Origin of the sequence: Aurantibacter aestuarii (genome assembly GCF_003008425.1) — a bacterium.
GTDB classification, from domain to species: Bacteria; Bacteroidota; Bacteroidia; order Flavobacteriales; family Flavobacteriaceae; genus Aurantibacter; species Aurantibacter aestuarii.
The window spans coordinates 115,343-173,013 of the sequence record NZ_PXOQ01000006.1 but is presented as its reverse complement, the minus strand read 5'-3'; the positions used below and the strand labels follow the sequence as shown (position 1 = coordinate 173,013).

The following is a 57,671-nucleotide window of genomic DNA, read 5'->3' as shown; positions in this document are numbered from 1 at the left end:
GGTGGAGATGAAAGTGGAAATGTTTTACTGTCATTATCAAATGTAGATACAGAATTCGTTGTTGAAGATGACGTATTAAATAGAACTACTGCATTCTTTAAAGCTAATAAAAAGTTTGGAAACTGGACTGCTGATGGAGCTGTAACATACTACACTCGTAAGCAAAGTACAACTTCTTCGGGCTTATTTACAGATTTATTACAAACAGCATCTAATATTCCAGTAACTGAATTCTCTCAGCCTTTAAATCAATTTCACTGGACATCATATTACCAAAGTCCATATTGGTTAAGAGAAAATGTAAGAAATAATAACAGAGGGCAATATTTCAATGCTGTAGGTTCATTAACTTACAAAATTAATGACAACATTAATTTATTATATAGAGCAAACATTACAACTGTATCTTCAGATAACTTGAGCTATACGAACGCTTACACAGATGAGTTACAAATTGGAGGTGGAGATCATACAACCCAATCAAGATTAGATATAAGTGATACAGGATCTAGAAGTTATTATGGAGATTTCTTAGCTAACTTTAATTATGATTTATCTTCTAATTTTACATTTGGTGCTAACGTAGGTTTCAACTCACAAGATAACAGATCAACGTTTACTGCAGTTGGTGGAGACAATCTTACAATTCCAGGTTTCTATAATATTTCAAACGTAACAGGACAGCCTAGTGTAAGTAATAATGAAACAAGACAGAAACAATATTCTGTTTTAGGTAACTTTGACCTTGGGTTTAAAGATTATTTATTCTTAAACTTAACTGCTAGAAATGATTGGATTTCTACATTAAATGTAGATGCAGGGAACGAATCATTCTTTTACCCTTCTGCTGGTTTATCTTTTATTCCAACAAAAGCGTTTGAAAACATTAAAGGTAATACCATAAATTTCTTAAAAGTTTATGCTAACTATTCAAAAGTTGGCCGTTCTTCTGTAGACCCATATGATATTAACGATACTTATGTTCAACCTGGAGGCTTCGCTTACGGAGGATTAAACTCATTTATCCCATCAAGAAGTGTAGTTGACCCATTAATTCAAAATGAATTTTTAAAAACTGTAGAAGCTGGTTTTAACGCTGGGTTCTTTAAAGATAGATTAACCTTAGATTTTGCAATTTACAACTCTAAAACTGAAAATGGTCAGTTAACAACTACACCTTCTTTTAGTTCAGGAATAAGTTCTGCAACTATTAATATTGGTGAATTTGAAACTAAGGGATTTGAAATAGACTTAGGATTTACTCCTATTGATAACAAAGAAATTGGTTTAAAATGGTCTAATAGAGTGAGTTTTGAAACAAATAAAACTATTATCAATAAGTTAGATGGACAACAAGACCAAGTAGCTTTACAGAGTTTTAATGCTGTAGGTATATTTGCACAAGTAGGAGAAGAGTTTCCTTTAATTAAAGGTACAGCATACGAAAGAGATGACCAAGGTAGAGTTTTAATTGATCCAACTACTGGTAATCCATTAAAAACATCTGAATTCCAAAATCTAGGTGTAAATAATCCAGATTACATCCTTGGCCTAAACTCTCAATTAACATTCAAAGGTTTTAGACTATCTGCAACTATGGATTATAGAACTGGTCACCAATTTTGGGCTGGTAATAAAGACTGGTTATCATGGTCTGGACACTTAGTAGAGTCTGCAGAAAATGGACGTAGAGGTTTCATTTTCCCTAACTCTGCAATAAATGTAGGTACTGCTGCAAACCCAGTTTATGAAGCTAATAATAGTGTAATCACTGGAGGTACTACTTACACAAGCTTCTTAAACTACTACTCTAACGAGTATAGAGACGTAACTGAAAACTTTGTTTTAGATGCTACAGCTTTTAAAGTTAGAGAATTAGCTTTAAGCTACTCATTTAATGGAGACATGCTTAAAAACATGAAAATAAAAGGTTTAACGTTAGGTGTTTACGCTAGAAATCCATTTGTTGTTTTACCAAAAGAGAACAGAGATTATCATGATCCTGAGTTTGCTAACTCATCTGGAAACGGTAGTGGTTTAGCTGTTACAGGTCAATATCCTGCAACAAAAACTTTTGGAGCAAACCTTAATTTAACATTCTAAAAAAATAGAAATGAAAAATAAATTTTTAATAGTATTATTTGCTCTAGGATTAGTGCAAATGTCATGTAGTGATTATTTAGACGTTAATGAGTCTCCAAATAATCCAACAAAAGAAAGTGTCCCAGCTAATTTAATATTAGCTGGTGCAATGGAAACAATCTACCCAACACAAAGTAATACCATGAATAGATTAGGTAATGCTTTTATGAATACATGGGGGCCAAATGTAAATTCTTTTACAGGAGGATTTGCTGATGAATTTTCTCTAGCAATTGATAACACATTTTATGCTGGTATATGGTCAGGATTATACTTAGGTATTTATCCATTTCAAACAATTATTGATAGTGAAGGAAATGATTTTAATAATCACAAAGCTATTGCAATGATTATGAAAACATTTTACATGCAATATATTGTAGATTTGTATGGAGATGTTCCTTATTCTGAAGCATTCAAAGCAGGTGATAATTTAACACCAAAATATGATGATGACCAAGCGATATATCGTGATTTAATCGTTCAATTAAATGCTGCAATTGCTTTAATAGATTCGAACTCTGGATCTGCAGTTGGTGATGAAGACATTATATTTGGTGGTTCTATGGCAACTTGGAAAAGTTTTGCTAATACACTTAAAGTTAAAATTTTAATTAGAGAAGCTACAAGAGCTGAAACAAATTCTGATTCACAGACTTATTTAAACGATCAGTTTGCTTTATTAGCAGGAGAAACATTCTTTACAGATGATGTGACTATCAATCCAGGTTATAGTAATGCAGAAGCTGCACAGCAAAATCCATTTTTTGGTACCTATGGAGAAGATACTAATGGGAACGTCACAACTACAAACAACTTTATTAGAGGATCTGAGTATGCAATCCAATTTTTACAAGGTTCTACTACAGGAGTAAATGATGCACGTTTAGGAAGAATTTATAGACCTAATAGCGCTGGTAACTTTGTAGGAATTAGACAAGGTGAAACAACAGCCGCTACTCCATTATCAGGTTTAGGTGCTGGATTACTTGTAGGATCTAGTCAGGATGGTTATTTAATGACTTCTGCTGAGGCTTTCTTCTTATTAGCTGAAGCTTATGAAAGAGGCTATTTAGCTGGAGATGCTGCAACAGCATATAATAGTGGAATAGAAGCATCTTTCAACTTATTAGGAGCAACAGGAGCTATGACATATTACAACCAACCTTCTATTAGTTATGCTGCTTCAACTAACAAAATTGAGTCTATCATGACTCAAAAATGGATTGCTGTTAATGGTATTAACGCAATAGAATCTTGGATTGATTACACTAGAACTGGTTTCCCTGTAGTTCCATTACCAACTACAGCTCAATTCCCTGACAAACCAAATAGATTAATGTATCCAAATTCTGAGTTTTCAGGAAACGCTGCTAACGTGCCAGCCCAGACACAAGCAGACGCTTTTAATACAACAATTTTCTGGGGTAACTAAAAAAAAGAAAAATTATGAAAAAATTTAAATTAATGACAGCAATGTTCATGACTGCTATTTTAGCTGTGTCATGTATCGTAGACGATGAAGTTGATAACGGATTCGCTGCTACACCAAGAGTAGTAGGTTTCCCTACATCATTTGCATCAGTAGCATATTTCGAAGATTTAGGTGGGATTGAAAGAGAATTTCCAGTAAATCTAATTGGAGGTGCTGATGGTTCAGTTTCTTCTACACCAATAACAATCAATTACTCTGTTGATGCTTCAAGTACAGCAACAGAAGGTGTTGAATTTGATTTTGTAAATACTACAAATTCAATTGTTATACCAGCAGGATCTACATTTGCAAACATTCCAATTATTGTAAACACTGCAAGTTTAAATCCGACAATGAAAACGACTTTAACTCTTAATCTTACTTCGGTAAGTGAAGCTGGAGCAGTTGTATCAGCATTAAATAGTAAATTCGATATTATTTTTGTTGGATGTCAATCTAACCTAGACAGTTTTAATTACACATGTGCAGTATCTAGAGATGATGGTGCAATGTGGAATCATGGTGTGCAAGGATTTACAGTTCAGGATATTAACACATTTAAGTCTCAGACTACAGGTGGATGGCAGCAAGGAACTATTGCTCCAGACCAAGGTATGACGTTTATTGATATTTGTGGAGATATTACAGTACCATTACAAGGATTAGCTCAAGGATTCTATAGTAATGAAGTTAAAGGATTAACTTCAGATGGAACAGATGGAGAAGTTTTCGATAATGGTGATGTTGAAATCGTTTATCAAATAGGGTTTGCTGCAGGAGATAGAGTATATACTAACTATTATACCAAATTATAATTATGAGAAAACTAACAAATATGAAAACAATTTTTGCAGCTTTATTAGTTAGTGCTGCATTTACATCATGTATCGATGATGATCAAGAATATACATTTTCTGATAAACCAGAAGTAACAATTGTTGGTCAAACATTAAATACCATAGAAGAAGGCCAGACAACTACTGTTAATTTAAGATTAGCTTATGGTTTAAGAGAAGATGTAAACTATAAATTAGAATTAATTAGTGGAGGAACTAACGATGATTACTTTGTTAGTGATGCAGATGGTAATGATGTTGGCGCTACAACTGCTGAAGATGGTTTAGGTCTAGAAGGTTATGAAATCACTATTCCTGCAACACAAACAGAAGTGGCTTTTAACATTACAGCAACAAAAGACTTATTTGACGAAGATACTGAGACTTTAGTTTTTAAACTAAGAAGTACTGGTTCTGGACTAGGTTCTATTGGTGTAAATGATACTTTTGAAGTTGAAGTTACAAACTTTACTTCTGACAATTTTGGACTAATATTAGATTGGGAAAGTGACATCACTTACGAAGTCCTAAGACAAAATGTTTTAGGAACAACTGCTGATGATGAAACTCTAGAAGTTGAAGGTCATGGATGTGACTTAGCAGATTTTGATGTTTACTTAACTAGTTTTGATGCTTATGCTTTTACAGGGAACTGTCCTGAATTCTTAATTGAAACTGTAGATCCAAACTCTTTAGCGACAAGTGTTTTAGCTGATGGAACATACACAGTAGAAGTAGATTTTTGGGATTTCTTTCCAAGTTTAAGTGCAACAAATAATGATGTATTAGTTACTGATTTTACATTCCCAATGACTTTAACTTTGGCTAAAGTTGGGCAATTTAATGCAGTATTAGATTTATCATCTGAATACTCTGCATTTGATGGGTCAAGTAATAATGGTGGTAATGGTGTAAGATCTGTTGCAACTATTGAAGTAGTAAATGGTAAGTATACTGTTTACAATGCATCTGGTGAGTTAGTTGCTGCTGAGTAATTAACGATTAAATTACAAATAATCATAAAAACGCCTGATTTGTATCAGGCGTTTTTTTATACTTTTACGTCATGGAAAAAAGCACGCAAATATTTGGACTTAGAGCAATCATTGAAGCAATAAATGCTAATGAAGCTATTGATAAAATCTTTCTACAAAAAGGTTTAAGTGGTGATATTTATAAAGAATTGGAAGACACCATTAAATCCAAAAGACTAAATGCGTCATACGTACCTGTTGAGAAATTAAATAAGCTAACAGATAAAAACCACCAAGGAGCAGTTGCACAAATTGCGCCAATAGAATTTCATGATTTAGATAATTTGTATGAAAATGTAATACAAACAGAATCTAAACCTTTGTTTTTAATTTTAGATCAACTAAGCGATGTAAGAAATTTTGGTGCAATTATTAGAACTGCAGAATGTACGGGAGTAAGCGGTATTATTATACAAAAAAAGGGAGGAGCTCCGGTAAATGGAGACACCATTAAAACCAGTGCAGGTGCTGTTTTTAAAATTCCAATTTGTAAAGTTGACCATATTAAAGATGCACTTTTCTTTTTTCAGGCAAATGAAGTAAATGTAATTGCTGCTACTGAAAAAACAGAAAAATTAGTGTACGATATGGACTTTAATTTACCGTGTGCTATCATTATGGGTTCTGAAGGAAAAGGAATAAACCCATCAGTTTTAAAAATGGTAGAACATAAAGCAAAACTTCCTCTAAAAGGCAAGATTGAATCTTTAAATGTTTCTGTAGCTTGTGGTGCTTTTTTATATGAAGCTTTAAGACAACGCTTATAAATTATCTTTAGATTTGTAAATATATTTATAAGTTGTTCCGTAAGAAGTTTGAGTTGATGTTTCATTAGTATCTGTGCTTTCAAACTCATCCTCCTCTACTTCGATTTCAAAAAAATAACCGTTTTCGTCAAATTGTTTTAAAAAGGGATCTTCTTCTTCTTTAAAATCTTCTGTTTCCCAAACAAACTGTTCCTTAATATAAAGGTTTTTCTTAAAGATTAAAGACAACATAGTTCCCACAATAAAACCACTTAAATGGCCTTCCCAAGAGATTTGCTCTTCAATTGGTAACGTATACCAAATCATACTTCCATATATAAAAACCACCACTAAGGATAAGGCAATAAGCCGGTAGTACTGAGTAAAAATACCCTTAAAAAATAGGAAGCTAAACAAGGCGTAAATTAAACCACTTGCACCAATATGGTAACTTTCTCTTCCTATGATCCATGTTAAAATTCCTGTAAAAAGAATAGAATAACATAAAATTTTTAAAGCAATAGACCTATAAAAATAGAACAAAGCTAAACTTAGTATTAATAAAGGAAATGTGTTACTATATAAGTGGGATATATCACTGTGAATAAATGGTGATGTAAAAATTCCTAATAAGCCTTTAATCGACTTAGGATAAATACCAAGATGATTAAAATTTAAATTCCATCTCACTTCTATGGAATAGATAAGCCATATAAGTGTAACCAACCCTAATGGATAAAGTAAGGTATTTAATTGGATACTATCAGACTTATGTTTCATAACTCTAAAATATCAAAAAAAGAACCAATAATTAAAAAGTGAATTATTGACAGTATATTTAATTGATAAATAGTTAATTTTGAATATGAACACGCCATTAGCAGAACGTTTACGTCCAAAAACTTTAGAAGATTATATAAGTCAACGCCATTTAGTTGGACCAAAAGGCACGTTATCTCAAGTTATAAAACAGGGAATTATACCTTCTATTATTTTGTGGGGTCCACCAGGAACAGGTAAAACTACCTTGGCTCATATTATTGCCGAAACATCCAAACGTCCATTTTTTGCTTTGAGTGCTATAAATTCTGGTGTGAAAGACATTAGAGATGTTATAGATAAAGCAAAACAAAGTGGAGGACTATTTACAACCAAAAATCCAATTTTATTTATAGACGAAATCCACAGGTTTAGTAAATCTCAACAAGACTCTTTATTACAAGCTGTTGAAAAAGGTTGGGTGACTCTAATTGGAGCAACTACAGAAAATCCTAGTTTTGAAGTAATTTCAGCACTATTATCACGCTGTCAGGTTTATATATTAGAGGCTTTTAATAAAGAAGATTTAGAACGAATTTTAAACAGAGCACTAAGCGAAGACGTTATTCTTTCAAATAAAGATATTACCTTAAAGGATACTAAAGCCTTATTAAGACTTTCTGGCGGAGATGCCCGTAAACTATTAAACGTTTTTGAATTGGTAATAAACGCTGCCACAGAAGATCCTATTATAATTACGGATGAATTGGTTTACGATAAAGTTAAACATAGTCCAGCTAAATATGATAAAACAGGTGAACAACATTATGACATCATTTCTGCTTTTATTAAATCCATTCGAGGTAGTGATCCGAATGCTGCTTTATATTACCTAGCACGAATGATTGAAGGCGGTGAAGACGTTAAATTTATTGCCAGAAGACTAATAATACTTGCAAGTGAAGACATTGGTAATGCTAATCCTACTGCACTTATTATGGCAAATACAACATTTCAGTCGGTTGCTGTAGTAGGTTATCCAGAATCGCGGATTATTTTAAGTCAAACAGTTATTTACCTAGCATGTTCTGCGAAAAGTAATTCTGCCTATATGGCTATTAATGAAGCCCAAAAATTAGTAAGAGAAACTGGAGATTTGCAAGTTCCGCTTCATTTAAGAAATGCTCCTACTAAATTGATGAAAGACATTGGTTATGGTAAAAATTATGGTTACGCCCACAATTATGCCAACAACTTTGTGAGTCAAGAATTTTTACCAGATAGTATAACAGATACAAAGATTTATAATCCAGGAAATAATCAAAGAGAAAAAGCACTTCAGGATTTTTTAAAAAACAGATGGCAGGATAAATACGGCTATTAATTAAAACTAATTTCTAACACTTTAAGGTTTAAATCGCCTTTAGATCTATCTGCTAATACCCATACTGCTTCTTTTTTATAAATAATGGCTTGCATATCTTTAACCATATAGAGCTCTTCTCTACCCGTATATAAGATAATATAAACCAATCTACCTTCAGAATTAAATACTTGAAAATCTGAAATAGTATTAGGTACTAGCGTTGCGTTATATGATTTTACTAAGTTTATATCTGCATCTACACCTTGAGTACCCATAGGTTTTATTTGTGTTTCTTTTTTGGGAACTGTGGATATTTCTACTTTTGGATCATTACCTTGACTACTTTCCGTATTAACTTTTTCTATTTTAGGAATATAGTTATAATTTAATGAAGATAAATCTTTCAATGAAGCTCTTAAAGCTTCATTATAGGCTACAATATATTTTTTATCTCTAGATTCACCATATTGAGATGTGTAAACTACTTCATCTCTACAATTTTTTAATTGAATAGCTACCTTAGTTTGAAAAAAACCAGATTCATTTAAGAGCTCTGCATTCAACACTAAACAATTATTTTTAAAAGCATCTTCAGGTAAATTGGATTTTCCAATAAAAGATATAAACCCATTTTCATTAAATAAATAATTTGTTAAACCATTAAGACGGTATTGATCTGCCACTTTCATTTCTTCAAATTTTTCAGGCACCAAAATGTATTTATAGTCATTTAAATCTTGACTATAAGTAATAGTGATAATTGATATAAAAAGAAAAGCTGTAAGTGCAATTTTATTAAGTAATTTCATACTATAAGTAAGTTTTAATTAAAGATAAATGGTTAACCGTTTTAATTCCGTTTTGTGATTCTTTATTTTTAGGATTGAAAAAAATAGCGTCCAATCCTATATCTATTGCTCCTAAAATATCTGCTTCAAGACTGTCTCCTATCATAATACTGTTAGTTTTAAGGGCTTCTGCTTTATGTAAAGCGAAGTTAAATATTTTCGGGTTTGGTTTCTTAACACCAACCATTTCAGCATCTGTAATAGTTTTAAAATACTTTGCTATCCCTGATTTATTCATCTTTAAACTTTGAACTTCAGTGAACCCATTGGTTAAGATATGTAAGTGATATTTGGTATGTAGATACTCTAAAATTTCTAAAGTTCCATCAAATAAAAAATTGTATTGGGTTAAGTATGTAATATAGTCTTCTGATAAGATACGAATTAAATCATCTGAAGCATCAAAATTAATTACATCTAAAGCTTCCTTAAGTCTATTAAACCTTAGGTCGTCTTTGTTAATTTTATCTTCTCTATAAAGCTTCCAATATTTTAAATTAATAACTTCATAACCTTCTAAAAATTTTTCAACATCTATGTCTAATTTATGTTTCTCAAAAAGATAAATAAAGGTTAGTTTAGAATTTTTATCGAAGTCCCAAAGTGTGTGGTCCAAATCAAAAAATATATGCTTAATATGTTTCATTTACAGATTTCAATATCGTTTTAAATAATGCTTTAAAATGCTGCCATTTTGGCTCGTCGCTAAACGTGTAACTATGATAAACTGGTACAAAAGTTCCATTAACCGCTTTTACCTCAGCCATTAGTTTTTTTATTTTCTGCTCTTTATCTAACAGCGAGTTGATTTTTAATATGGAATGATCTAAAAAGTGAAAGCTATTAATAACTAAAGGTGTTTGTACTTCATAATCCAAATCATAAAACAAAAAAGGTGTACAAGTACCTGCTCTAAAACCTATATGATTTATATAACCCATAGTAAAATCACTAAAAATCTCTAATTCTACTAAATTTCTATAAGATTCAGGCAGGTTTACTTTTGAAAAAGATTGCCTACAACCAGATAATGTTTTATTGGTAACAGCTTCCAAACGTAATTTTTCTTTTTTTAACTCTTTAATATCGGTTAAGGCATTAAAGGTGGTTTTTAAACCAACCTGGCAATAATCACACACATGTTTTATTAAAGAAATAAAGTTTTGGTTTTGAATATTAATAGATTGGTCGTATGTAGTATAGTCGCCCACTAAAAAGAAAAAGACAAATTTAGTTTTAGCTTTTTTTTGCTGATTAATAATGTATTTGTACGTATCGTACGGGTCTCTTTTTAGACCTATTAAAACCGAAAAACGTTTGTAAACTTCACTAAATTTTAGTTGAAACACATCATTTAATACTCCAGTAATGGTATTAAAAAAACCAATGTGTTTAAACTTATAAGCTTTAGGAATATCTATTATAGGCTTTACAGTATAAGTTCGTGTTGGAAATTGATAATCTGGATAAAATTCTTTGAGAAGCTCTAAAAATTTATAAGCCCAAATATCTACAACTGGCTGCTCAAGAAAATTATTTTTATATGCTAAGCTTTCGGAAGCCATATATCTACCAAATTCGTCTTTTACATGTGGTTGGTATTCTTCATAGCGTGTTAGTAAATAAAAACTAGCCGCAAAAATATCAAAAGGTAAATGACCATTTTCTCCATTAAAAAAAAAGCATTTAGTCTTATCCCAATCATGTACTCTAAAATCTAGGTCATTCAAACCTTGTTCAAAAAGTAAATCATGAGATCTTACATGCAACTCTTTACCCAAAGCCTGTTTGGAATAAGACATTTTTAGTGAGGTGTGCCCTATAAAAGCCTCTATAGTGGTTGTAAACTCAACAGGAATATTTAAAATACGTGTACAAACTTGCTTAAAAGCATATTTTACTCTAGGGGTAATGTCTGTCGTGTAGATTAAAAGCATTTTAAATATTTATACTGTAAAAATAATAAATTACAACATTAATAGCGTTCTAAAATGTTTTTATAACAAAGCTTCGTCTGCAAAACTAAAATAGGTGGTTTCTGTTATAATAATATGGTCTAGCACTTTAATATCTAAGCTTTCTGCTGCCACTTTAAGTTTTGTAGTAATTTGTTTGTCTGCTTGACTAGGTTGTAATGTTCCAGAGGGATGATTATGTACTAAAATTAAAGCAACAGCGCCAAACTGCAACGCTTCTTTTAAAACCAATCGTGTATCTACCAATGTACCAGTTATCCCACCTTTACTAAGCTGAGACTTATGTATAACCTTATTGGAATTATTTAAATAGATAATCCAGAATTCTTCATGGGGCAATTCGCCAATTATGGGTTGCATAAGTTCAAAAACAGATTTGCTTGAAGTTATTTTATCTAAAATAAGCGCCTCTTCTACTCTTCTACGTCGTCCCAATTCTAAAGCTGCAACAATACTTACCGCTTTAGCTTCGCCAATACCCTTAAACGTCATTAACTCGTTAACCGTTAATTTTCCTAAGGCATTTAGATTGTTATTTGTAGAAGCTAGAATACGCTGGCATAAGGCTACCGCACTTTCTTGTCTATTACCAGAACCAATTAAAATAGCAACTAACTCTGCATCGCTTAGTGCTGTTTTCCCTTTTAAAACTAGTTTTTCCCGTGGTTGATCGGTTTCAGACCAGTGTTTTATAGAAAAAGGTGTTTTCTTTCCTTCCATGATTTAAAGTTAATTCTTTTTTTATTTCTGAAACAGATTCCGTTTTTATTTATGTAATTTTAAAACATAAAAATGATCTGTTATGACATCTATTTTTGAAGATAAAGCCCACAAAGACATAATTTCTAGAATTCATAGTTTAGAAGAAAACTCTCAACCACTTTGGGGGAAAATGAATGTCTCACAAATGCTACATCATTGCCAGGCACCATTAAATATTATGCTACAAAAAAAAGATTATGGTTTAAAACCTTTCTGGCTAATAACACTATTCTTTAAAAAATCTCTTTATAACGATAAACCTTGGAGAAAAAATTTGCCTACAGCCAAACAACTTAAAGTTAATAGCACTAAAGATTTTAGCTCCGAAAAAAAACAATTATTAAGTCTGGTAGAAGAAGTTATGCTACATAAGGATAAAACCAGTTGGGAACCGCACCCAAGTTTTGGTACGTTTACGTCACAACAATGGGGACAACTTCAGTTTAAGCATTTAGACCATCACTTAACACAATTTGGCGTCTAATTCTATTTCAATTTAAAAAACTACAACCGTGTATCCTCCAAAACACTATCAGGAATTTAAAAAAGAAACGCTAATTGAAATTATTAAACGCTATCCATTAGCCACAGTAATTTCAGTAGATAAAAACCGCCCTTTTATTACACATTTACCGCTTATTTATAAAGATGATGTGATTTATGGTCATATTGATAATCAAAATTCACAAACCTGTTTATTAAAAAATAATAACGAGGTTACTTTAATTTTTTCTGGTCCACAAAGTTATATTTCGCCTAGTTTATTTAACAGCAAACAGTTACCAACCTGGAACTATATAAAATTACACATTACTGGAACAGTTTCTAAAATTGAAAGTAATGATGCTATAAAGCAAAGTATTGTAGAAATGACCGAAGTTTTAGAAGCACCAGAACATAATTACCGTTTAAATTTAGATGATGAGCGTATGGCGTATTTGGTACAATACATTTCGGGGTTTAAAATTGAAAACTTACAATGGGAAGGCAAGCTTAAAATGTCTCAGGATAAGCCTATAGAAGAATTTGAAATTGCAAAGCATCATCTCATTCAAAGTCAAAATAACTCCATAGAAAGTTTTATTAATCAAATATTAAAACAGTAACTTATTAAGATGACAGAATTTCAAGAACGTCGTTTACGTATTATTGAGACACAAATACAATCTCATCATTACACAAAAAATTATTTTAAGAGAAATTGGCTTTATATTTTAATACTAGGTCTTGTGATTTCTTTCTTTGTGTTTTTTATGACCAACTTATCTGAAATTGAAAAAGCACACAAAATGGAACGAGCGGTTAATGAATTTTATGCTTACAACTTTGGTATAGGTACCTTTTGTTTTATTATAGGTGCTGCCGTTTTGGGACATATCTTATTTAATTTGCAATTAAATTTTTTAATTCAACGCTTAAAAAAAGATAAAGAAACCATGCTTAAAATTATTAATAAAGAAAAACTAGAGTTTACCCGTTTTGAACATTTTGATGAGATTGGCGAGGAAGATTAAACTATTTACAGTAAATTTAAATATAAAAAACTCTAATTATGAATCAAATTATTGTAAAAATTCCTAAATGGTTTTGGGCTTTAGCTATTATAGCTTTATTATGGAATCTTATGGGTGTTATATCTTTTTTTGCACACACATTTATTACAGATGAAGCTATAGCGCAATTGCCCGAAAATGAAAGAGCTCTTTATGGTGAATATCCTATTTGGACCACTATAGTATTTGCAATAGCAGTATTTTTTGGGCTTTTAGGTTCCTTGGGGTTATTATTAAGAAAAAAATGGGCCAAACTGGCTTTTATAATTTCTTTGTGTGGTATTATCCCACAAATGATTCATAATGTTTTTTTTACCAAATCCATTGAAGTTTACGGACCTGGTCAAGCTGCAAGTATGCCTATAATGGTTATTCTTTTTGCAGTGTTTTTAATCTGGTTTTCTAATTATGCTATTAAAAAGAATTGGTTAAACTAGTGTTTATTAAATTTACTTAATCAAACCTTTTACCTCGTCAAAATCTAAACCTCCATAGTTACCAGAACTCATTAACAACAAGGTTTTATTTTTAAAATCCTGATTGAATAAATAGGTTTTAAAAGCGTCTGGATTGGTATAAATAATTAAGTCGTCCCGTTTAAAAGCCTCTGCAATTTGTTGCTCGGTCACTTCTTCTAATTGCTTTATTTCTACTGCGTGAGGACTGTAAAACACAACAGCAACATCTGCAGCGTCAAGTGCGCCCTTATACTCCTTTAAAAATTCAGCATTTAAACTACTATAAGTGTGTAACTCTAAACATGCTAATAAAGTTCTATTTGGGTACTGCTCTTTTACAGCATTGGTAGTTGCTTCTACTTTACTTGGTGAATGAGCAAAATCTTTATAGGCAACGCTAGTAGAACTTTCTGCAATTTTTTCTAAACGTTTACTGGCGCCTTTAAATGTAGAAATGGCCTCATAAAAATCGTCCTCATCTATACCCATATGTTGACAAATCCACTTAGCTCCAGCTAAATTATTTAGGTTATGCTTTCCAAATACTTCAATTGGCATTGGACCTTCAGGAGTTTCTAAAAGTGTTTCTCCGTTTTCAACTGTATATTCTGGAGTTTGGTAAGCAATTTTACGAATAGGATTTTCACTTGCTTCCACAATACGCTTAACAGCTTCATCTTCTTCATTATAATTAATGCTTCCGCCCTTAACGATACTATCTACAAAGATGCTAAACTGTTCTTCGTAATTTTCTATAGTTGGAAATACATTTATATGGTCCCAAGCTATACCACTTAATAAAGCAATATTAGGTTTATATAAATGAAACTTTGGTCTTCTATCTATTGGAGAACTCAAATACTCATCGCCTTCAAGAACCATAAAATCGTTGTCTTCGGTAAGTTTGACCATAACATCAAAACCTTCCAATTGTGCACCAACCATATAGTCGACGTCTCTATCATGATAATGCATGACATGAAGTATCATTGAGGTTATAGTTGTTTTTCCATGAGAGCCACCAATAACTACACGCGTTTTATGTTTGGATTGCTCATATAAAAATTCCGGATAGCTATAAATTTTAAGGCCTAAGCTTTGTGCTTTTAACAATTCAGGATTATCGGCTTTTGCATGCATACCTAAAACAATTGCATCAAGCTTTTCAGATATTTTTTCTGGAAACCAACCAAAATTTTCTGGTAGCAATCCACGAGACTCTAAGCGAGATTTTGAGGGCTCAAAAATAGTATCGTCACTACCACTAACATGATATCCTTTTTCATGTAATGCTAATGCTAAATTGTGCATAGCGCTTCCTCCTATAGCTATAAAATGTACGTTCATGACTATTAATTGGTATTTCTATCTAAAAAAATTAAGCAAATCTTAAGTTTAAACTTTACGGTAATTTTAATTTATGCATTTAAAGATTTCCAAAGCATATCTTTTAATTCGGTTAAGCCTTGTTGTGCTACAGAAGATATAAATATATAAGGAACAGGTAATTCGTTATCCAATTCCAATTTCATTTCTGCCTTTAATTCTTCATCTAACATATCGCATTTAGAAATTGCAACAATCCTTTCTTTATCTAGCATTTCTGGATTATAACGGCGCAATTCGTCTAACAAAATATCATACTGCTTCTTAATATCTTTAGCATCTGCTGGAATTAAAAACAATAGAATTGAATTACGTTCTATATGTCTTAAAAAGTAATATCCAAGCCCTTTTCCTTCTGCAGCTCCTTCAATTATACCAGGAATATCTGCCATAACAAAGGTTTGAAAATCTCGATATTCTACAATTCCTAAATTTGGTTTTAAAGTGGTAAACTCATAATCGGCTATTTTAGGTTTTGCTGAAGTTAAAACAGATAACAATGTTGATTTTCCTGCATTTGGAAACCCAACTAAACCAACATCTGCTAACACTTTTAGCTCTAAAGTGATATATTTTTCCTCTAAAGGAATACCAGGCTGTGCGTATCTTGGGGTTTGATTGGTAGAACTTTTAAAATGCCAGTTTCCTAAACCACCTTTTCCACCTTCAGCAACTATACGCTCTTCACCTTCTTCAGTAATTTCAAATAAAATTTTATCGCTTTCAGTATCTCTTACTACTGTACCTAAAGGCACATCTACGTAGATATCCTCTCCATCGCCTCCACTACTTCTTCCACTACTACCATGTTCTCCATGACCAGCGCGTATGTGTCGTTTAAACTTAAGATGTAATAAGGTCCAAAGATTTGGATTAGCTCTAATAATAACATGTCCTCCTCTACCACCATCACCACCATCTGGTCCGCCTTTAGCTATATATTTTTCACGATGTAAATGCGAAGATCCCTTTCCTCCATTACCAGAAGATACCTGCATTTTCACATAATCGACAAAATTTCCTTCAGTCATTTTTTCCTTTAATTTAGTCTATTATTGGTTTAAAAATTAAATTTCTAAACCTAAAGCTTTATTTAAAGCTTATCTATAACTTTGCTAATGCGATTTGTTATATCTGAAATACTACCAACTCCATCTACGCCATAGTATTTGTTTTGTTTTGAATAAAACTCTTTTAAAATAGATGTTTCATCATAATACACCTTAATTCGGTTACGGATAACATCTTCGTTCGCATCATCTTTTCTACCACTGGTTTTACCACGTTTTAATAAACGCTGTACCAAAACCTCATCGTCTACTTCAAGAGCAATCATGGCATTGATTTGAGAGTCTTTTCGAGACATTAACTCGTCTAAAGCCTCTGCCTGAGCATTAGTTCTAGGGAATCCATCAAATATAAAGCCTTCAGCATCACTGTTTTTTTCAACTTCTGCCTCAAGCATATCTATAGTCACCTGATCTGGAACTAATTGTCCTTTATCAATATATGATTTTGCTAGAGTTCCTAAGGCTGTTTCATTTTTCATATTAAAACGAAACACATCTCCTGTAGAAATATGCACTAAGTTATATTTATCTTTTAAAAATTCTGCTTGTGTACCTTTTCCGGCTCCTGGAGGGCCAAATAAGACTAAATTTGTCATGTGTGTTGTGTTTTTTATTTGATATACTTCAGGTAAATCTCTACCTAATCCATTGTAATCTAAACCATAACCAACTATAAATTCGTTAGAAATGGTCATGCCAGTATAATGAATTTTAAAATCTTTTTTATAAGCTTCTGGTTTAAAAAATAAACTGGCTATTAAAAGCTGTTTAACGTTTTCATTTTTAAATATGCGATGGACTTCATTTAATGTATTTCCAGAGTCTATAATATCTTCCAGAACAACAACAGTTCTATTGGTTAAATCTTGAGTTAATCCAATTAAACGTTGTATATCTTCAGAAGATTTTACCCCTTCATAAGAAGCTAATTTTATGAAAGTAACTTCGCAAGGTTTTGGGTATTTCTTTACAAAATCGCTTACAAACATAAACGACCCGTTTAGTATACCCACAAAAACCGGAATTTCATCTCCTAAGTCTTCTGCAATGGTTGCAGCCATTTTAGAAACTGCCTTATCAATGTCATTAGCCGTTTTAAAAGGCTTGAAAAACAAGTCGTCTAACTTAATGGTTTGCATAGGTTTAGTTTAAGGGTTCAAAGATAGGTAATTGCTTCAGCTTATTCTAAAATTTCCCCTTTGTTTTTAATAGTAAGATTAAATAGAAATCTTTACTTTTGTGTTTAACTTTAGCTTTATGAATTATTTTTCTTCAGACTTTAAATTAGGTATTTTAGGCGGTGGACAATTAGGTAAAATGTTACTTTATAATACCCGCAAATTTGACATTACAACTTTTGTTTTAGACCCTAATGAAGAGGCTCCAGCAAAACTAGCTTGTAATACATTTATAAAAGGCGATTTATTAAATTATGACGATGTTTATAATTTTGGTAAACAAGTCGATTTAATAACTATTGAAATAGAAAATGTAAATCTTGATGCTTTAGAGCAATTAGAAAAAGAAGGCAAAAAAGTTTATCCAAGCCCCAAAACTTTACGAAAAATTCAAAATAAAGCCACACAGAAATTATTTTATCAAGACAACCACTTACCTACTGCGCCATTTAGTCGTTTTGCTTTTTTAAGTGAAGTGGAAGATGCCATAAAAAATGGAGGAATTGAGTTACCTTTTGTATGGAAAAGTGCACAATTTGGATATGACGGTAATGGTGTTAAAATAGTTAGAACCGTAGGCGACTTAAAAGATTTACCTAAAGGTGAATGTATTGCGGAGCAATTGGTTCCTTTTAAGAATGAATTAGCAGTAATTGTGGCTAGAAATGCTTCTGGAAAAGTAAAAACATATCCTGTGGTAGAAATGGAATTTCATCCTGAAGCCAATCAAGTTGAATATGTTATTTGTCCGGCAAGAATTGCTTTAAATATTCAACAAAAAGCACAAGAGATCGCTTTAAAAACAAGTGAAGCTTATAACCACGTTGGGCTTTTAGCTGTAGAGTTATTTTTAACTCAAGAAGACGATATATTAATTAACGAAGTGGCACCAAGACCTCATAACTCTGGACACCAGACTATTGAGGCGAGTTTTACTTGCCAATTCGAACAACACATGCGTGCCATTTTAGATTTACCATTAGGAAGTACTGAAAATAAAGTAGCCAGTGTTATGGTAAATTTAGTAGGTGCCGAAGGTTATACAGGAAATGTAGTTTATAAAAACATAGAAACTATTATGTCTTTAGATGGTGTGACGCCGCATATTTATGGAAAACGGGAAACAAGACCTTTCCGAAAAATGGGACATGTTACTATTATAAATAAAGAAGTTGATAAAGACAGAGCAATTGCACAAACTGTTAAAGAACAAATTAAAGTAATTGCAGGATAAGGCATCTTATTGTAAACCTAGAAGTTTTATAGCATTATTATAGTTTACTAATTTTACAACATTACTACAACCTGTTTTTGTATAAATATTTTTTCGATGTGTGGAAACAGTATGCGATGAAATATACAATCGCTCGGCAATTTGTTTAGTTGATAATCCTTGACTTAATAAATCTAAGACTGCTTTTTCTTGCTTAGTTAAACTTTTAAACTCACTCCAGCTTATTGGTGATTTATGCATAAGTCTTAATAAAGAATTGTAGATTTTAATCATAATAGTTTTGTTTATTTGTAGTCGCTAAAGTCTTTACTTTTCGAATTTGAAACCTCTAGATACAGGAACAACATCTCCATTAGACATAAATACTTCTGTACTACCATATTGTTTAATATAATTCTGATTAACTATATAAGAGCGCTGACATTTAACAAAATTTGGAGGTAACTGTTGTTCCATTTCAGAAATTTTACCGCGTACAAATTCCTTTTTTGATGTGGTATGTAGGTTTAAATAATGTCCATCGGATTTTATATAAATAAGCTCACTCAAATACACTTTAGTTTTATTTTTAAGTATAATGTGGTCGTTATGGACTAATGATTTTACATTTTCTAATTCAGTCTTCGTTTTTTCATTCTCAATGTTTAGAAACTCATTTTCTTCATTTAAACGTTTTTTATTTCTATCACTCTTTTTCCAACGAACGAACGAATATAAAGCCAATAAAAAAACGGCAAATAATAATATGCTATAGACAATTTTATTTTTTTTGAACGTTTTTTTAAAAGAGGATAGCTCAACTATTTTTTTATCCTTTTCTTTAACTTGGTAAGCAATATCTATCTCATAGAAATTACTATTCTTCCGAAAGTCATCTATAAGTAGGTTCAACTTTTCTAAGCGTAAATCTTGTTCTTTTAAATTAACAGAATCATTTAACCCGGAATAAGCATTACCTTTTATTATAGCAAAAATTCGTTCGATTTTTATTTTAAACTTAGTGTTTTTTACTTTTGAAGCCTTATCTATATAATGTAATGCTTTTTCATATTGCTTTCTATAGTTTTCATTTACACTTAAATTTATAAAACTATAAACCTGGTTTAAAGTATCCTTATTTTTTTCTGCTAAATACAAAGCCTCAAAGAGCGTAGCCTCAGCGTTTAAATATTGTTTTTGACTGGTTTGAAAATAACCTAACCCAATTAATACAGAGATTTTAAATAGATTATTAGTCTTGTAAAACTCACTATTTTGAATGGCTTTAATATCTCTATTAGCTAAATTATATTTAGTACTATCTAGAAAATAATCTTTAAACTGTTCATATTTTATTTTCGCAAACCATTCATCAGAAACATCATTTTGTGTGAGTGTTTTTAACTCTCCTAGGAAAAAACGTCTTTCCTTTTCATAATCTGTTTTACTAGACTCTACTTTATGCAGTTTAAAAAGTAGTTCTCTAAACATTTGTTCATCAAAAGTTTGTTGAGCTTTTTCATATTCATAAACTTTAAAATAAGTAGCATAAGCAGAGTCTTCACAATTTATATTTTGATACTGTTCTGCAATGTCAAATTGTTTACTTGGATTAAATGGTTTGTTTTTTTGAGCTTCTTTTAAACGCACAATTTGTTTCAGCTCGTTCTCATAGAAATAATCGTATGAAATAGAATCTATCGGAACCTGCTGGGCTACGACAAATTGTGCAAATAATATGAAAATTAGTTTTTTCAAAAGACTTAATTACAATCTCCAACTACACCGCCATCTTGTCCGTGTCTCGGTTCAACATCTTCAGGAAAATCAATCGTTTTATCTAATGGGATAGCATCTACAGGAAATACTTTACCTCTATTATATAAATTACAACTTAAACCAAAGCGTTCAAAAAGTGTTTTAAATTTAGAAATCACTTTAGCATCCAAAGAACCTTCCACGTCATTTATAAAATTATAAACTCTATAGCTGTTTGGTAAATCTAAAGGTTCTATAGAATTTGAAAGACTATATTTTAAATAAGGCAAGGTGTGATAAATAACTGCAGTTTCTCCGTTTCCATTTTTAATTATTACTCTAAAAGTGTTCATTATTTTAATTTTAAATATTAGTTTTTGTTTTTAAATATAACTATTTAACATTTGGCAGATTACATAAATAACAGATCAATATCAATTCTAAAACTACAGGATTTGATTAAAAAAAACGCCTCTACTTTTAAACAAAAAGCAAAAGCGCTTTTACGTTGGTTAAACTAAAACAATCGATTACACAAAAAATAATACGCTTATTCTTTTTCCAAATCTCTAACAAAATCAAGGTCTGCACAAAAAAATGTCATAGAATGCAGATTATATATCACGAAATGCAATTTCAATTTATAGATCCTATTTAAAAAAATTATAAACTATAAAACAAAGTGGCAAAAAGATTTTAAAAGTTTATTTTTGTAAGACACATTTTACATTAAAAACCATGAGTAAAGTAGCCATAGTAATGGGAAGCAATAGCGATATGCCAGTCATGCAAGACGCTATCGATATTCTAAACGGATTTGATATTGAAATTGAAGTGGATATTGTATCCGCACATAGAACACCAGAAAAATTATTTGATTTTAGCATGAATGCCCATAAACGTGGTATATCTGTAATAATTGCTGGTGCAGGTGGCGCAGCACATTTACCTGGTATGGTTGCATCTATGTCGCCTTTACCAGTTATTGGTGTTCCTGTAAAAAGCAGCAATTCTATAGATGGTTGGGATTCTGTATTATCTATATTACAAATGCCTGGTGGTGTTCCAGTTGCTACTGTTGCATTAAACGGAGCTAAAAACGCAGGTATTTTAGCTGCTCAAATTATTGGCGCTACAGATAAATGTGTATTAGACAAAATTATAACTTATAAAGAAGGCTTAAAACTTAAAGTTGAAGAAGCTGCAAAAAGCTTAAAGTCATAAAACATTCTAGTTAAAAACCTATTAAAGCCCATTTTTGGGCTTTTTTTTATTTATATCTTTACCTAAAACAATAACATTACATGAGTATTTTAACTTCTACATTTAAAACCCCTTATAATTCAGCTCCTTTTAATCAAATTAAAACTGAAGATTTTAAACCTGCAATCCTTCAACTTATTGAGGAAGCTCGAGAAGAAATTAAAGCAATAACGACTAATCATGAAGCTCCAACTTTTGAAAATACTATTGAAGCTTTAGAGTTTTCTGGACAACAATTAGATCGTGTAACCAGCATTTTTTTCAATTTAAACAGTGCCGAAACCAATGACGAGATTCAAAAAATAGCTCAGGACGTTTCTCCATTATTAACCGAATTCGGTAACGACATAACTTTAAATGAAGCCTTATTTGAACGCGTTAAAACCGTTTATAACAATAAAGAACAATTTAATTTAACACCAGAACAAACGACCTTATTAGATAAAAAGTATAAGAGTTTTTCTAGAAATGGTGCTAATTTAAATGAAGTGGATAAAACAAAACTTCGTGAAATCGATAAAAAATTAGCCGCTTTAAAATTAAAATTTGGCGAAAATATTTTAGCTGAAACCAATAAATTTCAACATTTAGTTACCAATGAAGAGGAGCTAAAAGGATTACCAGATGGCGCAAAAGAAGCTGCCAAACAATTAGCAGAAGCTAAAGATTTGGAAGGTTGGCTATTTACGCTAGATTATCCGAGTTATATTCCTGTAATGACGTATGCCGAAAACAGAGACTTACGCAAAACCTTAAGTTTAGCTTTTGGAAGTAAAGGATTTCATAACGACGACTTAGACAATCAGCAAATCGTTTTAGACATTGCAAATTTAAGATACCAACGTGCTCAATTATTAGGTTACCAAACGCATGCACATTTTGTGTTAGAAGAGCGTATGGCAAAAAATCCGGAATCCGTAAAAACGTTTTTAAACGAGTTGTTAGAAAAGGCTAAACCAGCCGCACTAAGAGAATACGACAATTTAAAGATGTTTGCCAAAGAAACCGATAATTTAGAGGATTTTCAAAAGTGGGATTCGGGTTTTTATGCGGAAAAGTTAAAGCAAAAATTATTCAATTTAGACGATGAAAAACTTAAACCTTATTTTAAGTTAGAAAATGTTATAAATGGTGCGTTTACGGTTGCCGAAAAATTATTCAACTTAGAATTTCATGAAATAGACTCTGTAGATAAGTATCACGAAGATGTGTTAACCTATGAAGTCACCAATTCTAATGGCGATTTTATCGCTCTTTTTTATGCTGATTTTTTCCCAAGATCAGGAAAACGAAATGGTGCTTGGATGACAAGTTACAAGCCACAATTTGTAAAAAATGAGGAAGAAGAACGTCCACACGTATCCATTGTTTGCAACTTTACAAAACCAACAAAAACAAAACCTTCTTTATTAACATTTAACGAAGTAACGACCTTGTTTCATGAATTTGGTCATGCGCTACATGGTATGCTTGCAAACACAACGTATCCTAGTTTATCTGGTACCAGCGTCTTCTGGGATTTTGTGGAACTACCAAGTCAGGTCTTAGAAAACTGGTGTTACGAAAAAGAAGCCTTAGAGTTATTTGCTACGCATTATGAGACTGAAGAAGTTATTCCAATGGAATTGATAGAAAAAATTAAAGAAAGTGCTACATTTCATGAAGGCATGCAAACCTTAAGGCAATTAAGTTTTGGTTTATTAGACATGTCGTGGCACGCTGTAGATCCAAGTGACATAACCAATGTAAAAGCGCATGAAACTATGGCTTTTGAAAACACCAAACTGCATCCTGACGTAGAAAGTAACTGTATGAGTACAGCTTTTGCACACATTTTCCAAGGTGGTTACAGTTCGGGCTATTACAGTTATAAATGGGCAGAAGTATTAGATGCAGATGCTTTTGAATTTTTTAAAGAAACAGGCATCTTTAATTTGGAGACTGGGACTAAATTTCAAAAATACGTGCTTAGTCAAGGTGGTACGGTAGATCCAATGACACTTTATAAAAACTTTAGAGGAAAAGAACCTAACCCAGATGCTTTATTAAGACGTGCAGGGTTGATTGAGCTGAAATAGAAGCTAAAATAACATTATTAAATAAGTCATTTCACATTAAAAATATAAAATGACTTATTTTTTATAATAAACTTTCAATACTTATTGAAAGTTTAAAATATTTTATATATTTGCTGTATGGATTACAAAGAAGCTAAAGATAAATTTATTAATACTTGGGGAAGTTTAGGTTCGCTTTGGGGCATAAATAAGGCTATGGCACAAATACAAGCCTTATTATTTATTTCTACTAAACCTCTTTCTATGGAAGATATTATGGAAGAATTAAAAATTTCCCGTGGTAATACTAGTATGAATTTACGTCAACTCATGGACTGGGGAATTGTAACGAAAGAACTAGTAGCTGGTGAGCGAAAAGAGTTTTTTACAACGGAAAAAGATGTACAAGAGTTAGCTAGGATTGTTGCTAAAGAACGTAGTAGAAGAGAAATTAAACCAGTCATTAAAGTCTTGGCTGAAGTTTCAACTATTGAAGATACTTCTCCAGAAGCTAAAGAATTAATTAAGCAAACCAAAGCATTGCATGAATTAACTGAAACAGCAGATGAAATGATTAATAAATTAGTCAACCAAAAACAAAACTGGATAACTAAATCCTTAGTAAAACTCTTTACTTAAAAAAATTTAAACACATATTTCAATATTTATTGAAAGTTTAAAACATATAGAATTATGAGAAATTTATATCTAACAAATAAATATTTAACAATTATAGGTGTTGGAGTTACTTTAACTATGTGGGGTGGCATTATAGCACTTCCATTACTAGGTTTCACTCAACTTATAATGTGTATTATTATTTTTAATAAAAAAAATAAACTTAACAAAAAAAACAAAAAACTGTTTTACACTTATTTATTAGTAACTCCAACTTTAGCAATAGTTTTTAAATTAGTTTCGGTATTTTCTAGAATTGAAACTTTATTATTGCTTTTTATATGGATGATTGTTTCTAGCATTCTTGCCTTTTTTCATTTATATATTACTTATATGATAAAAAAGCAAAATGGAGTCTAAGTAATATAATTATCAATTAAAGTTAAAAAATGAAAAACAAACTAAATGAAATATTTACAACACTTATAGCTTCTGTTTGGCTTATTAATGGTTTATATTGTAAAATTCTAAACCAAGTACCGAGACATGAAGCTTTAGCTGCACAAATATTGAATACTAATAATTCAAGAGCGGCTATTATATTTATCGGAGTTTTAGAAGTAATTCTGGCTATATGGGTATTTTTAAAATATAAGTAAAAAACAAATGCAGTTTTACAAATTTGTATAGTAATATTAATGAACACACTAGAGTTCATATATGCTAGAGAACTACTATTATGGAAAGAACTAAATATGTTTTTTGCTCTCATCTTTGTAGTCTTAGTTTACATTAATGCTTTTTATTTTAACCAATCAAAAAACAAACATGTTAGCTCGTCTTAAAAATCATCCATTTGCTGTAGAAGCTTTTTTTAAAAGTTCAATAGTTTTAACATTTGCTGTCCCTAAAGAACAGCTTGAAACTTTAATTCCTGATTGTTTAAGCTTGGATTTACATGATAATAAATGGGCCTTTATAGCTATGGCGATGGTAGACACAACAGACCTGCGTCCTAAAGGATTCCCCAAATTTATGGGTAATAATTTTTTCCTTGTAGGTTATCGTGTTTTTGTAAGATACACAAATAAAAAAGGTAAAAAATTACGTGGTTTATACATACTAAAATCAGAAACTAACAAAGCCCAAATGGCATTTATGGGAAACATTTTCACTCATTATAATTACACAAAAACCGACATTACTGAAACTTTTATTAGTGGCAAAAAAAATATCTATTCAAACTCTTCCAAATTTACCATTTCAATGGATACTATAGACGCAAAAGCAAGCCTACCAAAAAAATCACCTTTTCAAAATTGGAAAGAAGCAAGAAGATTTGCAGGTCCGTTACCATTTACTTTCACATATAACGAAAAAAATAAAGAGGTTTTAATTATACAAGGTGTTAGAACAAACTGGAAACCCAAACCAATAAAAATTGACAGTTATCATATTAGTTTTTTTAACAAATTAGGTTTGAATAATCCAATATTAGCAAATGCTTTTATTATAGAAAACATCCCTTATTATTGGAAAAAAGGTGAAATTGAATTATGGAAATAAAACGAAAAAAGTTACAAGGTGTAAAAAATATTTTAAGTTTTAATAGACACTTTTACGTTGTCGGACTTATTGTGTTAGGAATATTTAATTTATGCTTATTCCTTTTAAATGCTTCTCCAATAATACAATATACAATCACAATAGTTTTTTTTATTGGTTTATTAATGCCATTAATAATATCTGCTTATGTATATGATTTTTCGGGCTTTTATGAATTTAAATGGTTAAAACATATAAAACTAGAGTCTAAAAATGTCGTTTTAAACATTAATGCGGGGTTTGATGAAACAAGTTATATACTTAATAGAAAATTAAAACCCAAATCATTTCGTGTTTACGATTTTTATGATAAATACAAACATACTGAGCCAGCAATTAAAAGAGCAAGAAGATTAGGTTTAGTATATCCAAATACAAAATTTGTAAATAGTCAAAAAATTCAATTGGAAGATAATTCTGTTGATGCAATTTTCTTTATTTCTGCTTTACATGAAATTAGACAATCTGAAGAAAGAATTCAATTTTTAAAAGAATGTAAAAGAGTTTGTAAAACAAACGCAAAAGTAGTTTTGGTTGAACATTTAAGAGATTTACCAAATTTCCTAGCTTTTTCAATAGGTTTCACACATTTTTTTTCAAAAAACACGTGGGTTTCCGACTTTAATAAAGCTGGATTCACTCTTGACAATTCATTAAAATTTACACGATTTATGTCTATTTTGACATTTAAAAAATAAATTATGGAAACTCAACTACACATTATAGGTTTTGTGCTTATATTACTTGCACTAGCACACATTATTTTTCCAAAATATTTTAAATGGAAAGACAATTTAAAACCTTTAACTCTTATTAATAGACAAATGATGCATATACATACTTTGTTTATTGCACTTACTGTTTTTCTAATGGGATTACTTTGCCTTTTTCACAGTACAGATTTAGTAACCACATCAATAGGAAAAAGTATTTGCTTAGGTCTAGCTTTTTTTTGGGGACTACGTTTATTTATACAGTTTTTTGGGTATTCAAAAAAACTTTGGAAAGGATTGATTTTTGAGACTCGTGTACATATTATATTTTCTATTTTATGGACATACTTTTGCACAGTATTCTTATATATTTATATAAAAAACCCATATTAATTACTTACATTTACTCTTGAAAAAGAAGAAAATTTATGCCTACTCACGTCATTAATCCCAAGTCTTGGGTCGATCGTTATAGCGATTATCTGTACAATTACACCATTACTCGGGTGAGTAATCATGAAATAGCTCAAGATCTTATTTCTGAAACATTCTTGGCAGGCTTAAAGTCTATGAAAAATTTTAAAGGTGAAGCAAGTGAGCGTACTTGGTTGATTTCAATTTTAAAACGAAAAATCATAGATCACTACCGAAAAATCAATTCAAATAAAGGGAAAGCCGAGGTTCGAATGAACTATAATAATGAAGATGATGCTGAAGGCGACTGGATGGAAGAGCGCGTTGCAGACCCATTTGACAAAACTGCGGAAGACACGATAGAAAACTCTGAACTTGGTAATGCGATTCAAAATTGTTTAAAAAAACTTCCTGAAAAACAAGCCACAATTTTTGAAATGAAAACCATTCTGGATTACGATACCGAAACTATTTGTAATGAATTAAACATTACTGCGTCTAACTTATGGGTGATTATTCATAGAGCACGAACCGCTATGGCGAGCTGCCTTGAAAAAAACTGGTTATAGATTATGATAAAACTATTTTTACCTTGCGAAGAAGCCAATCATGTATGCAATAAAGGTCAGTACAAAGAAGCTTCATTTTTAGAACTTATAAAATTAAAAATACATCTTTTATATTGTAATGCTTGTAAAAAACATAGTGCTAGAAACACTAAACTAACAGAGTTTATGAATAAAGAAAACAGTTTTAAACTTACAGATGCTGCCAAAAAAGCACTTAAAACTCAAATCGAAAAACAGTTAGAACAATAAAAGCATCCAAAATATTGGAATTGCTTCTACCCAAAACGAACAATATAAAGTTGAACGTTTTATAGAACTCCACCAGACAAAACCAGCTAAAATCAATACAATTATTGCTGACATAACAAGCATTTTAGCAGCTTCTAAGTGTATATAAACTTCAATAATTAAAACAATACTACAAAGTATTAATCCGAAAGTTTTGGTATATTTAACCCCAAGTAATTGTGGCAATGTCTTTAATCCTCTAGTGTCATACTTTAAATCACGTATTTCAAAAGGAATCATTAAAACAACTACAATTATAAAAAACTCCACAAAAGTAAGCCAAACCTTTAAGTTTAAATTAAATTGATTTTGAAGCACAGGTATAAGCACACAAACCCCAGCCCATACTAAAGCAATTATAAAAATTTTAATTCCTGGTATAAACCGTAAACTCTTGTATTCCTGACTACGCCATAACTTAAAAAGAGGCAACGCATATAAAACGGTTAGAAAGGCAAAAAGAAGAATTAATAATTGAACGAGAATACGCAACTGCAAACCATAGTATATTGCTCCTAATAATGCTAAAAACGACACTCCCGCAATGCCATAAATGGCATTTATTTTATTTTTAAATTTAGCTTTAAAAACAGTAAAATATTTTACAAAATTATAGCCTAAAATAGTTGCAAAAAAATTGAATCCCAAAGTCACAGAATCAAATCCTATTTTAAATTTTGTTAAAGCCACAAATGTTAATCCAAATACAGCTAATGCAACATGTACACTGGAATTAATATAAAAATTTAACCATTTGCGTATCCAAATCATTAAACAAAAATAAACAACTTGTTAATAAGTGCTGCTTTTATTTAAAAACTTTAAAGTCTAACTATTATTAAACTATTTGTTTTCATTATTTTTGCAAGAAATTTAACTCATTTTAAAATGAATACAAACGATTTTTCTATCAGACATATTGGTCCAAGATTAAGTGATTATGATGCCATGTTAAAAACTATTGGTGTTAGCAGTTTAGATCAGTTAATTAATGAAACCATACCTGACAACATTAAGTTACAAAAGGAATTGGATTTAGATGAACCAATGAGCGAGTTTGAATATTCATCTCATATCAATGAGCTATCTAAATTAAATAAAGTATATAAAACTTACATAGGTCTAGGTTATAACCCTACTATTTTACCTGCGGTTATCCAACGTAACATCTTAGAAAATCCAGGTTGGTACACAGCATATACGCCATATCAGGCAGAAATTGCTCAAGGTCGTTTGGAAGCTTTATTAAATTTCCAGACCATGGTTACCGACTTAACTGGTATGGAGTTAGCTAATGCATCTTTATTAGACGAGAGTACTGCTGCTGCAGAAGCTATGAGTTTATTATTTGCTGTTCGTGATCGTGACCAAAAAAAGGCAGACGTTAATAAATTTTTTGTATCAGATTTAGTACTACCTCAAACTATAGATTTATTAGAAACTCGTGCAGTACCTATTGGGATTGAATTGGTTATTGGTAATGAAGCTGAATATAATTTAACTAATGATTATTTTGGTGCATTATTACAATACCCTGCTAAAAATGGTAAAATCACGGATATTAAATCGTTTATAGAAAAAGCGAATGCCGTAAATATAAAAGTTGCTGTTTGTGCAGATATTTTAAGTTTAATAAAATTAGAAGCTCCTGGTAAATTTGGGGCAGACGTAGTTGTAGGTACAACACAACGCTTTGGTATACCAATGGGTTATGGCGGACCTCACGCAGCTTATTTTGCAACAAAAGAAGCTTACAAGCGTGATATTCCTGGTCGTATTATTGGTGTTACTAAAGATAAAAATGGTAACCGTGCACTGCGTATGGCTTTACAGACTCGTGAGCAACATATTAAGCGAGATAAAGCAACTTCTAATATCTGTACGGCACAAGTACTTCTTGCGGTTATGGCAGGTATGTATGCTGTGTATCATGGTCCAAGAGGTTTAACATATATTGCAAATAAAGTTAATAACTCTGCTGCTGCATTATCTAAAGCGCTTAAGGATTTAGGAATTGAGCAAACTAACGCTTACTTTTTCGACACTATTCAAATAAAAGCAGATGCGGTTAAAACTAAATATGAAGCAGAGAAAAAAGAAGTAAACTTTCATTATCCAGACACAAATACCGTAACGATTTCTATAAATGAAACAACAAGTATTTCAGATTTAAATGAAATTATTTCCATTTTTGAAAAGGTGACTGAAACAACGACGTCTCCAATAGAAACTTTAGAGACTAACGATACCATTCCAGACCACTTACAACGTGAAACAGAATTTTTAACCTTAGACGTTTTCAATTCATACCATTCTGAAACAGAATTAATGCGTTACATCAAACGTTTAGAGCGTAAAGACTTAGCTTTAAACCAATCGATGATTTCTTTAGGGTCTTGTACAATGAAACTAAATGCGGCAGCAGAAATGCTTCCGTTAAGTAACCCAAATTGGGGAAATATACATCCATTCGCACCGGTTAATCAGCCTATTGGTTACAAACTGGTTTTAAATGCATTGGAAAATCAATTAACAGAAATTACAGGTTTTTCTGCAACCTCATTACAACCAAACTCTGGTGCACAAGGAGAATTTGCAGGTTTAATGGTTATTAGAGCTTATCATGAATCTCGTGGAGACCACCACAGAAACATCTGCTTAATTCCTTCATCTGCTCACGGAACTAATCCGGCAAGTGCAGTAATGGCAGGTATGAAAGTTGTGGTTACTAAAGCTAGTGAAAACGGGAATATTGATGTTGAAGATTTACGCGAAAAAGCCATCAAATACAAAGACAATTTATCGGCATTAATGGTAACGTATCCATCTACACATGGTGTGTTTGAAAGTGCTATTTGTGAAATTACACAAATAATTCATGATAATGGCGGACAAGTTTATATGGATGGTGCCAATATGAATGCTCAAGTTGGATTAACCAATCCAGGAAAAATTGGAGCAGACGTTTGCCACTTAAACTTACACAAGACCTTTGCTATTCCTCATGGAGGTGGCGGACCAGGTGTAGGACCAATTTGTGTTGCAAAACAACTAGTGCCATTTTTACCAGGAAACCCAATTATAAAAACAGGTGGACACCAATCTATTTCTGCTATATCAGCTGCGCCATTTGGCTCTGCTTTGGCATGTTTAATCTCATACGGCTATATTAAAATGCTTGGTGCTGCAGGACTTAAAAAATCTACAGAAATTGCTATTTTAAATGCCAACTATATTAAAGCGCGTTTAGATGGTGCATTTAATACTCTTTACTCTGGTGAAAAAGGACGTGCAGCTCATGAAATGATTATTGATTGTCGCGAGTTTAAAGCTAAAGGGATTGAAGTCGTTGATATTGCTAAGCGACTTATGGATTATGGTTTTCACGCACCAACAGTATCTTTCCCTGTTGCAGGAACTATGATGATTGAGCCAACTGAAAGTGAAAGCAAAGAGGAAATGGATCGTTTTTGTGACGCCATGATTTCAATTCGTCATGAAATTGAAGCAGCAGATAAAGATGATGATAATAATCCTTTAAAAAATGCACCACATACTCAGGCGATGCTTACAGACGATGAATGGAATTTACCATACTCTCGTAAAACTGCAGCTTTTCCTTTAGAATATGTTGCGGATAATAAATTCTGGCCAACTGTACGTCGTGTAGATGATGCCTATGGTGACAGAAACTTAATTTGTACTTGTGCACCTATTGAAGAGTATATGGAAGCTTAAAATAATTCATAATAATGAAAAAGCACCCTTAATAAAATAGGGTGCTTTTTCAATTTATAGATTATTCTATATATAATTGCTAAATTCGTAATTCCTAATCATTTATAGTAAAAACATAAATTCTAAACATTTTTATTCTTAGTTTAGTACTATATAAAGTAGACAAATTATTATATGTCAGTTAAAATAACAGGTGTTGGAAGCTATATTCCAACAGAAATTGAAAAAAATGATGCGTTTCACAACCATCACTTTTTAAATGCAGACGGATCTTCAATTAACAATCCGAATACGGTTATTGTGGAAAAATTTGAAGAAATTACTGGTATTAAAGAAAGAAGATACGCTAAGCCTGAGTTTAATACTTCCGATATTTCTTTCTTTGCTGCAGAAAAAGCTATTGAAAACGCAGGCATAGACCGAGAAGATTTAGATTATATTATACTGGCGCACAATTTTGGAGATGTTACCATAAATACGGTACAAAGCGATATGGTACCTTGTCTAGCGGCTCGTGTTAAACACAGTTTACGTATTAAAAACCCTAAATGTGTCGCTTACGATTTATTATTTGGATGTCCAGGCTGGATTGAAGGTGTTGTTCAGGCTAATGCATTTATAAAAGCAGGATTGGCTAAAAAATGTTTAGTGATTGGTTCTGAAATGTTATCTCGTGTTATTGATAAGCACGATAGAGATTCTATGATATTTTCTGATGGCGCTGGAGCTACTGTTATTGAAGCCTCTACAGATGAAGATAGTGGTATTTTAGCTCATGAAACTGCAAGTTTTACCTATGATGAAGCTTATTTCCTAAATTTTGGAAAGTCTAATAATAAGCATTTAACGGAAGATACACGATACATTAAAATGAATGGTCGTAAAATCTATGAATTCGCCTTAAATGAAGTGCCTAAAGCCATGAAGGCTTGCTTAGAAAAATCTGGTGAGCACATTGATGATCTAAAAAAAATCATTATTCATCAGGCCAATGAAAAAATGGATGAAGCTATTACTAAGCGTTTTTACCGTTTATACAAAAAACAAGTACCGGAAAGTGTTATGCCTATGAGTATACATAAACTAGGTAACAGTTCTGTGGCAACCATTCCAACCTTATACGATTTAATTTTACAAAACGAATTGGATGGTCATCAACTTAATAAAGGAGATATTGTCATGTTTGCCAGCGTTGGTGCCGGTATGCATATAAATGCAATGGTTTATAAAGTATAGTGCATGTACAAACATACGTTTCCTCACAAACGCTTTAAGCTTACTTATGAATTTCTAGAAAAGCATGTTTCTAAAGAAGAAATTATTCTGGATTTAGGTGTAAAAAATCCTTTTTCAGAAATTATGCTAAAAGCAGGATACAATGTAGAAAATACACTTGGTGAGGATTTAGATGAAGATACCTCAGCACTAAAAACAAGTGAAGCAACAGTAGTTACGGCTTTTGAAATTTTCGAACACCTTTTGTCCCCACTAACGGTACTAAAAGCTATTGAAGCAGATAAATTAGTTGCAAGCATACCTTTAAGACTTTGGTTTTCTTCAGCTTATAGAAGTAAAACCGACCAATGGGACAGACATTTCCACGAGTTTGAAGACTGGCAATTCGACTGGTTATTAGAAAAAGCAGGGTGGAAAATAATAGATCGAAAAAAATTTACGCATCCTACAAAAAAATTCGGATTAAGACCTATACTACGCTATTTTGTCCCTAGATACTATTTGGTTTACGCCGAAAGAATACATTAAGTTTTGAAATTTTCAATTATTATTCCTGCGCATAATGAAGCCGATGTTATTGGTTTAACCTTGCAGTCTTTAGCAAGTCAAACTTTACTTCCCGAGGAAATTATAGTTATTAATGATAATTCTACAGATACTACAGGAGAAATTGTTTCAAAATTTTGCGAAGCATATGATTTTATTACTTTAATTGAAAATAAATCTTCCAACGAACACTTACCGGGAGCAAAAATAATTAATGCATTTAATGCAGGGTTTAAAACGTGCACTAAGGATTTTGATGTGATTTGTAAATTTGATGCCGATTTAATTTTTCCTGAGAATTATTTAGAAACTTTAGCACAACACTACCAATCTAATCCAAAATTAGGCATGGTTGCTGGCTTTTGCTATGTAAAACAAAATAACACATGGGTTTTAGAAAACTTGACCTCTAAAGATCATATTCGAGGTGCACTTAAAGCATACACAAAACCTTGTTTTGAAGCAATTGGAGGCCTTAAAAACTCGATGGGTTGGGATACTGTAGACGAGTTGTTGGCGAAGTATTATGGCTTTGAAATTTTAACGGATGAATCTCTTAAAGTTAAACACTTAAAACCAACTGGCGCGAGTTATAATAAAAAATCAAAACATTTACAGGGCGAAGCCATGTACAAAATGCGCTCTGGGTTTATTCTATCTGTTATATCTGCTTTGAAACTTTCTATAAAGAAAAAACAGTTATCTTATTTTATAGATTTTGTATCTGGATACAGAAAAGCCGTTAAGGAAAAACCAGAGTATTTGGTCACAGAACCACAAGGAAAATTTATTAGAGACTTAAGGTGGAAAGGGATTTTAAAAAAAATAGGTTTTAATTAAAACTTCCAATTCTCTACGTTGATAGTAGCTTCAATAACATCTTCTATAGTATCATCTAATTCGGGGAAAAAATCTATTCCTGTAGCATTTTCTATATGATCTACGGAGACTACAAAACGCTGAAGTGGCAGGTTAGAATCTTGGTGCGGAATTAAAAAAGCAATTACCTTTGGAGCTCCGTTATTATAATCTAACAGCACTTTATAAAACAGATTAGGCACAGAAACCTGTTCTGCTCCTATCCGCTTCAAATTCCCTTTTAAAACACTTCCTGTAATTACAAAAACACCATCATAGCGCTTTGCCCAATAACGGGTTTGTTGCTCTAGTGTATTCCAGATACCTGCATTAAACTGATGTTCTTGCGGAGTTATATTACTAGTTAAAAAAGTTTCGTCGTGCGCTTTTTGACTATATCTTTTATCGCCAGCAGGACATAAATGCCCTTTATCGTATCCGGAATTCTTATAATTTCTCCAGCTTGCAGCACCTGTTTTAACCGCTTGATCAATTTCAAAATAAGGTCTTTTAAAGTTGTTTTGAGATAAATGCTCTTTTTTTAACTCGTAAGCCACCCATTCTGCCTGTTCATGAGCTTCACTATAACTCAAGCTGTAACCATCATGGTGCACTATTTGTCCAGTAGTACTAGTAGGCATAAAAAAAGTATTTGTAGTGGGTTTATTTTGTGTTCCCGATTCTACCTGCTTTTTTTTTAGGTCTTGATCTTGGATGTAATTAACAGCATATACAATAACTAGTATTACAGCTGCAATTATAGAATATTGTGTCTTTTTAGACATTGATAATTTTTTTTTACAATGTAGTTAAAACATTAAATCAAAAAAAATGCCCTTTCATTTTGAAAGGGCATAATAAAACTAGTAAAAGTTATTATTTCTTCTCTTTATAATCGGCAATTTTATTTTGCTTTTTTATTTCTTCATTATATTCTTCTCTGGCAGCATCCATCTTACCTTTTTTAGCTTCTTCATTATATTCTTCGATAGCTTCTTGATGTACTTTTATATATTCATCAATAGTTTCTGTTAACTCTTCTCTTAAGTCATCAAACTGTTCAGAAAGTTCTTCTAAATTTTCCTTACGTTCTTTTTCTGAAGCATTTTTTTCTGCAATTAATTCTTTATATTCTTTCTGAATATCTGCAACATCTTCCATCACTTCTTCTGTTTTTAACCAAGATGGAATAGTTTTATCTAATGACATAATTGTTCCGTTCCAGTTATTAATTCTTTCATTAGTTGCAACGAAATTAACTTTTTCAATTTCTCTCATTTCATAACTTAATGTATTAAATGGTTCCCAAGCTTCAAATCCTGTTACACCTTCTTCATTTAAATCATAATTAATCTGAGTTCCATCATTCATTGCATACTGACGCGTCATAATTACCGCTGTAGGATTTTCAGCTTCGGTTTGGTTGTTAGCCTCTAAATCTGATTGGTACATTTCTGTTTCTGTAGAATCCATTGCTTCTGCATTCTCTTTTTTATCGCTTCCGCACGCCGTAAAAGTTAATCCTGATACTATAATTGCTGCTGTAAAAAATTTTGTCGTTTTCATAATTAAATGTTTTATGGTTAATACACTTACAAAATTAATTGCTTTTTTAAATGCTTAAGGTTTTGAACTGATAAACAATTCCTAAATTTTTATTGAAAATTAACATAGTTACTTAGTTAGTTAACTTTTTAAGATAATATTAAGTTAATTATTGATTTTAAAGCAAACTATTTGGTTCTAAATTATGTCTTGTAAACTTAAAAATAATTTAACTTAAATATTTAACCTTTCTAAATACTACAAAAACAAAACCTACATTAATGAAATAATTTACGATTAAAACAAACTTTTAAACAACAATATGTTTTTTAAAAACGGTAAGAAATTACGTAAAATGTGTATAACTAAATATAAAAATATTTGATATCCGTTAGTTAAATAGTTTTTTTTAGGAAAACTTGGACGTTGTTTAGTAGTGAATTAAGTATTAATCCCAATACAAAATTATTACTTCGAAAAAGTCACAATTTAATTATGTTAAAATTATAATAATAGAAGGATAAAATTAACATAAAAAAACATATAACAATCTCATTTTATGCATTTTATCGACTTTAATACCGATATAACTAATAAGACAAAATAAGTCGTACTAGATCTAAAATTATCATTATATTAAAATATAACCTTAAAAAACAATATAGATATTATGAAAAACTCAAAGAATTTTATTAAAAGTTTAATATTAATCTCTGGATTTATCGTTAGTGGGTTAGTTTTTGGTTTTAATCAAATAGAAAAAGAAAGTCAAAAGAAAATATTAGCGAATAAATTAGGAGAAAAAGTTTTGATTTGTCATTTTCCGCCAGGTAACTTAGGAAATTCTCACCCAATTGAAATTAGTGTAAATGCATTAAAGGGACATCTAGCACATGGAGATACCGTAGGGCCATGCCAAACCGACGATGATGACGGTGACGACGATACTGGTGTTGGTACTTGGTTTCTGTAAATTAATAAATCAACATAAGAGTTATGAAAAGGCAATTAAATTACTTAATTGCCTTTTTCTATTTTAACAAGCTATAAAATTACGTTAAGGGAAAAAACTATTTTGAATTTACTCAATCACTAGCTAGTCAACTAAAAAACATTAATTTCATAATAAAATCAATATTAATAAAACAATTCATAAAGAAACAAAACCTTACACAACTAATATCAAAAAAAAAATAACGAACAGTAGGAGAATGAATTAAAGTGAATATAATTAAATATAAAAATGTTCGATATCGGTTAATTAAGCCCTTTGACTAATACTTAAGAATAAGATTTGGTTAGTCCTAATTAAGTGTACTTTTGCATAAAATTTATAACCAAACCATATTTATGAAAAAAATTGTTTTAATTATTTCTTTTTTAATTTGTGCATTTACAGTTAATAATAAAACTAAGACTGAAGATATCGCGATGTCTTCTAAGGACAAAATTGTAATTTGTCATATTCCACCGGGAAACAATCAAAACCCTAGAACCATTGAGATAAGCGTGAAAGCTTTAGAAGCACATTTAGCGCATGGTGATTTTATAGGCAATTGCTATAGAGGGGAACCAGATAATGATGATGACCCTATTATTGTGACTTGGTAATAGATTTAACAAAAGAGCATTATAACATATAGTAAAAAAAGCGGAAACATTAATTTTTATGTTTCCGCTTTTTTTTAATTTAAACTAGACAAACTTGCTTTTAAAGTTTCAATTTTAGCTAAAGCATCTGCTTCTTTGTTTCTTTCTAAAGCTATAACTTTCTCTGGTGCTCCAGCAACAAAACGTTCGTTAGACAGTTTTTTTTGTACAGATTTTAAAAATCCTTCGGTATATTTTAACTCTTCTGTAAGCTTTGTTATTTCTGCTTCAACGTCTATACTGCCTTCCATAGGAATGAAATATTCATTAGATTTTACTCTAAAGGTTAAAGCGCCATCAACAGTTTCATTTACATAATTAATAACCTCTAGATTTCCTAGCTTAGCAATAACCGCATCAAATTCCTTAGAAACCGATTCATTATTAATTACAGAAAAGCTTATAGCGTCTTTAAAAGCTATGTTTTTTTCTTTACGAATGGTTCTAATTCCTGAAATAACTTCAGAAGCAAAATCAAACTGAGTAATTAGCTCTTTGTTAATTGGTTTAGCTTCTGGCCATTTTGAAATAATTAAAGCCTCTTCCGGACTTCTTTCATTTATATATTGCCAAATGTCTTCTGTTAAAAATGGCATAAAAGGATGAAGAATTTTTAAATTATCTTCAAAACACTTCATTACCTTATTATAGGTTTGAGCATCTATAGGTTGTTGATAAGCTGGTTTTACAATCTCTAATAACCACCCACAAAAATCATCGTAAATTAATTTATAAATAGCCATCAACGCATCACTTAAACGGTACTTACTAAAATGATCTTCGATGTCTAAAAGTGTTTGTTGAAATTTAGATTCATACCATTGTAAAGCTATTCTACTTGATTCTGGTTGCTCGATAGATTCACTAATCTCCCACAGATTGGTTAAATTGAAAGCATTCCAGATTTTGTTTCCAAATCCTTTTCCTTGCTGGCAAAGCGCTTCATCAAACATTAAATCGTTTCCTGCTGCGCTACTTAATAGCAACCCTACACGAACACCATCTGCACTGTATTGTTCAATTAATTTTAAAGCATCTGGCGAATTACCAAGAGATTTACTCATTTTACGACGTTGTTTGTCGCGAACTAAACCTGTTAGATACACATTCTCAAAAGGACGTGCATCTTTATATTCATAACCCGCCACAATCATACGTGCTACCCAGAAAAATAAAATATCTGGACCCGTTACTAAGTCATTTGTTGGGTAATAGTAGTTAATTTCTTCATTTTCAGGATTACGAATACCATCAAAAACGCTCATTGGCCATAACCATGAACTGAACCAAGTATCTAACGCATCGGTTTCCTGTTTAAGGCTATTAGCTGTTAGCTCTTGGTTTTTGGTTTTTGCTTTGGCTAATTCTACTGCTTTCTCAATCGTCTCTGCAACAACAAAGTCGTCTTTACCTTCTCCATAATAAAAAGCAGGTATTTGCTGACCCCATAACAATTGTCGCGATATATTCCAGTCACGTACATTTTCCATCCAATGTCTGTAAGTATTTTCAAACTTTTTAGGAAATAAATTAATTTCGGCATCTTCACCTAAAACTGCTTCAATAGCAGGTTTAGCTAAATCTTCCATTTTTAAAAACCATTGGTCACTTAATTTAGGCTCTATAACAGCTTTGGTACGCTCGCTTGTCCCTACTTTATTGGTATGTGTTTCAGTTTTTATTAAAATTCCTGCTGCTTCTAATTCTTTAGAAATGGCTTTTCTTACTTCAAAGCGATCTTGACCTTCATAATGTAAGCCATAAGCGTTTAAAGAAGCATCATCATTAAATATATCGATAACTTCTAAATTGTGTTTATCTCCAAGAACTTTATCATTCTCATCGTGTGCGGGCGTCACTTTAAGACAACCTGTACCAAATTCTAAATCAACATACTCATCTTCAATAATTGGAATAACTCTTCCGCAGATAGGTACAATTGCTTTTTTACCTTTTAGATGTGTAAAACGCTCATCGTTAGGGTTAATACAAATAGCCGTATCTCCAAAAATAGTTTCTGGTCTAGTGGTTGCAATGGTTAAGGTGTCTTCGCCATCTTCAATTTTATAATTTAAATAATATAATAAACCTTGTTTTTCAACGTGAATTACTTCCTCGTCAGACAAAGTTGTTTTTGCTTCTGGATCCCAGTTTACCATTCTAAAACCTCGGTAAATAAGTCCTTTGTTGTATAGATCTACAAAAACTTTAATTACTGCTTCAGACATATCATCGTCCATAGTAAACTTAGTTCTATCCCAATCACATGAGCATCCTAACTTTTTTAACTGCTCTAAAATAACCCCTCCATATTCATGAGTCCAATCCCAAGCATGCTTTAAAAATTCGTCTCTGGATAAATCATTTTTATCAATCCCTTGCTCTTTTAATCGTGCCACTACTTTAGCTTCGGTTGCTATAGAGGCATGATCTGTTCCAGGAACCCAGCACGCATTTTTACCTAATAAACGGGCACGACGAATTAAAACGTCCTGAATCGTGTTGTTTAACATGTGTCCCATGTGTAACACTCCAGTAACATTTGGCGGTGGAATAACTATGGTATAAGGTTCTCTTTCGTCTGGTGTAGAATGAAAATAATTATGTTTCATCCAGTAGTCGTACCATTTATTTTCTACCTGTTGTGCTTCGTATTTATTTGGTATTTGCATACTTTGGAATAGTTTTTGAATATCTAAAAGCAAAAGTAATTATATTATTTTTTCTGCGAAATTATAAACCTTTTAATTCGTGCTTTAATACGTTAAATGTGTTTAAATAGTTTGCAGTATTTTAAAAAAGAAACTAAATTTACAATCAATTAAATATGAAAGCAATGAAACATTTATTTACACTTTTATTTATAGGCTTTTTAAGTTTATCTGCTCAAGCACAAAACAGTGGTGCTAAAATTGAATTTAAAGAAACGACTATAGACTATGGTACTATTGAAAAAGGTGCTGATGGTGTTAGAGTATTTGAATTTACTAATACAGGAAATGCTCCTTTAGTTATTTCTAAAGTGACTTCTAGTTGTGGATGTACTATTCCAAAAAAACCAGAAGACCCAATTATGCCAGGTGCAACAGGAAAAATTGAGGTTAAATACGATACCAATCGTGTAATGCCAATAAGAAAAACCATTTCCGTAGAGTCTAATGCAGACACTCCAGTAGTATCTTTAAAAATTAAAGGAGAAGTTATAGATTCTAGTAAAACTAGTGTATTAAACAAAAAAGAGAAAAGCGTTATGGCGCAGTAAGATTCTTTATAAGATAACAACAAAAACCAGAACTTTAGTTCTGGTTTTTTTATGCTTAAAAATTAACAAGAGTTACTAAACAAATCCTATTTTTTTTCGGAACTTTGCTCTAAATATTAAAAATAAAAATGCCTAAAATTTCTAACAAAGGTTTGGCTATGCCACAATCGCCTATTCGAAAACTTGTTCCATTTGCCGAAAAGGCTTATGCTGAAGGAAAAAAAGTTTATCATTTAAATATAGGTCAGCCCGATATAAAAACGCCTCAAAACGCTATAGATGCAGTAAAAGCATTATCGCTAGATATATTAGCCTATACACGGTCTGAAGGATCTGATGATTATAGACATAAGATTGCAGAGTATTATAAAGGTGTAAATATTAATGTTGCTAAAGAAGATATTATAGTAACTACCGGTGGTAGTGAAGCTTTATTATTTGCATTTGGTAGCATTATGGACACCAACGATGAAGTAATTATTCCTGAACCATTCTACGCCAATTATAATGGATTTTCTACCGCTTCTGGAGTAAGTGTTGTGCCGGTAATTTCTAAAATTGAAGATAACTTTGCTTTACCTGCAATAGAAGAATTCGAAAAATTAATTACGCCAAAAACCAAAGCTATTCTGATTTGTAACCCTGGAAATCCAACCGGTTACTTGTATTCTAGAGAAGAAATAAGCAAATTAGCTAAAATTGTAAAAAAACATGATTTATTCATTATTGCAGACGAAGTTTATCGTGAGTTTGCTTATGATGGAAACCAGCATGTATCTATTTTAGAAGATGAATTTGGATTGGAAAATCATGCTATTTTAATTGATTCTGTATCCAAAAGATACAGTATGTGTGGCGCAAGAATTGGTTGTCTGGTAAGTAAAAATAAAGATGTTATTAGCACGGCTTTAAAATTTGCTCAGGCACGTTTAAGCCCTCCAACTTTAGCTCAAATTGCAAGTGAAGCAGCATTAGCAACACCTCAATCTTATTTTGATGATGTTATTGATGAGTATGTAGAACGAAGAAATTTACTTATAGAGGGTTTAGAAAGTATTGATGGTGTTAAGGTTGCTAAGCCAAAAGGTGCCTTTTATTGTGTGGCAGAATTACCAATAAAAAACAGTGACCATTTTGCACAATGGTTATTAGAATCTTTTGATGTAGACAATGAGACTATTATGGTTGCTCCTGCTGGTGGATTTTACAGCACACCAAATGTAGGTTTAAACCAGATTAGAATTGCTTATGTTCTGAACAAAGAGAGCTTAAAAAAATCAATTCATATTTTAAAAGAAGCCCTTAAAGTTTACAACGATTAAGTGGAGATTAAACACAACATATCTTTAAAACCCTATAATACTTTTGGTATAGATGTAAAAGCTAAATCTTTTGTAAGTGTAAATACTACAGAAGATTTAGTTACTTTACTTAACACCAATCAAGACCAGCCTAAATTTATTCTTGGTGGAGGTAGTAATATGCTATTAACTAAGGATATTACCGATTTGGTAATACATATAAATTTAAAAGGAAAAAGCATTGTTTCCGAATCTGAAGAACACATTCTTATAAAATGTAACGCAGGAGAAAACTGGCACGAATTTGTGTTGTGGTGTTTAGAACACAACTATGGTGGTTTAGAAAACATGTCTCTTATACCTGGTAATGTTGGTACGAGCCCCATACAAAACATTGGTGCTTATGGTGTGGAATTAAAAGATACGTTTCATAGCTGCGAAGCTTTAAACCTAAAAACATTAGAAATAGAAACATTTAAAAATTCAGACTGTAAGTTTGAGTATAGAAATTCTATTTTCAAAACGACTGTTAAAGGACAGTACATTATATTAAATGTTACTTTTAAGCTTAGTACTAAAAACCACCATTTAAAGGTTGATTATGGTGCTATAAAAGAACAATTAATCCAAAACAGTATCTCAACCCCAACAATAAAGGACATCTCTAATGCCGTAATAGCTATTAGACAGAGTAAATTACCGGACCCAAAAGAGATTGGAAACAGCGGAAGTTTTTTTAAAAACCCTGTAATTTCTAATGAGGCCTTTACCAATTTACTTAAAAATTTCCCAGAAGCACCTTGCTATAAAGTTTCTACTTCTGAAGTTAAAGTTCCTGCGGGTTGGCTTATTGAAACTGCTGGTTTTAAAGGCAAAACCTTTGGTAATTATGGCGTACATAAAAAACAAGCCTTAGTATTAGTTAATTATGGTGGCGCTTCAGGAAATGATATTTTAAAACTATCACAACTGATACAAGAAACAGTATTACGTATTTTCGATATTGAAATTGAAGCCGAGGTAAATATTTTATAATAAGTAAATTAAATTACCTATACCTACAACACCAGTTAAACAGCCTAAAATTAAATCCATTTTACTGGCGATATTTGTTAGCCGCTCTTCTATTTTACTTGCAACTGTAGCATAAACGGCATATAATGTAAATGATCCTGCGGTAGATCCTATAGAAAAATATAAACTATTGATAAAAGAATATTTAAAATATTCTAAACCAATAAGGAAAGAAATTGCAGTAAAGTAAAATGGCACAGCAAACGTATTTAGTAAGGACATCCCTATACCGTGCAGATAGGCTTTAGATTTTTCAATTTCAATCTTCTTCTTTTTTAATTTAGAAGTCTTGTATAACCTAAAGAAATTTAGCGATAATAAAATCAAAATTCCAGTTCCTACTTGTTGTATTAATGTAATATACTCAGAATTTTCCATTAAAACACTGGACAAATATGCTCCTAAATTAGCTTGAAAAAATAAAACGGTTGCAAATCCTCCTATCAAGAACAAAGCAGATCTTCTACCGCTTCTTAAACTAAATTTAACAACAGTAAGATTTAAAAAACTAGGCGTAATGCTTCCAAGAGCAGCAATAATAAAACCTAAGCATACGCATGTTAAAAAAACCATTGTTTAAAATTTAATACAAAGAAACAATTAAAAATACCATAAGATTAACCCAATAAGTTCAAAGTTTGAAAAATCAGGAACATAATCTCATAATTACTCTAAAAAAAATCCTGATACTTTTTAGTATTAAAAAGCATCAGGATTGATAAATTGATTTAAAATATTAAGCTATAATATCTACAACTTCTAAATCAAAAATAAGTTCTTTACCTGCTAAAGGATGATTTGCATCTACTACAATACTATCTTCTTTTACTTCTGTTACCATTAAATTAACTTCTCTACCATCTGGAGATTTAGACACTAAGCCCATACCTACTTCTGGAGACATATCCTGTGGTAATTCTGTTTTTTTAACTTCTTGGATCAAGTCTTTATTTACTTCTCCATAAGCTTCTTCTTTAGCAATTGTAATAGTTTTCTTTTCATTTAATTTCATGTCTATAACACCTTTTTCAAAACCTGGAATTAACTGGCCTTGACCTAAAGTAAATTCTAAGGGCTCTCTACCTTCAGAAGTGTCAAAAACTTGACCATTTGCTAATTTACCTGTGTAATTTACTTTTACTGTGTTGTTCTCTTTAACTTGAGTCATACTTAATTTAATTTTTTTGAAATGTATTGAGCATAATTTTTACACCTTATACATATCATTTTAAACTTACAGATCTGTTGCCGCCAAAACCAAGCCAAAGACTATATTTTGAAAATGGATTAACTTATTGTAAAAAAACAATATCAAGTTATTTATTTCAAAACACTCAAAAACGACTTGTATAAAGAGATAACAGCAATAGTATTTGAAAATAAATTTTAAAAACTCCTGGTCTGAAAATTTGTCAGTCTTAAAAATAATTAGCTTAATTGATATAAATTTGTAACAATCTCTCCTTTGTTAGACCCCAAATTAATTCGCAAAAATTCTTTAGCTTTTAAAATTTTTAAATTGAATGGCGATTTTAAAAGGTTAACTCCACTTTGTTTTTTTAGCCTAATACCTTGCCCAGAAATAATATCTTTATTTGGTATAAAGTCGCCATTAGGAAGATGCTCTGTTAAAATAACATAACCATACGATTTAAGCTTTTCAATTACTTTTAGCACCTCTGTATTAGACAAATGTTGTAGCACTTGCCTAAGTATAATAATATCGGCTTTAGGCAAAGTGTCTGTTGCAATATCAAGACATTTAAACTCTAAGCTTTTTTGCTCAAACTTTTTTTTGTTGTACTCAATAAGTTCTGGAACAATATCTATAGCCCAATATTTCTTAGAGTAGGCCACCAATTGTTGTCCTATATTAAAATCGCCACAACCTAAATCGCACACTACTTGAGGAACAGCAAATGATCTTAAAAAAGAAGTTACCTCCAAAACATAAGGCTCAACTAACTCTTTGCGATGAGAACCTTCGCCAGAGTAAAATACATCTTCGCTAGATCCCCATAATCCTAGATCATATACTTGAGACATTGCTTCCTTTGTTGGCCAAGCATTACTTATTTTTGAAGCTTTTTTAGATAAATCCATTTAAACCTAAAACGTATTACATATTTATTTATAAGCTCTAAACTACTAAATTTTAGTATTGCAAAAAGCCTTTTTTAAATAAATGGCTAGATTTTAGTACCTTTGTGTAAAATTATAGTGTTATGAAACTGTTTTTAATTACACTAGTCCTTTTAGGACTAGGTATTGCTGGGATAGCCATTAAAATTTGGGCAAAAAAAGATGGAAAATTTGCGGGCACTTGTGCCAGTCAAAACCCTATGCTTAATAAAGAAGGTGAATCTTGTGGGTTTTGTGGTAAAACACCAGACCAATTTGAAAATTGTAGCGAACCAGAACACGTTTCTTAGTTGGAATTTCTTTACATTTTATTCTTCAGCTTTATTGCTGTTGTATGCATACAAACCATATATTATATGGTTTTTTCTTTGTTTTCATTTGAAAAAATTCAAAAACAAAACACTACTAATATTCCTGTTTCGGTAATCATTTGTGCAAAAAATGAAGCTGAAAATATTAAGGAAAATCTACCTTTAGTTTTAGAACAGAATTATCCCCAATTTGAAGTAGTACTTATAAATGATGCCTCTTCAGATGATACTCTAGAGGTTTTCGAAAGCTTTTCTGAAAAAAACAAGACTATTAAAATTGTAGACGTAAAAAATAATGAAGCGTTCTGGGGTAATAAAAAATATGCTCTAACACTTGGTATAAAAGCGGCAAGCCATGAGCATTTATTATTTACAGATGCTGATTGTAAACCAAAATCTAGTTTATGGATTCAAAAAATGTCTCAACATTTTAGCTCACAGAAATCTTTAATTTTAGGGTATGGAGCTTATAAAAAGAAAAAGAATTCCTTTTTAAATTTACTTATCCGCTTCGAAACTTTTTTAACAGCTCTGCAATACTTTTCTTATGCAAAAGCAGGTTCACCATATATGGGTGTTGGTAGAAATTTAGCTTACACCAAAACATTATTTTATGAGGCTAATGGTTTTATAGAGCACATGAAGGTACGTTCTGGAGACGACGATTTATTTGTAAATCAGGTAGGTTCTAAAAAAAATATTTCAGCCAGTGTATATCCACAAAGTTTTACTGTTTCTGAGCCAGAAACAACATTTAAGAACTGGATTAATCAAAAAAGGCGGCATATCTCTACCGCAAAATACTACAAAAAGAGCCACCAATATGCTTTAGGTCTTTTTTTCACGGTTAATGTTTTATTCTACATTCTAGCTATTTTGTTGCTTTCGATTTTATTTCAATGGATGTATGTACTTGGTATAATTGGCATAAAATATGTTATACAAACTATAGTATATTATAATGCCGCTAAAAAACTTAAAGAAAAAGATACCATTTATGCGCTGCCAATACTAGAAGTTTCACTAATTTTAAGTCAGCTCGTAATTGTATTTTCAAATATGATCTCAAAACCTACGCATTGGAAGTAAATGAAGCCATTAATAAAGCAAAACAAAATGACCAAAAAGCATTTAACTTTTTGCTGGACACGCATTGGGATTATGTGTATGGATTTCAGTTAAAGAGACTGGAAAACGAAAATGATGCTGAAGATATTACCATTCAAACCTTTTCTAAAGCTTTCGACAAAATTGCATCTTACAATGATGCTTACGCGTTTAAAACCTGGTTAATTACTATTTCCAAGAATCTTCATATCGATTTAATAAGAAAGGAAACCACTTCTATTTTAAAACAACATACGACTCGATCTGGCGATGAAGCTTATAAAATTTTAGACGACTCGCCTTCTATAGAAGATAAATTAATTACAGAACAAAACTTGGCCAAACTTTTAAGAGATATTAAACGTTTAAAACCGCACTATCAGGAGGTTATTCAGTTACGCTATTTTCAAGAATTTAGCTATAAACAAATGGCTTTAGAACTTGATGAACCTATAACTAATATAAAAGTAAAATTACTTAGAGCTAAAAAGCTTTTAGCGGAAATTATTAAAAGTTAAGTCCCGTTCTAAACTTAGAGTTTAGTTAAATACTTCGTATCTTTGTAACTGAAGAAAAATGTCACAAATGGAAACTAAAACAGCTTCAAATATATTACCAGAAAGACAAGCCAAACCTAAATGGTTACGTGTAAAATTACCTACAGGTAAAAAATACACAGAATTAAGGGGTTTAGTAGATAAGTATAACCTAAATACTATTTGTACTTCAGGTAGTTGCCCTAATATGGGTGAATGTTGGGGGGAAGGAACTGCAACGTTTATGATTTTAGGAAACATATGTACGCGTTCTTGCGGATTTTGTGGTGTAAAAACTGGTAGACCAGAAACAGTTGACTGGGATGAACCAGAAAAAGTAGCACGTTCCATTAAAATTATGGGAATTAAACATGCAGTTTTAACCAGTGTAGATCGAGACGATTTAAAAGATATGGGAAGCATTATGTGGGCAGAAACGGTAAAAGCTGTTCGCCGTATGAATCCTGAAACAACCTTAGAAACTTTAATTCCAGATTTTCAAGGTATAACAAAACATATTGACCGTATTATTGAGGTGGCTCCAGAAGTAGTGTCGCATAATATAGAAACGGTTCGTAGATTAACCAGAGAAGTTCGTATACAAGCCAAATACGATAAAAGTATGGAGGTATTAAATTATCTTAAAAATTCCGGACAAAGACGAACTAAATCTGGAATCATGCTTGGACTAGGCGAAAAACGAGAAGAAGTGATTCAAACACTGGAAGATTTACGTAAAAACCAAGTCGATGTAGTAACTATTGGTCAATACCTTCAACCTAGTAAAAAACACCTACCTGTAAAACAGTTTATTACTCCAGACCAATTTGCTGAGTATGAAAAAATTGGTTTAGATTTAGGATTTAGACATGTAGAAAGTAGTGCTTTAGTACGCTCATCTTACAAGGCTCAAAAACATATCAATTAAATGATTACCGTTGCTATAAATGGTTTTGGACGTATTGGCAGACGAGTTTTAAGACTACTTCAAGATCATCAAAACATCAAAGTCCTTGCTATAAATGATTTGGCTGATACCAAAACATTATGTCACCTATTTAAATACGATAGTATTCATGGTGTTTTTAAAGGAGATATAAGTCATACTCATAACCAACTTATAGTTAATGGAAATTCTATCGATTTACTTCAACAGAACCACCCAAAAAACATAGACTGGTCTACTTATAATCCAGATTTTGTCATTGAAGCGACTGGAAAATTCAAGACAAAAGAAGATTTAAATTTTCATATAAAAAATGGAGCTAAACAAGTTATCTTAAGTGTTCCTGCAGAAGATGACAGCATAAAAACAATTGTTCTTGGAGTAAATGACACTATAATTAGTGGCACAGAAGAAATTATTTCTAATGCTTCTTGTACGACTAACAATGCTGCTCCTATGATTTCAATAATAAATGAGTTATGCGGGATTAATCAAGCTTATATTACAACGGTTCACTCCTACACTACAGACCAAAGTTTACACGACCAACCGCATCGCGATTTACGACGTGCTCGTGCTGCAGGACAAAGTATTGTTCCTACAACAACAGGAGCTGCTAAAGCTTTAACTAAAATTTTCCCAGATTTAAATGATGTCATTGGAGGCTGTGGTATAAGAGTTCCTGTAGCAAATGGCTCTTTAACCGATATTACTTTTAATGTTAAAAAAGAAGTTAGTATAGAAACAATAAATGAGGCCTTCAAAAAAGCTTCTCAACAAAATTTTAAAGGCATACTGGAATATACAGAAGATCCAATTGTATCTATAGATATTGTTGGTAATAAACACTCTTGTATTTTTGATTCACAAATGACATCTGTTATTGGTAATATGGTTAAAATTATTGGATGGTATGATAATGAATCGGCTTATTCCAGCCGTATAATAGACTTAATCCATTTGCTCAATTCAAAAAAATAGCGTTATTTTAAAAGTTATACGCTTTAATCCTGAAAATGAAATCTTTAAAATTAGTTTTACTTTTTTGTGTTTTACTTTTTTGTAAAAGCCATTTGCTTGCACAGGAATTTACAACACAGGAGTTAAACAATTTTAAAAGTCAGGTTAAAAATCTTCTAGAAAAAGGAAAAAACAGCAAGGAAACTGACCAGTACTACCAAGCCCGAAAAGATTTTGATGATGCTTTAAAAATAGCAAAAGACATCAAGGAAAACAAAATTACAGGAGCAGTATATTATCAAATTGGATTACTTCTTTTAGAAATGGAAGAGTATGAAGAAGCAGAGTTATCTTTTAGAAAAGCAATTGAAAAACAAGAATTAGTAGATGATAAAAATAGTCTTGCCAAAAGTTACGATGGTTTAGCAGACAACTTTTTAGCTCAATTTAGATTTGATAGCTCTAAAAAATATTATGAGATTGCCAAAGACTTATTTAAAGAAGCCGGCAATATAGATGAAGAACTGTATACCACTCTTAAAAAAGGAATTGCACACTATAAACAAGACGAATTCACCTACGCTCTTGAAGCTTTTGACAATTGTATAAAAAATGCCAATCAGAAAAAAGACTTAGACATTTTAAGCGCCGCCTATCTTTATAAAGGACATATTGAATCTAGGCTAATTAATTTAGACAGTGGTGCAAGAACTTCTTATAAAGGTTATATGATTGCGGAAGACAATAATATTATAGAGGTTTTAAAAAACAGCTTTATAGTAATTAGCGATATAGAAGCACTTAAAGGTGAAAATGAAAAGGCAATTTATTATTTAAAAAAACACATACGTTATAACGACTCATTAGACGCTGTTAAAAGCACCAAACTTTCTACAAAAAAACGTTTGGAATTTTTAAGTAATAACGAAACAGAATATCAAATTGAAAAAATTGAAAATTTTGAAGAACTTAAGAATACTAAAGCTATAAATAAAGTCACCACATTATTAAGTATTGCTTTAATAACCATACTATCATTATTTACCATTTCGCTTTATAAAAACAACACTATTCGTAAAAAATCTAATTCCGAACTTTCTAAAAAAAACAAAGAATTAGTAATTGCAAAAGATAAAGCAGAACAAGCTACAAAAGCAAAAGCTAACTTTTTATCTACCGTTACGCATGAACTTAGAACACCTCTTTATGCGGTTACTGGTTTAACCAATATTCTTTTGGATGAAGAACCAAAAAAAGAACAAATACATCATCTAAAATCTCTAAAATTTTCAGGAGACTATTTACTTACTTTTATTAATGACATTTTAGAAGTTAATAAAATTGAAGCACAAAAAGTTGACGTAGAAAATCAACCATTTAATCTAAAGCAAAATATACAAAACATAATCTCTGCACTTAACAACGCACAAACAAATAACAGCGTAAAAATTAGCTTAGACTACGATAAAGATTTACCAGAAACATTTATTTCAGACCAAGTAAAACTCTCTCAAATTTTAATAAATCTTATTGGAAACTCTATAAAATTTACAAAAGATGGCACCATTTGGGTTAGGGTAAAAAAACAAAGTCATAAGAAATTAAAATACAGATTACTTTTTGAAGTTGAAGACAACGGAATTGGTATAAGCCAAGAAAAGCAAGACAATATTTTTGAAAGTTTCTCTCAAGGCTCTGTAGAAATAAACCGAAAATATGGAGGAACCGGTCTAGGTTTATCCATTGTTAAAGGATTAATAGATGTTTTAGGCGGCACTATAAATATTGAAAGTGAAATAGATAAAGGAACCTTATTCTATTTTGAAATTCCTATGATTAAAGCCGATAAAGTTGAAGAACAAACCGCTGAAAACTACTTTAGAAACATCAGTAAAAAAGAATTAGATAAAATAAATGTTTTAATTGTTGAGGATAATAAAATTAACCAGATGATTACTCAAAAGATTTTATCAAAAATGAATATTAGCAGCAGTATTGTAGACAATGGAGAAGACGCTGTAATAGCAGCTAAACAGGATAAATACAATGTTATTTTAATGGATATTCATATGCCAGGTATAAGTGGTATTGAAGCCACCAAACAAATTAGAGCATTTAATAAAGATCTTATCATATTTGCACTAACCGCAGTAACTTTAGACGACAAAATTAAAGAATTTAAAGAAACTGGATTTACAAACATTATTTCTAAACCTTTTAAACAAGATGTGTTTGAGAAAATATTGTATACCGAACTTACAAAAGCTAAAATTATAGATTAGCAGCTATGTAAGTTTTAATTTTAGTATTAAATTGTTCTGGTTTGTCTAGATGTACCGTTATTGGTAAATAAAATAATTTATCCTTTAAAAGCGGTTCATCTTTTAGGCGCATAAAATCTTTTTCTGTAGTTAAAATCAACTCACCCGAGTTACTTATTTTTAAAATATCCAAAGCATTAAAATTGTAGTGATCTTTATATTCCAAATGCTTAAAGACTAAGCCTTCAGCTTTTAAATATTTAACCAATGGATTGGCATTTGCAATACCAGTAACTAAGGTGAAATCTTTAAACGTATCCAAACTTAACTCGTTATCTACTGACTTTACTGTTTTAGAGTAACCTATATAACTAAAGTAGATACTTTGATGCTCTAATGGGTTTATCTTAGCCGTTATTTTTTGTTTTTCTTCTTCACTTAAATGCTCTGGGCACTTAGTAACCACAATAATTTGTGCTCTTTTATAACCAGACTTTGGTTCTCTTAAATTTCCTGTAGGCAAGACTATATCGTCTGTAAATAAGCTATAATACGTCGTTAAAAGTATATTTAAACCTGCTTTAACTTTTCTATGCTGAAATGCATCATCTAAAATTATAACGTCAGGAGTAGGCTCCAAAGATCTTAATTGTTCAATTCCATTTTGTCGGTCTTCACAAACCGCAACGGTAATGTCTGTACTAAAATTTTCAAAGTACTGAAAACTTTCATCTCCAACCGCTTTAAAGCTAGAGTTCTTATCTGCTAAAACAAAACCTTTACTTTCTCTACCGTAACCTCGGCTTAAAGTAGCCAGTTTAACATCATCTTTTAAAAGCTGAATTAAATAACCAACCATAGGAGACTTTCCTGTTCCTCCAGCACTTAAATTTCCTACACAAATAAGTGGAAAATTATAAGATTTTGAAGCAAACCAACCATAATCGTAAGCCTTATTTCTAAGCCAAGTCACTAAATAATAAATAGGCACTATAGGAAATAATAAAAGTCTTAATAGTTTCATGGACGGTTATAACTTGTAACGAAAGTAAAAATTTTATATTTGTTTTATTCTTTAAACCACAAAATATTATGCACATATCCGACGTCATTCAACTTATAGAAACTGAAATTCCTATTGCTTACGCAGAAGATTTTGACAATGTGGGTCTTTTGGTAGGCGATAAAACTGAAAAACTAAAAGGTATTTTAGTAACTTTAGATACCACCGAAGCGGTTGTGGACGAAGCGATAGCAAAAGGCTGTAACTTTATATGCAGCTTTCATCCTATTATTTTCAAGGGTTTAAAAAGTCTTACAGGAAAAACTTATGTGGAGCGCACAGTTTTAAAAGCGATACAACATAATATTGCCATCTATGCCATTCATACCGCTTTAGATAATTCGGTAATTGGTGTAAATAAAATGATTTGCAATCAGTTACAACTAAAAGACACCAAGATTTTAATACCGCAAAAAAACACTTTAAAAAAATTAACCACTTACGTACCAGATGACGAAGCTAAAGATCTTAGAGAAGCTTTATTTAATGCTGGAGCGGGACATATTGAGCACTACAGCAATTGTAGTTTTAATGTAAATGGCGAAGGTACATTTATGGGGAACGATTTATCCAATCCTGTAAAAGGCGAAAGAAATGAACTTCGTACAGAGCCAGAAACTCAAATTTCAGTGCTTTTTCCTAAACATTTAGAGTCTAAGATCATTTCTGCATTACACCAAAACCATAGTTATGAAACTGTAGCTTACGAAGTAATTTCTATAGAAAACGACAACCAGACCATTGGTATTGGCATGGTAGGAGAACTGGAAACAGAACTTCCAGAAAAAGCATTTTTAGAATATTTAAAATCTTATATGCAAACCAGTACTATTAGACATTCTAAATTTTTAAATAAAACCGTAAAACGTGTTGCAGTATTAGGTGGCTCTGGCGCATTTGGTATAGCTGCAGCAAAGAGAGCAAAAGCAGATGTTTACGTAACTTCCGACTTAAAATACCATGACTTTTTTAGTGCCGAAAACGACATCCTTTTAGCCGATATTGGACATTATGAGAGCGAACAGTTCACAAAAAACGGATTAGTAGCGATACTTACAAAAAAAATTCATAATTTTGCCATCATTTTATCAGAGACAAACACAAATCCTGTTAAGTATTTTTAAAACATGGCAAAAAAGAAAGAAACTACGGTAGAGCAACGTTTAAGAGCGTTATATGATTTACAACTTATCGATTCAAGAATTGACGAAATAAGAAGTGTTCGTGGCGAATTACCAATAGAGGTGAGCGATTTAGAAGATGAAGTTTCTGGATTACAATTACGTTTAGAAAAGTTAGAGAACAGTTTAAAAGACATAGACACACAAATTAGCGATAAGAAAAATTTAATTGAAGAGTCTAAAGCTTTAATTAAAAAATATACCGAACAACAAAAAAATGTTCGTAACAATCGTGAATTTGATTCTTTAACTAAAGAAGTTGAATTTCAGGAATTAGAAATTGAATTAGCAGAGAAACACATTCGTGAGTTCAAAGCTCAAATTGAGCAGAAAAAAGAAGTGATTGATAAAACTAAAGCACACAATTCCGAGCGTGAAGACCATTTAAAACACAAAAAAGGTGAATTAGATGCTATCTTAAACGAAACGAAAAAGGAAGAAGAAGCTTTAGCTGAAAAATCGGCAGAATATAAAGATAAATTAGAAGATCGTTTAGTAAAAGCTTACGAGCGTATACGTCATGCGGCTAAAAACGGTTTAGCTGTTGTACCAATTGAAAGAGGTGCTTCTGGAGGTTCTTACTTTACAATTCCACCACAAGTACAAATGGAAATTGCTGCACGTAAAAAAGTTATTACAGACGAACATTCTGGACGTATATTAGTAGATGCAGAATTAGCTGAAGAACAAAAAGCTAAAATGGATAAAATGTTTGCAAAACTATAATCCTAAGCAAAAAAGATATAAAAAAGCCTTCAATACCATTTGAAGGCTTTTTTTGTGACAATTTTATACCTTTTCAAATTAAGGTTTTTTAATTTTATTCGACAAAAAGAAAAAAGAAACCCTATGAAATCTATTATTTTATCTCTAATTACCATTTTAATGTTTAGCTGTCAAAACACAGCTCAAAATAAAATGTCCGAAAAACAAAATGAAGTTACAAACGCCAAACCTGTAGAAGTGCCAATGGAAGAAGGCTTATCTAAAGCCTATTTTGCATCTGGTTGTTTCTGGTGTGTAGAAGCTGTTTACGAAAGTGTAAAAGGTGTTAAGGAAGTTTATAATGGATATGCAGGCGGACATACTAAAAACCCAACCTACGAAGCTAGCAATACAGGAAGAACAGGTCATGCAGAAGCTGTAGAAGTTATTTACGATGCTAACGAAGTGAGTTTTGAAACTTTGGTAGATGTCTATTTTGCCTCTCAAAACCCTACACAAGTAAACGGACAAGGTCCCGATAATGGTTCTCAATACCGCTCGATTTTGTTTTATCAAAATGACGAGCAAAAACAAATTATAGACACTAAAAAAGCAGCTTTAGCAAAACAATTAAATGCAGAAATAGCTGCGGAAGTGTATCCGTTTCAAAAATTTTGGATGGGCGAAGATTACCACCAAGATTACGAAAAATTACATCCAGAAAATCCTTACATACAAAATGTGTCAATCCCTAGGTTAAACAAATTTAAGCGTAAAATGCCAAGTGTATTGAAGTAAGATTAGCTGTTAGCTGTTAGCTGTTAGCTGTTAGCTGTTAGCTGTTAGCTGTTAGCAATTTAAAAGTCTCAAATTAGATGTTAATTTGAGACTTTTTTATTTTAAATGATAATCAAATTGGAGTTTCACTTCTTAATAGTTCTATTTAAACTACAAAAACAAAAGTCTCATGGTATAAAATAATTAAATTATATTTACGAGATAACAGTAACAAAAGTTGTGATATAACAAGTTGGCAGCAAGTTGACAAAACTCAAACTATAAAGAATGAGAGTAACGAACTTTCCAGATTGGACTTTTGATTTTGACGGAACCAGAATGGGTTGGTATAACATAAATGCGACTCGAATTACAGGAAATTTAATAGGAATCGATGGAACTGATGAATATATTGGACTCGAAAAAATTATATCTGACATTGTTGACTTTGAACTAATACAAAACAGAACTTACTCATACTGGAACAAAGTGTTTGCGGAAATTTTCAAATCGAACGGATTAATATTTCATAACAATTTGGAATTAGAAACCCCAAATGACCACTTCAAAAGTTGGGTAATAAAATTATATAATGTTGAATTATACTTTAAATGTTCTGAACCTGAAATTAGGCTGATTCAAAATGAAAAACGATTATACTCAAAAAAATGGACTGAATTTAATGGAACTGAATTTTTTAAATTATTGAATCAAATAAGAAACCAGCTGCCAACAAAGTATAAAAAAAATTACTAGTTTTAGGCTTAACCTAAGTACGTTGCTCTTTTTGCCGACTTTTCTTATACAAAACCTTTAGCCACAATACAAAAAAACCGAATGGGAAGAAAAAAGATTTTTAATAAAGTACCAACTCACGATAAATTGATGATTCCAACATTGGAAGCTCTCAAATTATTAGGAGGCTCCGGTTCGATTGACGAGATAAATGAAAAAGTTTATGAAGTAGCTGAAATTGATGACGAAATATTAGAAATACCTCACGATGAAAATGGAGTTCAATCTAAAGTTGAATATCGATTAGCTTGGGCAAGAACTTATTTAAAAAAATATGGGTTAATTGACAATTCTTCTCGAGGAGTTTGGGCTTTAGTTGATAATGAAATTGATACAACTGAATTAGATTCCGACGAAATACTAAAAACTGTCAGGGAAAAAGTTAGAAAGCCGAAAACTGATAAAAAGCAAACCAAAAAAGAAATTGAGAACGAAATAGAAGAAGAAATTGATTGGAAAGAACATCTGATTTCAGTTATTTTAAAAATCGAACCTTCTGCGTTTGAAAGACTTTGCCAAAGAATTTTACGAGAAAGTGGATTTGTTCAAGTAGAAGTCACTGGAAAATCAAGCGATGGTGGAATTGACGGAAAAGGAATTGTACGACTAAATGGATTTTTAAGTTTTCACGTATTTTTTCAATCTAAAAGGTATAAAGGTTCTGTTGGTTCTGGAGATATTAGAGATTTTAGAGGAGCGATGCAAGGAAGAGCTGATAAGGGACTTTTTATTACAACAGGTAATTATACAAGAGAAGCAATTAAAGAAGCTACAAGAGATGGAGCTCCGCCAATTGATTTAATAGATGGAGATTTATTGTGTGATAAATTAAAGGAATTTAATCTCGGAGTTAAGACAGAACTTATCGAAGAAGTAACAGTAAATGCCGATTGGTTTTCGAAAATATGAAAAAAGTACTGTTGCCAACACCAGAATATAAGTAATAAAAACCGATAACTGATAACTGATAATTGAAGACTGCAGACTGCCAACTGAAGACTGAAGACTGCAAACTGTAGACTAAACCTTCGTCGCTTTCAATTCAAAAATTAAAGGATATAAATGGTCTTTGGTTTCAAACATACCATTTGGAGTTTCAACCAAATCTGGTAGTATATTATAAGGCGATGCATTGTGTTCATTTAAATAATCTATATGCAAACCAGCTTCAGTTAAAGCATTTATAACTTCGCTTAAACCATGGTTCCAGCCATATTCTTTACTTATCATTTTAGAAGCTGTATCTGCATACGTACCTTCATACGCTTCATAAATAACCTCATCCTGCATATAACCATAAGTCATAACAGCTTTTCCTTCTAAATAGTCAAACATCCACACAATAGGATGAAATTCTACAATATAAAAAACACCTCCAGGTTTTAGTTTTTCAGCAATCATTTGTCCCCAAGGTTTTAAATCGGGCAACCAACCAATTACACCATAACTGGTAAAAACAATATCAAAAGTACCTTTAACATACGTGGACGTATCTAAAACATTACAACACACAAACTCGGCATCTAAACCTAATTCTTCATTTAAAGACTTTGCTAACTCAATACCTTTATCACTAAAATCTACACCTGTA

Annotated in this window: 61 protein-coding genes (2 of these 61 running past the window's edge); 41 read left to right on the top strand and 20 right to left on the bottom strand. The window is 31.5% G+C overall.

Annotation, left to right across the window (positions count from 1 at the left end):
- From C7H52_RS00880 to rlmB, 5 genes are all read left to right on the top strand, one after another.
- Positions 1-2,103: the 3' portion of a SusC/RagA family TonB-linked outer membrane protein gene (locus tag C7H52_RS00880; RefSeq protein WP_106461993.1), read on the top strand. The gene continues 978 nt to the left of window position 1, outside the view; 2,103 of the gene's 3,081 nt are visible here — the last part of the coding sequence; the start codon falls outside the window, past its left edge; its stop codon occupies positions 2,101-2,103.
- Positions 2,104-2,113: 10 nt separating this feature from the next.
- The gene (locus tag C7H52_RS00875; RefSeq protein ID WP_106461992.1) at positions 2,114-3,577 is read left to right on the top strand and encodes a SusD/RagB family nutrient-binding outer membrane lipoprotein; all 1,464 of its coding nucleotides are present in this window, start codon (positions 2,114-2,116) and stop codon (positions 3,575-3,577) included.
- A 14-nt stretch (positions 3,578-3,591) separates the two neighbouring features.
- Positions 3,592-4,431, top strand: a complete 840-nt coding sequence (locus tag C7H52_RS00870) for a hypothetical protein (RefSeq protein ID WP_106461991.1) — start codon at positions 3,592-3,594, stop codon at positions 4,429-4,431.
- 20 nt (positions 4,432-4,451) lie between these two features.
- A complete protein-coding gene (locus C7H52_RS00865; RefSeq protein WP_146129991.1) occupies positions 4,452-5,447 on the top strand; it encodes a hypothetical protein in 996 nt (331 codons plus the stop codon).
- Between the two features lie 71 nt (positions 5,448-5,518).
- Positions 5,519-6,253 (top strand): 23S rRNA (guanosine(2251)-2'-O)-methyltransferase RlmB, encoded by a 735-nt coding sequence (rlmB, locus tag C7H52_RS00860; RefSeq protein WP_106461989.1) that lies wholly within the window; start codon positions 5,519-5,521, stop codon positions 6,251-6,253.
- Here the strand turns inward: rlmB and C7H52_RS00855 are convergent.
- Positions 6,248-7,012 carry a rhomboid family intramembrane serine protease gene (locus tag C7H52_RS00855; protein ID WP_106461988.1) on the bottom strand — a complete coding sequence of 255 codons (765 nt, stop codon included), beginning with the start codon at positions 7,010-7,012 and terminating at the stop codon, positions 6,248-6,250. The two genes, rlmB and C7H52_RS00855, sit on opposite strands and share 6 nt — an antisense overlap.
- Before the next feature lie 85 nt (positions 7,013-7,097).
- Here C7H52_RS00855 and C7H52_RS00850 point away from each other — a divergent pair, with 85 nt between their 5' ends.
- Positions 7,098-8,375 (top strand): replication-associated recombination protein A, encoded by a 1,278-nt coding sequence (locus C7H52_RS00850; RefSeq protein WP_106461987.1) that lies wholly within the window; start codon positions 7,098-7,100, stop codon positions 8,373-8,375.
- Here the strand turns inward: C7H52_RS00850 and C7H52_RS00845 are convergent.
- Genes C7H52_RS00845 through radC form a run of 4 tightly spaced genes read right to left on the bottom strand, consistent with a single transcriptional unit; the run spans position 8,372 to position 11,901 of the window.
- The gene (locus C7H52_RS00845; protein WP_106461986.1) at positions 8,372-9,166 is read right to left on the bottom strand and encodes a hypothetical protein; all 795 of its coding nucleotides are present in this window, start codon (positions 9,164-9,166) and stop codon (positions 8,372-8,374) included. The two genes, C7H52_RS00850 and C7H52_RS00845, sit on opposite strands and share 4 nt — an antisense overlap.
- A 1-nt stretch (position 9,167) precedes the next feature.
- Positions 9,168-9,851 carry a YjjG family noncanonical pyrimidine nucleotidase gene (locus tag C7H52_RS00840; RefSeq protein ID WP_106461985.1) on the bottom strand — a complete coding sequence of 228 codons (684 nt, stop codon included), beginning with the start codon at positions 9,849-9,851 and terminating at the stop codon, positions 9,168-9,170.
- On the bottom strand, positions 9,838-11,142 hold the full coding sequence (locus C7H52_RS00835) for a polysaccharide deacetylase family protein (protein ID WP_106461984.1): 1,305 nt from the start codon (positions 11,140-11,142) through the stop codon (positions 9,838-9,840). Before C7H52_RS00835 ends, C7H52_RS00840 begins: the two co-directional genes overlap by 14 nt.
- Before the next feature lie 60 nt (positions 11,143-11,202).
- Entirely contained in the window at positions 11,203-11,901 is a 699-nt protein-coding gene (gene radC / locus C7H52_RS00830) for a RadC family protein (RefSeq protein WP_106461983.1), read from the bottom strand.
- An 82-nt stretch (positions 11,902-11,983) separates the two neighbouring features.
- Between radC and C7H52_RS00825 the strand changes: the two genes are divergently transcribed.
- The 4 genes from C7H52_RS00825 to C7H52_RS00810 are packed head-to-tail and all read left to right on the top strand — an operon-like array spanning position 11,984 to position 13,933.
- Entirely contained in the window at positions 11,984-12,427 is a 444-nt protein-coding gene (locus C7H52_RS00825) for a DUF1569 domain-containing protein (RefSeq protein WP_106461982.1), read from the top strand.
- A 28-nt stretch (positions 12,428-12,455) separates the two neighbouring features.
- Positions 12,456-13,049, top strand: a complete 594-nt coding sequence (locus tag C7H52_RS00820) for an FMN-binding negative transcriptional regulator (protein ID WP_106461981.1) — start codon at positions 12,456-12,458, stop codon at positions 13,047-13,049.
- Positions 13,050-13,058: 9 nt separating this feature from the next.
- Positions 13,059-13,457: a hypothetical protein gene (locus tag C7H52_RS00815; RefSeq protein ID WP_106461980.1), complete on the top strand. Its 399-nt coding sequence runs from the start codon at positions 13,059-13,061 to the stop codon at positions 13,455-13,457.
- Between the two features lie 38 nt (positions 13,458-13,495).
- Positions 13,496-13,933 carry a hypothetical protein gene (locus C7H52_RS00810; RefSeq protein WP_106461979.1) on the top strand — a complete coding sequence of 146 codons (438 nt, stop codon included), beginning with the start codon at positions 13,496-13,498 and terminating at the stop codon, positions 13,931-13,933.
- Between the two features lie 12 nt (positions 13,934-13,945).
- On the opposite strand, the gene C7H52_RS00805 is transcribed toward C7H52_RS00810, so the two are convergent.
- From C7H52_RS00805 to C7H52_RS00795, 3 genes are all read right to left on the bottom strand, one after another.
- Entirely contained in the window at positions 13,946-15,301 is a 1,356-nt protein-coding gene (locus C7H52_RS00805; protein ID WP_106461978.1) for a UDP-N-acetylmuramate--L-alanine ligase, read from the bottom strand.
- A gap of 71 nt (positions 15,302-15,372) precedes the next feature.
- Complete coding sequence (gene obgE, locus C7H52_RS00800) at positions 15,373-16,371, bottom strand: GTPase ObgE (protein WP_106461977.1); 999 nt, start codon at positions 16,369-16,371, stop codon at positions 15,373-15,375.
- A gap of 62 nt (positions 16,372-16,433) precedes the next feature.
- A complete protein-coding gene (locus C7H52_RS00795; protein WP_106461976.1) occupies positions 16,434-17,549 on the bottom strand; it encodes an adenylate kinase in 1,116 nt (371 codons plus the stop codon).
- Positions 17,550-17,667: 118 nt separating this feature from the next.
- Between C7H52_RS00795 and C7H52_RS00790 the strand changes: the two genes are divergently transcribed.
- Complete coding sequence (locus C7H52_RS00790; RefSeq protein ID WP_106461975.1) at positions 17,668-18,822, top strand: 5-(carboxyamino)imidazole ribonucleotide synthase; 1,155 nt, start codon at positions 17,668-17,670, stop codon at positions 18,820-18,822.
- Between the two features lie 6 nt (positions 18,823-18,828).
- Here C7H52_RS00790 and C7H52_RS00785 read toward each other — a convergent pair whose 3' ends face one another.
- From C7H52_RS00785 to C7H52_RS00775, 3 genes are read right to left on the bottom strand one after another with little or no spacing between them, the layout of a single operon-like run.
- Positions 18,829-19,095 carry a response regulator transcription factor gene (locus C7H52_RS00785; RefSeq protein ID WP_106461974.1) on the bottom strand — a complete coding sequence of 89 codons (267 nt, stop codon included), beginning with the start codon at positions 19,093-19,095 and terminating at the stop codon, positions 18,829-18,831.
- 33 nt (positions 19,096-19,128) lie between these two features.
- The gene (locus C7H52_RS00780) at positions 19,129-20,559 is read right to left on the bottom strand and encodes a LytR/AlgR family response regulator transcription factor (protein ID WP_106461973.1); all 1,431 of its coding nucleotides are present in this window, start codon (positions 20,557-20,559) and stop codon (positions 19,129-19,131) included.
- 5 nt (positions 20,560-20,564) lie between these two features.
- The gene (locus tag C7H52_RS00775; protein ID WP_106461972.1) at positions 20,565-20,912 is read right to left on the bottom strand and encodes a hypothetical protein; all 348 of its coding nucleotides are present in this window, start codon (positions 20,910-20,912) and stop codon (positions 20,565-20,567) included.
- Between the two features lie 385 nt (positions 20,913-21,297).
- Between C7H52_RS00775 and purE the strand changes: the two genes are divergently transcribed.
- From purE to C7H52_RS00725, 10 genes are all read left to right on the top strand, one after another.
- A complete protein-coding gene (gene purE / locus C7H52_RS00770; RefSeq protein ID WP_106461971.1) occupies positions 21,298-21,783 on the top strand; it encodes a 5-(carboxyamino)imidazole ribonucleotide mutase in 486 nt (161 codons plus the stop codon).
- Positions 21,784-21,863: 80 nt separating this feature from the next.
- Positions 21,864-23,900: a M3 family metallopeptidase gene (locus C7H52_RS00765; protein ID WP_106461970.1), complete on the top strand. Its 2,037-nt coding sequence runs from the start codon at positions 21,864-21,866 to the stop codon at positions 23,898-23,900.
- A gap of 117 nt (positions 23,901-24,017) precedes the next feature.
- On the top strand, positions 24,018-24,518 hold the full coding sequence (locus tag C7H52_RS00760; protein WP_106461969.1) for a GbsR/MarR family transcriptional regulator: 501 nt from the start codon (positions 24,018-24,020) through the stop codon (positions 24,516-24,518).
- A gap of 54 nt (positions 24,519-24,572) precedes the next feature.
- Entirely contained in the window at positions 24,573-24,917 is a 345-nt protein-coding gene (locus tag C7H52_RS00755) for a hypothetical protein (RefSeq protein WP_106461968.1), read from the top strand.
- Between the two features lie 29 nt (positions 24,918-24,946).
- Positions 24,947-25,156 (top strand): DoxX-like family protein, encoded by a 210-nt coding sequence (locus tag C7H52_RS13525; RefSeq protein WP_245918513.1) that lies wholly within the window; start codon positions 24,947-24,949, stop codon positions 25,154-25,156.
- A gap of 169 nt (positions 25,157-25,325) precedes the next feature.
- On the top strand, positions 25,326-26,063 hold the full coding sequence (locus C7H52_RS00745) for a DUF2071 domain-containing protein (protein WP_106462064.1): 738 nt from the start codon (positions 25,326-25,328) through the stop codon (positions 26,061-26,063).
- Positions 26,064-26,227: 164 nt separating this feature from the next.
- Complete coding sequence (locus C7H52_RS00740) at positions 26,228-26,800, top strand: class I SAM-dependent methyltransferase (protein WP_245918511.1); 573 nt, start codon at positions 26,228-26,230, stop codon at positions 26,798-26,800.
- A 3-nt stretch (positions 26,801-26,803) separates the two neighbouring features.
- Positions 26,804-27,208, top strand: a complete 405-nt coding sequence (locus C7H52_RS00735; protein ID WP_106461966.1) for a hypothetical protein — start codon at positions 26,804-26,806, stop codon at positions 27,206-27,208.
- Between the two features lie 35 nt (positions 27,209-27,243).
- Positions 27,244-27,798 (top strand): sigma-70 family RNA polymerase sigma factor, encoded by a 555-nt coding sequence (locus C7H52_RS00730; RefSeq protein ID WP_106461965.1) that lies wholly within the window; start codon positions 27,244-27,246, stop codon positions 27,796-27,798.
- A 3-nt stretch (positions 27,799-27,801) separates the two neighbouring features.
- Positions 27,802-28,047 (top strand): glycine dehydrogenase, encoded by a 246-nt coding sequence (locus C7H52_RS00725; protein WP_245918508.1) that lies wholly within the window; start codon positions 27,802-27,804, stop codon positions 28,045-28,047.
- Here C7H52_RS00725 and C7H52_RS00720 read toward each other — a convergent pair.
- A complete protein-coding gene (locus tag C7H52_RS00720) occupies positions 28,036-28,857 on the bottom strand; it encodes a UbiA prenyltransferase family protein (RefSeq protein ID WP_106461963.1) in 822 nt (273 codons plus the stop codon). The two genes, C7H52_RS00725 and C7H52_RS00720, sit on opposite strands and share 12 nt — an antisense overlap.
- 117 nt (positions 28,858-28,974) lie before the next feature.
- Here C7H52_RS00720 and gcvP point away from each other — a divergent pair, with 117 nt between their 5' ends.
- The 4 genes from gcvP (at position 28,975) to C7H52_RS00700 (ending at position 34,446) form a co-directional block, all read left to right on the top strand.
- Positions 28,975-31,824, top strand: a complete 2,850-nt coding sequence (gene gcvP / locus C7H52_RS00715) for an aminomethyl-transferring glycine dehydrogenase (RefSeq protein ID WP_106461962.1) — start codon at positions 28,975-28,977, stop codon at positions 31,822-31,824.
- Between the two features lie 174 nt (positions 31,825-31,998).
- Positions 31,999-33,060, top strand: coding sequence for a 3-oxoacyl-ACP synthase III family protein (locus C7H52_RS00710; protein ID WP_106461961.1), 1,062 nt, complete (start codon positions 31,999-32,001; stop codon positions 33,058-33,060).
- 3 nt (positions 33,061-33,063) lie between these two features.
- Positions 33,064-33,588, top strand: a complete 525-nt coding sequence (locus tag C7H52_RS00705; RefSeq protein ID WP_106461960.1) for a methyltransferase — start codon at positions 33,064-33,066, stop codon at positions 33,586-33,588.
- Positions 33,589-33,591: 3 nt separating this feature from the next.
- Positions 33,592-34,446, top strand: coding sequence for a glycosyltransferase family 2 protein (locus C7H52_RS00700; protein ID WP_106461959.1), 855 nt, complete (start codon positions 33,592-33,594; stop codon positions 34,444-34,446).
- Here the strand turns inward: C7H52_RS00700 and C7H52_RS00695 are convergent.
- Positions 34,443-35,249: a DNA/RNA non-specific endonuclease gene (locus C7H52_RS00695; protein ID WP_106461958.1), complete on the bottom strand. Its 807-nt coding sequence runs from the start codon at positions 35,247-35,249 to the stop codon at positions 34,443-34,445. The genes C7H52_RS00700 and C7H52_RS00695 overlap by 4 nt on opposite strands.
- Positions 35,250-35,340: 91 nt before the next feature.
- Positions 35,341-36,030 carry a hypothetical protein gene (locus tag C7H52_RS00690; protein WP_106461957.1) on the bottom strand — a complete coding sequence of 230 codons (690 nt, stop codon included), beginning with the start codon at positions 36,028-36,030 and terminating at the stop codon, positions 35,341-35,343.
- 649 nt (positions 36,031-36,679) lie between these two features.
- Between C7H52_RS00690 and C7H52_RS00685 the strand changes: the two genes are divergently transcribed.
- Entirely contained in the window at positions 36,680-36,982 is a 303-nt protein-coding gene (locus C7H52_RS00685) for a hypothetical protein (protein WP_106461956.1), read from the top strand.
- A 347-nt stretch (positions 36,983-37,329) separates the two neighbouring features.
- Positions 37,330-37,620 (top strand): hypothetical protein, encoded by a 291-nt coding sequence (locus C7H52_RS00680; RefSeq protein ID WP_221405026.1) that lies wholly within the window; start codon positions 37,330-37,332, stop codon positions 37,618-37,620.
- A 74-nt stretch (positions 37,621-37,694) separates the two neighbouring features.
- Here C7H52_RS00680 and C7H52_RS00675 read toward each other — a convergent pair whose 3' ends face one another.
- Positions 37,695-40,331 carry a valine--tRNA ligase gene (locus C7H52_RS00675; RefSeq protein ID WP_106461954.1) on the bottom strand — a complete coding sequence of 879 codons (2,637 nt, stop codon included), beginning with the start codon at positions 40,329-40,331 and terminating at the stop codon, positions 37,695-37,697.
- A 164-nt stretch (positions 40,332-40,495) separates the two neighbouring features.
- Here C7H52_RS00675 and C7H52_RS00670 point away from each other — a divergent pair, with 164 nt between their 5' ends.
- The 3 genes from C7H52_RS00670 to murB all read left to right on the top strand — a co-directional run bounded on the left by C7H52_RS00670 (position 40,496) and on the right by murB (position 43,257).
- Positions 40,496-40,921, top strand: coding sequence for a DUF1573 domain-containing protein (locus C7H52_RS00670; RefSeq protein ID WP_106462063.1), 426 nt, complete (start codon positions 40,496-40,498; stop codon positions 40,919-40,921).
- A gap of 128 nt (positions 40,922-41,049) precedes the next feature.
- On the top strand, positions 41,050-42,243 hold the full coding sequence (locus tag C7H52_RS00665; protein ID WP_106461953.1) for a pyridoxal phosphate-dependent aminotransferase: 1,194 nt from the start codon (positions 41,050-41,052) through the stop codon (positions 42,241-42,243).
- Complete coding sequence (gene murB, locus C7H52_RS00660) at positions 42,244-43,257, top strand: UDP-N-acetylmuramate dehydrogenase (protein ID WP_106461952.1); 1,014 nt, start codon at positions 42,244-42,246, stop codon at positions 43,255-43,257.
- On the opposite strand, the gene C7H52_RS00655 is transcribed toward murB, so the two are convergent.
- From C7H52_RS00655 to C7H52_RS00645, 3 genes are all read right to left on the bottom strand, one after another.
- Positions 43,252-43,869: a LysE family transporter gene (locus tag C7H52_RS00655; protein WP_106461951.1), complete on the bottom strand. Its 618-nt coding sequence runs from the start codon at positions 43,867-43,869 to the stop codon at positions 43,252-43,254. The two genes, murB and C7H52_RS00655, sit on opposite strands and share 6 nt — an antisense overlap.
- Positions 43,870-44,032: 163 nt before the next feature.
- Positions 44,033-44,464 (bottom strand): FKBP-type peptidyl-prolyl cis-trans isomerase, encoded by a 432-nt coding sequence (locus C7H52_RS00650; RefSeq protein ID WP_106461950.1) that lies wholly within the window; start codon positions 44,462-44,464, stop codon positions 44,033-44,035.
- 260 nt (positions 44,465-44,724) lie between these two features.
- On the bottom strand, positions 44,725-45,399 hold the full coding sequence (locus tag C7H52_RS00645; RefSeq protein ID WP_106461949.1) for a class I SAM-dependent methyltransferase: 675 nt from the start codon (positions 45,397-45,399) through the stop codon (positions 44,725-44,727).
- Positions 45,400-45,521: 122 nt separating this feature from the next.
- Between C7H52_RS00645 and C7H52_RS00640 the strand changes: the two genes are divergently transcribed.
- The 6 genes from C7H52_RS00640 to C7H52_RS00615 all read left to right on the top strand — a co-directional run bounded on the left by C7H52_RS00640 (position 45,522) and on the right by C7H52_RS00615 (position 51,580).
- A complete protein-coding gene (locus C7H52_RS00640) occupies positions 45,522-45,728 on the top strand; it encodes a membrane or secreted protein (protein ID WP_106461948.1) in 207 nt (68 codons plus the stop codon).
- A gap of 66 nt (positions 45,729-45,794) precedes the next feature.
- Positions 45,795-46,838, top strand: a complete 1,044-nt coding sequence (locus tag C7H52_RS00635; RefSeq protein WP_106461947.1) for a glycosyltransferase — start codon at positions 45,795-45,797, stop codon at positions 46,836-46,838.
- Positions 46,829-47,374, top strand: a complete 546-nt coding sequence (locus C7H52_RS00630) for an RNA polymerase sigma factor (RefSeq protein WP_106461946.1) — start codon at positions 46,829-46,831, stop codon at positions 47,372-47,374. Before C7H52_RS00635 ends, C7H52_RS00630 begins: the two co-directional genes overlap by 10 nt.
- A gap of 67 nt (positions 47,375-47,441) precedes the next feature.
- Positions 47,442-48,320 carry a lipoyl synthase gene (lipA, locus tag C7H52_RS00625; protein ID WP_106461945.1) on the top strand — a complete coding sequence of 293 codons (879 nt, stop codon included), beginning with the start codon at positions 47,442-47,444 and terminating at the stop codon, positions 48,318-48,320.
- Positions 48,321-49,319, top strand: a complete 999-nt coding sequence (gap, locus tag C7H52_RS00620; RefSeq protein ID WP_106461944.1) for a type I glyceraldehyde-3-phosphate dehydrogenase — start codon at positions 48,321-48,323, stop codon at positions 49,317-49,319. It begins immediately after the preceding gene.
- Between the two features lie 35 nt (positions 49,320-49,354).
- Entirely contained in the window at positions 49,355-51,580 is a 2,226-nt protein-coding gene (locus C7H52_RS00615; protein WP_106461943.1) for an ATP-binding protein, read from the top strand.
- Here the strand turns inward: C7H52_RS00615 and lpxK are convergent.
- Positions 51,570-52,583, bottom strand: a complete 1,014-nt coding sequence (gene lpxK, locus C7H52_RS00610; protein ID WP_106461942.1) for a tetraacyldisaccharide 4'-kinase — start codon at positions 52,581-52,583, stop codon at positions 51,570-51,572. The two genes, C7H52_RS00615 and lpxK, sit on opposite strands and share 11 nt — an antisense overlap.
- A gap of 68 nt (positions 52,584-52,651) precedes the next feature.
- Here lpxK and C7H52_RS00605 point away from each other — a divergent pair, with 68 nt between their 5' ends.
- The 5 genes from C7H52_RS00605 to C7H52_RS00585 all read left to right on the top strand — a co-directional run bounded on the left by C7H52_RS00605 (position 52,652) and on the right by C7H52_RS00585 (position 56,989).
- On the top strand, positions 52,652-53,746 hold the full coding sequence (locus C7H52_RS00605; protein WP_106461941.1) for a Nif3-like dinuclear metal center hexameric protein: 1,095 nt from the start codon (positions 52,652-52,654) through the stop codon (positions 53,744-53,746).
- A 3-nt stretch (positions 53,747-53,749) separates the two neighbouring features.
- The gene (locus C7H52_RS00600) at positions 53,750-54,529 is read left to right on the top strand and encodes a zinc ribbon domain-containing protein (RefSeq protein WP_106461940.1); all 780 of its coding nucleotides are present in this window, start codon (positions 53,750-53,752) and stop codon (positions 54,527-54,529) included.
- A gap of 123 nt (positions 54,530-54,652) precedes the next feature.
- Complete coding sequence (msrA, locus tag C7H52_RS00595) at positions 54,653-55,306, top strand: peptide-methionine (S)-S-oxide reductase MsrA (protein WP_106461939.1); 654 nt, start codon at positions 54,653-54,655, stop codon at positions 55,304-55,306.
- Positions 55,307-55,573: 267 nt separating this feature from the next.
- On the top strand, positions 55,574-56,041 hold the full coding sequence (locus tag C7H52_RS00590; RefSeq protein ID WP_106461938.1) for a hypothetical protein: 468 nt from the start codon (positions 55,574-55,576) through the stop codon (positions 56,039-56,041).
- Positions 56,042-56,122: 81 nt separating this feature from the next.
- The gene (locus tag C7H52_RS00585; RefSeq protein WP_106461937.1) at positions 56,123-56,989 is read left to right on the top strand and encodes a restriction endonuclease; all 867 of its coding nucleotides are present in this window, start codon (positions 56,123-56,125) and stop codon (positions 56,987-56,989) included.
- 111 nt (positions 56,990-57,100) lie between these two features.
- On the opposite strand, the gene C7H52_RS00580 is transcribed toward C7H52_RS00585, so the two are convergent.
- On the bottom strand, positions 57,101-57,671 hold the 3' portion of the coding sequence (locus tag C7H52_RS00580; RefSeq protein ID WP_106461936.1) for a class I SAM-dependent methyltransferase. Its footprint extends 230 nt past the window's final position; 571 of the gene's 801 nt are visible here — the last part of the coding sequence; the start codon falls outside the window, past its right edge; the stop codon is at positions 57,101-57,103.

Excerpts from the sequence above, each read along its gene's own strand:
- C7H52_RS00875 (WP_106461992.1), top strand. The coding sequence starts at position 2,114 with ATGAAAAATAAATTTTTAATAGTATTATTTGCTCTAGGATTAGTGCAA.
- C7H52_RS00870 (WP_106461991.1), top strand. The coding sequence starts at position 3,592 with ATGAAAAAATTTAAATTAATGACAGCAATGTTCATGACTGCTATTTTA.
- C7H52_RS00865 (WP_146129991.1), top strand. The coding sequence starts at position 4,452 with ATGAAAACAATTTTTGCAGCTTTATTAGTTAGTGCTGCATTTACATCA.
- rlmB (WP_106461989.1), top strand. The coding sequence starts at position 5,519 with ATGGAAAAAAGCACGCAAATATTTGGACTTAGAGCAATCATTGAAGCA.
- C7H52_RS00855 (WP_106461988.1), bottom strand. The coding sequence starts at position 7,012 with ATGAAACATAAGTCTGATAGTATCCAATTAAATACCTTACTTTATCCA.
- C7H52_RS00850 (WP_106461987.1), top strand. The coding sequence starts at position 7,098 with ATGAACACGCCATTAGCAGAACGTTTACGTCCAAAAACTTTAGAAGAT.
- C7H52_RS00845 (WP_106461986.1), bottom strand. The coding sequence starts at position 9,166 with ATGAAATTACTTAATAAAATTGCACTTACAGCTTTTCTTTTTATATCA.
- C7H52_RS00840 (WP_106461985.1), bottom strand. The coding sequence starts at position 9,851 with ATGAAACATATTAAGCATATATTTTTTGATTTGGACCACACACTTTGG.
- C7H52_RS00835 (WP_106461984.1), bottom strand. The coding sequence starts at position 11,142 with ATGCTTTTAATCTACACGACAGACATTACCCCTAGAGTAAAATATGCT.
- radC (WP_106461983.1), bottom strand. The coding sequence starts at position 11,901 with ATGGAAGGAAAGAAAACACCTTTTTCTATAAAACACTGGTCTGAAACC.
- C7H52_RS00825 (WP_106461982.1), top strand. The coding sequence starts at position 11,984 with ATGACATCTATTTTTGAAGATAAAGCCCACAAAGACATAATTTCTAGA.
- C7H52_RS00815 (WP_106461980.1), top strand. The coding sequence starts at position 13,059 with ATGACAGAATTTCAAGAACGTCGTTTACGTATTATTGAGACACAAATA.
- C7H52_RS00810 (WP_106461979.1), top strand. The coding sequence starts at position 13,496 with ATGAATCAAATTATTGTAAAAATTCCTAAATGGTTTTGGGCTTTAGCT.
- C7H52_RS00805 (WP_106461978.1), bottom strand. The coding sequence starts at position 15,301 with ATGAACGTACATTTTATAGCTATAGGAGGAAGCGCTATGCACAATTTA.
- obgE (WP_106461977.1), bottom strand. The coding sequence starts at position 16,371 with ATGACTGAAGGAAATTTTGTCGATTATGTGAAAATGCAGGTATCTTCT.
- C7H52_RS00795 (WP_106461976.1), bottom strand. The coding sequence starts at position 17,549 with ATGCAAACCATTAAGTTAGACGACTTGTTTTTCAAGCCTTTTAAAACG.
- C7H52_RS00790 (WP_106461975.1), top strand. The coding sequence starts at position 17,668 with ATGAATTATTTTTCTTCAGACTTTAAATTAGGTATTTTAGGCGGTGGA.
- C7H52_RS00785 (WP_106461974.1), bottom strand. The coding sequence starts at position 19,095 with ATGATTAAAATCTACAATTCTTTATTAAGACTTATGCATAAATCACCA.
- C7H52_RS00775 (WP_106461972.1), bottom strand. The coding sequence starts at position 20,912 with ATGAACACTTTTAGAGTAATAATTAAAAATGGAAACGGAGAAACTGCA.
- purE (WP_106461971.1), top strand. The coding sequence starts at position 21,298 with ATGAGTAAAGTAGCCATAGTAATGGGAAGCAATAGCGATATGCCAGTC.
- C7H52_RS00765 (WP_106461970.1), top strand. The coding sequence starts at position 21,864 with ATGAGTATTTTAACTTCTACATTTAAAACCCCTTATAATTCAGCTCCT.
- C7H52_RS00760 (WP_106461969.1), top strand. The coding sequence starts at position 24,018 with ATGGATTACAAAGAAGCTAAAGATAAATTTATTAATACTTGGGGAAGT.
- C7H52_RS00755 (WP_106461968.1), top strand. The coding sequence starts at position 24,573 with ATGAGAAATTTATATCTAACAAATAAATATTTAACAATTATAGGTGTT.
- C7H52_RS13525 (WP_245918513.1), top strand. The coding sequence starts at position 24,947 with ATGAAAAACAAACTAAATGAAATATTTACAACACTTATAGCTTCTGTT.
- C7H52_RS00745 (WP_106462064.1), top strand. The coding sequence starts at position 25,326 with ATGTTAGCTCGTCTTAAAAATCATCCATTTGCTGTAGAAGCTTTTTTT.
- C7H52_RS00740 (WP_245918511.1), top strand. The coding sequence starts at position 26,228 with ATGCCATTAATAATATCTGCTTATGTATATGATTTTTCGGGCTTTTAT.
- C7H52_RS00735 (WP_106461966.1), top strand. The coding sequence starts at position 26,804 with ATGGAAACTCAACTACACATTATAGGTTTTGTGCTTATATTACTTGCA.
- C7H52_RS00730 (WP_106461965.1), top strand. The coding sequence starts at position 27,244 with ATGCCTACTCACGTCATTAATCCCAAGTCTTGGGTCGATCGTTATAGC.
- C7H52_RS00725 (WP_245918508.1), top strand. The coding sequence starts at position 27,802 with ATGATAAAACTATTTTTACCTTGCGAAGAAGCCAATCATGTATGCAAT.
- C7H52_RS00720 (WP_106461963.1), bottom strand. The coding sequence starts at position 28,857 with ATGATTTGGATACGCAAATGGTTAAATTTTTATATTAATTCCAGTGTA.
- gcvP (WP_106461962.1), top strand. The coding sequence starts at position 28,975 with ATGAATACAAACGATTTTTCTATCAGACATATTGGTCCAAGATTAAGT.
- C7H52_RS00710 (WP_106461961.1), top strand. The coding sequence starts at position 31,999 with ATGTCAGTTAAAATAACAGGTGTTGGAAGCTATATTCCAACAGAAATT.
- C7H52_RS00705 (WP_106461960.1), top strand. The coding sequence starts at position 33,064 with ATGTACAAACATACGTTTCCTCACAAACGCTTTAAGCTTACTTATGAA.
- C7H52_RS00695 (WP_106461958.1), bottom strand. The coding sequence starts at position 35,249 with ATGTCTAAAAAGACACAATATTCTATAATTGCAGCTGTAATACTAGTT.
- C7H52_RS00690 (WP_106461957.1), bottom strand. The coding sequence starts at position 36,030 with ATGAAAACGACAAAATTTTTTACAGCAGCAATTATAGTATCAGGATTA.
- C7H52_RS00685 (WP_106461956.1), top strand. The coding sequence starts at position 36,680 with ATGAAAAACTCAAAGAATTTTATTAAAAGTTTAATATTAATCTCTGGA.
- C7H52_RS00675 (WP_106461954.1), bottom strand. The coding sequence starts at position 40,331 with ATGCAAATACCAAATAAATACGAAGCACAACAGGTAGAAAATAAATGG.
- C7H52_RS00670 (WP_106462063.1), top strand. The coding sequence starts at position 40,496 with ATGAAACATTTATTTACACTTTTATTTATAGGCTTTTTAAGTTTATCT.
- C7H52_RS00665 (WP_106461953.1), top strand. The coding sequence starts at position 41,050 with ATGCCTAAAATTTCTAACAAAGGTTTGGCTATGCCACAATCGCCTATT.
- C7H52_RS00655 (WP_106461951.1), bottom strand. The coding sequence starts at position 43,869 with ATGGTTTTTTTAACATGCGTATGCTTAGGTTTTATTATTGCTGCTCTT.
- C7H52_RS00650 (WP_106461950.1), bottom strand. The coding sequence starts at position 44,464 with ATGACTCAAGTTAAAGAGAACAACACAGTAAAAGTAAATTACACAGGT.
- C7H52_RS00645 (WP_106461949.1), bottom strand. The coding sequence starts at position 45,399 with ATGGATTTATCTAAAAAAGCTTCAAAAATAAGTAATGCTTGGCCAACA.
- C7H52_RS00640 (WP_106461948.1), top strand. The coding sequence starts at position 45,522 with ATGAAACTGTTTTTAATTACACTAGTCCTTTTAGGACTAGGTATTGCT.
- C7H52_RS00635 (WP_106461947.1), top strand. The coding sequence starts at position 45,795 with ATGGTTTTTTCTTTGTTTTCATTTGAAAAAATTCAAAAACAAAACACT.
- lipA (WP_106461945.1), top strand. The coding sequence starts at position 47,442 with ATGGAAACTAAAACAGCTTCAAATATATTACCAGAAAGACAAGCCAAA.
- gap (WP_106461944.1), top strand. The coding sequence starts at position 48,321 with ATGATTACCGTTGCTATAAATGGTTTTGGACGTATTGGCAGACGAGTT.
- C7H52_RS00615 (WP_106461943.1), top strand. The coding sequence starts at position 49,355 with ATGAAATCTTTAAAATTAGTTTTACTTTTTTGTGTTTTACTTTTTTGT.
- lpxK (WP_106461942.1), bottom strand. The coding sequence starts at position 52,583 with ATGAAACTATTAAGACTTTTATTATTTCCTATAGTGCCTATTTATTAT.
- C7H52_RS00605 (WP_106461941.1), top strand. The coding sequence starts at position 52,652 with ATGCACATATCCGACGTCATTCAACTTATAGAAACTGAAATTCCTATT.
- C7H52_RS00600 (WP_106461940.1), top strand. The coding sequence starts at position 53,750 with ATGGCAAAAAAGAAAGAAACTACGGTAGAGCAACGTTTAAGAGCGTTA.
- msrA (WP_106461939.1), top strand. The coding sequence starts at position 54,653 with ATGAAATCTATTATTTTATCTCTAATTACCATTTTAATGTTTAGCTGT.
- C7H52_RS00590 (WP_106461938.1), top strand. The coding sequence starts at position 55,574 with ATGAGAGTAACGAACTTTCCAGATTGGACTTTTGATTTTGACGGAACC.
- C7H52_RS00585 (WP_106461937.1), top strand. The coding sequence starts at position 56,123 with ATGGGAAGAAAAAAGATTTTTAATAAAGTACCAACTCACGATAAATTG.